Source organism: Pseudoalteromonas sp. DSM 26666, from assembly GCF_900116475.1.
GTDB lineage: Bacteria > Pseudomonadota > Gammaproteobacteria > Enterobacterales > Alteromonadaceae > Pseudoalteromonas > Pseudoalteromonas tetraodonis.
In genome coordinates this window covers 474,209-526,236 of record NZ_FPAR01000002.1, presented here as the reverse complement: position 1 = coordinate 526,236, position 52,028 = coordinate 474,209, and the positions used below count along the sequence as shown (strand labels likewise).

The 52,028-nt window shown below is 40.4% G+C and carries 38 protein-coding genes (1 of these 38 cut by a window edge); 20 read left to right on the top strand and 18 right to left on the bottom strand.

Annotated elements, in window-relative coordinates:
- Window positions 1–116 precede the first annotated feature (116 nt).
- The 4 genes from BM380_RS06210 to BM380_RS06195 form a co-directional block, all read right to left on the bottom strand.
- The gene (locus tag BM380_RS06210) at window positions 117–1,718 is read right to left on the bottom strand and encodes an ABC-F family ATPase (protein WP_024601143.1); all 1,602 of its coding nucleotides are present in this window, start codon (window positions 1,716–1,718) and stop codon (window positions 117–119) included.
- Between the two features lie 142 nt (window positions 1,719–1,860).
- A complete protein-coding gene (locus BM380_RS06205; protein WP_254772056.1) occupies window positions 1,861–2,646 on the bottom strand; it encodes a substrate-binding periplasmic protein in 786 nt (261 codons plus the stop codon).
- Between the two features lie 91 nt (window positions 2,647–2,737).
- Window positions 2,738–4,249, bottom strand: coding sequence for an ABC transporter substrate-binding protein (locus BM380_RS06200; RefSeq protein ID WP_090493569.1), 1,512 nt, complete (start codon window positions 4,247–4,249; stop codon window positions 2,738–2,740).
- 35 nt (window positions 4,250–4,284) lie between these two features.
- Window positions 4,285–5,067 (bottom strand): substrate-binding periplasmic protein, encoded by a 783-nt coding sequence (locus BM380_RS06195; protein ID WP_090493567.1) that lies wholly within the window; start codon window positions 5,065–5,067, stop codon window positions 4,285–4,287.
- Between the two features lie 453 nt (window positions 5,068–5,520).
- On the opposite strand from BM380_RS06195, the gene BM380_RS06190 reads away from it, so the two are divergent.
- From BM380_RS06190 to BM380_RS06165, 5 genes are all read left to right on the top strand, one after another.
- On the top strand, window positions 5,521–6,126 hold the full coding sequence (locus BM380_RS06190) for a class I SAM-dependent methyltransferase (protein ID WP_090493595.1): 606 nt from the start codon (window positions 5,521–5,523) through the stop codon (window positions 6,124–6,126).
- Window positions 6,119–9,073, top strand: a complete 2,955-nt coding sequence (locus BM380_RS06185) for a DEAD/DEAH box helicase family protein (RefSeq protein WP_090493565.1) — start codon at window positions 6,119–6,121, stop codon at window positions 9,071–9,073. The genes BM380_RS06190 and BM380_RS06185 overlap by 8 nt, the downstream gene beginning before the upstream one ends.
- 550 nt (window positions 9,074–9,623) lie before the next feature.
- Window positions 9,624–11,468, top strand: coding sequence for a hypothetical protein (locus BM380_RS06175; RefSeq protein ID WP_090493561.1), 1,845 nt, complete (start codon window positions 9,624–9,626; stop codon window positions 11,466–11,468).
- Between the two features lie 108 nt (window positions 11,469–11,576).
- On the top strand, window positions 11,577–12,503 hold the full coding sequence (locus BM380_RS06170) for a hypothetical protein (protein ID WP_090493559.1): 927 nt from the start codon (window positions 11,577–11,579) through the stop codon (window positions 12,501–12,503).
- Complete coding sequence (locus BM380_RS06165) at window positions 12,504–13,061, top strand: hypothetical protein (protein ID WP_090493557.1); 558 nt, start codon at window positions 12,504–12,506, stop codon at window positions 13,059–13,061.
- A 92-nt stretch (window positions 13,062–13,153) separates the two neighbouring features.
- Here BM380_RS06165 and BM380_RS06160 read toward each other — a convergent pair whose 3' ends face one another.
- Window positions 13,154–16,306 (bottom strand): DEAD/DEAH box helicase, encoded by a 3,153-nt coding sequence (locus BM380_RS06160; protein WP_090493555.1) that lies wholly within the window; start codon window positions 16,304–16,306, stop codon window positions 13,154–13,156.
- Window positions 16,307–16,968: 662 nt separating this feature from the next.
- On the opposite strand from BM380_RS06160, the gene BM380_RS06150 reads away from it, so the two are divergent.
- The 3 genes from BM380_RS06150 to BM380_RS06140 all read left to right on the top strand — a co-directional run bounded on the left by BM380_RS06150 (window position 16,969) and on the right by BM380_RS06140 (window position 19,536).
- Complete coding sequence (locus BM380_RS06150) at window positions 16,969–17,844, top strand: nuclease-related domain-containing protein (RefSeq protein ID WP_090493551.1); 876 nt, start codon at window positions 16,969–16,971, stop codon at window positions 17,842–17,844.
- Between the two features lie 353 nt (window positions 17,845–18,197).
- Complete coding sequence (locus BM380_RS06145; RefSeq protein ID WP_008113525.1) at window positions 18,198–18,596, top strand: DUF6088 family protein; 399 nt, start codon at window positions 18,198–18,200, stop codon at window positions 18,594–18,596.
- Window positions 18,586–19,536 (top strand): nucleotidyl transferase AbiEii/AbiGii toxin family protein, encoded by a 951-nt coding sequence (locus BM380_RS06140; RefSeq protein ID WP_090493550.1) that lies wholly within the window; start codon window positions 18,586–18,588, stop codon window positions 19,534–19,536. The genes BM380_RS06145 and BM380_RS06140 overlap by 11 nt, the downstream gene beginning before the upstream one ends.
- Here the strand turns inward: BM380_RS06140 and BM380_RS06135 are convergent.
- Window positions 19,533–20,534: a nuclease-related domain-containing protein gene (locus tag BM380_RS06135; RefSeq protein WP_090493548.1), complete on the bottom strand. Its 1,002-nt coding sequence runs from the start codon at window positions 20,532–20,534 to the stop codon at window positions 19,533–19,535. The two genes, BM380_RS06140 and BM380_RS06135, sit on opposite strands and share 4 nt — an antisense overlap.
- A gap of 413 nt (window positions 20,535–20,947) precedes the next feature.
- Here BM380_RS06135 and BM380_RS06130 point away from each other — a divergent pair, with 413 nt between their 5' ends.
- Both BM380_RS06130 and BM380_RS06125 read left to right on the top strand, forming a co-directional pair.
- Window positions 20,948–21,247: a helix-turn-helix domain-containing protein gene (locus tag BM380_RS06130; RefSeq protein WP_004589614.1), complete on the top strand. Its 300-nt coding sequence runs from the start codon at window positions 20,948–20,950 to the stop codon at window positions 21,245–21,247.
- Complete coding sequence (locus BM380_RS06125; protein ID WP_090493546.1) at window positions 21,237–22,442, top strand: type II toxin-antitoxin system HipA family toxin; 1,206 nt, start codon at window positions 21,237–21,239, stop codon at window positions 22,440–22,442. Before BM380_RS06130 ends, BM380_RS06125 begins: the two co-directional genes overlap by 11 nt.
- Window positions 22,443–22,676: 234 nt before the next feature.
- Here BM380_RS06125 and BM380_RS06120 read toward each other — a convergent pair whose 3' ends face one another.
- The 3 genes from BM380_RS06120 to dgt all read right to left on the bottom strand — a co-directional run bounded on the left by BM380_RS06120 (window position 22,677) and on the right by dgt (window position 26,978).
- A complete protein-coding gene (locus tag BM380_RS06120; RefSeq protein WP_013462869.1) occupies window positions 22,677–23,525 on the bottom strand; it encodes a substrate-binding periplasmic protein in 849 nt (282 codons plus the stop codon).
- Between the two features lie 162 nt (window positions 23,526–23,687).
- Window positions 23,688–25,169: a hypothetical protein gene (locus BM380_RS06115; protein WP_090493544.1), complete on the bottom strand. Its 1,482-nt coding sequence runs from the start codon at window positions 25,167–25,169 to the stop codon at window positions 23,688–23,690.
- Between the two features lie 345 nt (window positions 25,170–25,514).
- Window positions 25,515–26,978, bottom strand: coding sequence for a dGTPase (dgt, locus tag BM380_RS06110; protein WP_016899096.1), 1,464 nt, complete (start codon window positions 26,976–26,978; stop codon window positions 25,515–25,517).
- Between the two features lie 150 nt (window positions 26,979–27,128).
- Between dgt and BM380_RS06105 the strand changes: the two genes are divergently transcribed.
- The gene (locus BM380_RS06105; protein WP_090493542.1) at window positions 27,129–28,349 is read left to right on the top strand and encodes an alkaline phosphatase family protein; all 1,221 of its coding nucleotides are present in this window, start codon (window positions 27,129–27,131) and stop codon (window positions 28,347–28,349) included.
- Between the two features lie 119 nt (window positions 28,350–28,468).
- On the opposite strand, the gene BM380_RS06100 is transcribed toward BM380_RS06105, so the two are convergent.
- The gene (locus BM380_RS06100) at window positions 28,469–29,212 is read right to left on the bottom strand and encodes a zinc-dependent metalloprotease family protein (protein WP_090493540.1); all 744 of its coding nucleotides are present in this window, start codon (window positions 29,210–29,212) and stop codon (window positions 28,469–28,471) included.
- 72 nt (window positions 29,213–29,284) lie between these two features.
- On the bottom strand, window positions 29,285–29,998 hold the full coding sequence (locus BM380_RS06095; RefSeq protein WP_090493538.1) for a hypothetical protein: 714 nt from the start codon (window positions 29,996–29,998) through the stop codon (window positions 29,285–29,287).
- A gap of 369 nt (window positions 29,999–30,367) precedes the next feature.
- Here BM380_RS06095 and BM380_RS06090 point away from each other — a divergent pair, with 369 nt between their 5' ends.
- Window positions 30,368–31,525: a benzoate/H(+) symporter BenE family transporter gene (locus BM380_RS06090; protein WP_024602597.1), complete on the top strand. Its 1,158-nt coding sequence runs from the start codon at window positions 30,368–30,370 to the stop codon at window positions 31,523–31,525.
- Window positions 31,526–31,675: 150 nt separating this feature from the next.
- Here the strand turns inward: BM380_RS06090 and hemH are convergent, their stop codons facing one another.
- The 4 genes from hemH to BM380_RS06070 form a co-directional block, all read right to left on the bottom strand.
- A complete protein-coding gene (gene hemH / locus BM380_RS06085; RefSeq protein WP_013462876.1) occupies window positions 31,676–32,695 on the bottom strand; it encodes a ferrochelatase in 1,020 nt (339 codons plus the stop codon).
- 78 nt (window positions 32,696–32,773) lie between these two features.
- Window positions 32,774–34,111 (bottom strand): response regulator c-di-GMP phosphodiesterase, NosR family, encoded by a 1,338-nt coding sequence (locus BM380_RS06080; protein WP_090493536.1) that lies wholly within the window; start codon window positions 34,109–34,111, stop codon window positions 32,774–32,776.
- A gap of 239 nt (window positions 34,112–34,350) precedes the next feature.
- Entirely contained in the window at window positions 34,351–35,760 is a 1,410-nt protein-coding gene (locus BM380_RS06075; protein WP_090493534.1) for a sensor histidine kinase, read from the bottom strand.
- Window positions 35,757–36,941 (bottom strand): FIST signal transduction protein, encoded by a 1,185-nt coding sequence (locus BM380_RS06070; protein WP_090493532.1) that lies wholly within the window; start codon window positions 36,939–36,941, stop codon window positions 35,757–35,759. Before BM380_RS06070 ends, BM380_RS06075 begins: the two co-directional genes overlap by 4 nt.
- A gap of 473 nt (window positions 36,942–37,414) precedes the next feature.
- Between BM380_RS06070 and BM380_RS06065 the strand changes: the two genes are divergently transcribed.
- The 4 genes from BM380_RS06065 (at window position 37,415) to arfA (ending at window position 43,919) form a co-directional block, all read left to right on the top strand.
- Window positions 37,415–39,424 carry an EAL domain-containing response regulator gene (locus tag BM380_RS06065; protein WP_090493530.1) on the top strand — a complete coding sequence of 670 codons (2,010 nt, stop codon included), beginning with the start codon at window positions 37,415–37,417 and terminating at the stop codon, window positions 39,422–39,424.
- Window positions 39,421–40,578: an HDOD domain-containing protein gene (locus BM380_RS06060; protein ID WP_090493528.1), complete on the top strand. Its 1,158-nt coding sequence runs from the start codon at window positions 39,421–39,423 to the stop codon at window positions 40,576–40,578. Before BM380_RS06065 ends, BM380_RS06060 begins: the two co-directional genes overlap by 4 nt.
- A gap of 438 nt (window positions 40,579–41,016) precedes the next feature.
- Window positions 41,017–43,545, top strand: coding sequence for a TonB-dependent receptor plug domain-containing protein (locus BM380_RS06055; RefSeq protein WP_016899106.1), 2,529 nt, complete (start codon window positions 41,017–41,019; stop codon window positions 43,543–43,545).
- Between the two features lie 173 nt (window positions 43,546–43,718).
- Window positions 43,719–43,919: an alternative ribosome rescue factor ArfA gene (arfA, locus tag BM380_RS06050; protein WP_013462885.1), complete on the top strand. Its 201-nt coding sequence runs from the start codon at window positions 43,719–43,721 to the stop codon at window positions 43,917–43,919.
- A 330-nt stretch (window positions 43,920–44,249) separates the two neighbouring features.
- Here arfA and BM380_RS06045 read toward each other — a convergent pair whose 3' ends face one another.
- Window positions 44,250–45,233 (bottom strand): helix-turn-helix domain-containing protein, encoded by a 984-nt coding sequence (locus BM380_RS06045; RefSeq protein WP_090493526.1) that lies wholly within the window; start codon window positions 45,231–45,233, stop codon window positions 44,250–44,252.
- Between the two features lie 221 nt (window positions 45,234–45,454).
- On the opposite strand from BM380_RS06045, the gene BM380_RS06040 reads away from it, so the two are divergent.
- Genes BM380_RS06040 through eat form a run of 3 tightly spaced genes read left to right on the top strand, consistent with a single transcriptional unit; the run spans window position 45,455 to window position 49,192 of the window.
- Window positions 45,455–46,855 (top strand): ethanolamine ammonia-lyase subunit EutB, encoded by a 1,401-nt coding sequence (locus BM380_RS06040; protein ID WP_090493524.1) that lies wholly within the window; start codon window positions 45,455–45,457, stop codon window positions 46,853–46,855.
- A 2-nt stretch (window positions 46,856–46,857) separates the two neighbouring features.
- Entirely contained in the window at window positions 46,858–47,742 is an 885-nt protein-coding gene (eutC, locus tag BM380_RS06035) for an ethanolamine ammonia-lyase subunit EutC (RefSeq protein ID WP_090493522.1), read from the top strand.
- Between the two features lie 37 nt (window positions 47,743–47,779).
- Window positions 47,780–49,192, top strand: a complete 1,413-nt coding sequence (gene eat, locus BM380_RS06030; RefSeq protein ID WP_016899115.1) for an ethanolamine permease — start codon at window positions 47,780–47,782, stop codon at window positions 49,190–49,192.
- 64 nt (window positions 49,193–49,256) lie between these two features.
- On the opposite strand, the gene BM380_RS18245 is transcribed toward eat, so the two are convergent.
- Together BM380_RS18245 and BM380_RS06010 are read right to left on the bottom strand one after the other, a co-directional pair.
- A complete protein-coding gene (locus BM380_RS18245) occupies window positions 49,257–49,982 on the bottom strand; it encodes a MauE/DoxX family redox-associated membrane protein (RefSeq protein WP_139232428.1) in 726 nt (241 codons plus the stop codon).
- A 362-nt stretch (window positions 49,983–50,344) separates the two neighbouring features.
- The gene (locus BM380_RS06010; RefSeq protein ID WP_016899123.1) at window positions 50,345–51,367 is read right to left on the bottom strand and encodes a LacI family DNA-binding transcriptional regulator; all 1,023 of its coding nucleotides are present in this window, start codon (window positions 51,365–51,367) and stop codon (window positions 50,345–50,347) included.
- 509 nt (window positions 51,368–51,876) lie between these two features.
- Here BM380_RS06010 and BM380_RS06005 point away from each other — a divergent pair.
- Window positions 51,877–52,028, top strand: partial view of a family 20 glycosylhydrolase gene (locus BM380_RS06005; RefSeq protein ID WP_090493519.1) — the start only. The gene runs 2,539 nt beyond the window's last position; the window shows 152 of its 2,691 coding nt (coding positions 1–152); its start codon is at window positions 51,877–51,879; the stop codon falls past the right edge of the window.

Genomic DNA, 52,028 nt, shown 5'->3' with positions numbered 1-52,028 from the left:
AACCCCGAACCCCGAACCCTGAACCCCGAACCCAAATTACAGGCACAAAAAACGGCGCTTAAACAAGCACCGCTTTTAAATGGTTTAGGCTATTTCTTTAACCTTTAACCTAGCTCTTAAGCTACTTTATTTTCTTCGCAGCTTGCTAGGTATTCGTCAAACGTACCTTGAAAGTCAATTACCTGCTTGTCTTTAATATCAACAATACGGGTTGCCAGTGACGATACAAACTCACGGTCGTGGCTTACAAAAATAAGCGTGCCTTTAAAGTCTTTTAGCGCATTGTTAAGCGCCTCAATGGCTTCCATATCCATGTGGTTAGTTGGTTCATCCATTATCAGTACGTTAACGTCTTGCATCATTAACTTACCAAATAACAAACGGTTTTTTTCACCACCTGAACAGTTACGCGCTTTTTTATTTGAATCGTCTGCGGTAAACAATAAACGCCCTAACATACCACGTACCATTAAATCGTTGTGCTTAGCGGTGCGCCATTGCGACATCCAATCAAACAAGGTTAAGTCGTTATCAAAGTCTTTGGTGCTGTCTTGTGGGCAATAACCAAACGTGGCGTTTTCTGACCACTTAACTTCGCCTTCATTGCTTTTAAGCTCGTTAACTAAACAGCGTAAAAAGGTGGTTTTACCCACGCCGTTTTCGCCGATAACCGCCAGTTTAGCACCGGCTTCGAGTAGTAAATCACCACCAGTAAATAACGTTTCACCGTCAAACCCATGGCCAAGCTTGGTTAGCTCAAGCGCTTGGCGATACATTTTTTTGCCCTCATCAAAGTTGAGTGATGGGCTCATACGACTCGATGACTTAACTTCATCAAGCTTAATTTTATCCATTTTTTTAGCGCGCGAGCTGGCTTGTTTCGCTTTAGAGGCATTAGCACCAAAGCGGTTAACAAAGTCTTGAAGCTCGTCTATTTCAGCGCTCTTTTTCGCGTTTTCAGCAAGTAATTGCTCGCGTTGTAAGCCTGAAGCTTCAAGGTACTTTTCGTAGTTACCTGGGTAAATACGCAGCTCACCGTAATCAATATCGGCCATGTGAGTACATACCGAGTTTAAAAAGTGACGGTCATGGGAAATAATGATCATGGTGCATTTACGTTGGTTAAGCTCATTGGCAAGCCACGTAATAGTATGAATGTCCAAGTTATTGGTTGGCTCATCAAGTAGCAAAATATCAGGGTTTGCAAATAACGCCTGTGCTAACAGCACACGTAATTTCCAACCTGGGGCTACGTTTGCCATTAAGCCATAATGAAACTCTTTATCGATACCCGCATCAAGCAGAATTTCTTCTGCGCGGCTTTCTGCGGTGTAACCGTCCATTTCAGCAAATACGCTTTCAAGCTCGGCTACTTTCATGCCGTCTTCTTCACTCATTTCAGGCAAAGAGTAGATACGGTCGCGCTCTTGTTTGACTTTCCAAAGCTCCACATCACCCATAATTACCGCATCAACCACGCTGTATTGTTCAAACGCAAACTGATCTTGGCTTAGGTTACCTAATTTTAGCCCCGGCGTAATAGACACATTACCTGCACTAGGCGTAAGCGCACCGCTTAAAATTTTCATAAATGTCGACTTGCCGCAGCCGTTAGCGCCAATTAAACCGTAACGGTTACCGTTACCAAATTTAGCTGAAATGTTTTCAAACAACGGCTCTGCGCCAAACTGCATCGTAATATTTGCGGTGGAGATCAAAAAAAGTAATCCTAGAAAATTAATGGCAGGGTTAAGCTGCAGCAAGGCGCCGCATAAATAAACAAGCAATAGAGTAAATAATAGGCCGCGAATTATACAGATCCGCGCTTCAAGATGAAAGGTAAAAGAATAATCTACGGGTTCAGTAATGTGGGTAAATGGCTTGTATAGCGGATTTATTTTGCTTAATTAACTCATTTATAGCTTGTAACTCTATTTGGCTAATGGTTTTTTTACTTAGCATTAAATGAATAGAACTCTTATTGATGGCCGCCATATTAGTAACCGCTTCTATTGCTGGGTATTGGTTTATAAAATATTGCGCTGCTAGTTCGTCTTCAATTGCGTAATCAACTCTATTTTTATTGAGCATTGCAAAACGTTTCTCGGCGGTAGGCATCATAATAACGTTAGCGGGGTGGTTCTGTTTAAACAGCTCAAACGCAACGCCATAATAACTGCCACGGTTAACCGCCAAGGTTAAATCTTTATAAAAAATATCGCTAATGTTATTTAAATCAGGCGATTCGGTGTATTTATACAGGCGAACTACTTCATCACGATAGGCATCGCTGAAATAGGCAAAATCAGCTCTTGCTAATGTTTTACTGGCGGCAAAAATAACATCAATACGGCCTTCTTTTAATTCTTCAAAAGCGCGCGATGAGGTAGGCAGCAACATAAATTTTAAACAAAAAGATGAGCCGTTAAAAATCGTGTTTAACACGTCAATTTCAACGCCCGTCAGGTTACCGTTAACGGCAATTACATAGGGTGGCCAATTGTTTTCATTTGTGCCTACTTTAAGTGTTTTAAAGCAAGCAAATACGTTACAGCTGCTAAGCAGTAATACAACAAAAGCGATTTTAAGCATTTTATTACTCGAGGCTACAGCGTTATCATTACTAAAGTATAAACCAGACTGCAAATTTAGCTCGTTTTACATCAATTAAGCAACAATGCTGGCTTCCTATGTTTTACTAATAATGGCAAGTACGTTAAATAACACTATCGTGTGTTTAGGGGGTTGGTACTAATCCTAACGACGCCCTATAAGCTTTTAGCTGTTTGTCGCGGCCAATTTCATCGGTTAGTTTATTCCAGCCTTGTTCTATATTAATCACGGTTTGCTCAACAGACTGGGTGTGCCTTAGGTATTTAGCCACTTCAGTGTCGAGTATGTCTCTAAAGTAGCGGTTGTTTTCAAAAATTCTCAAATCAAGAATAATATTGGCGTTATTAACGGTTTTAGAAATAGAGCCCAAGTAAAAATGCAGCGTACTTTTACTCATGCCTTGTTTAAGCCAGTTTTTGTGGTTAACTAATTGAGAGGTACGATACGGGTTCATACCGGTGGCACCTATGGTTACATCTTCATTCGATTGCAAAGGCTGAGTAACATACGACAAGTAGTTATAAGCTAGGTCTTTTTTGTGTTTTGAGCTGGCATTATTAATTGAGCCTACCCAACCACCAAAAGCAGCATAAGGGGCATAGTTAATATCGCCAATGGCAAACGGGCATAAGTTAGCATTGCATCGTTCAAGCTGGCCTGTTTTACGGTTTAATACCTCAGTAGCTCCGGGCAATATACTCACCCCTGTTTTGTTTTTTACTTTAGACTCAGGTAACACGGCCATAGTACCAATGTCGCCCCATTCAATGGCTAAGGCGCAGCGACCGCTTATAAACGCATACCTTACATCATTGGTATCAAAGCTAAGCTCATCAGCAGAGCCAAATTCAGTGGTTTTTTTATAAATTTTTAAGGCTTTTTTAAAGGCATCGTTATTCACTAATGGCGCCATAGTTCTTGTATTAAAAAATATGCCTTGAGAAGTGCCTTTGCTTTGCAAAAAACTGCCCGCAATCGAAAGCAAAGACCAATACGATTGCTCATTGGCTTTTTTAGAAATGCACGAACCAAAATCGCCCTCGCCATCCCCGTTCATATCAACGCCATTTAATTGCTTAGCAATAGCAAGGTAATCATCCCAGGTTCTAGGTGGAGCCAAACCATATTTTTCTAAAATATCGAGGCGGTAATAAAGTAAATGTATATCACCATCGAGTGGAATCGAGTAAATTTGGCCGTTATATTTAGAGCTAAAGTCTCTAAAAAAACGCGATACATCATTCCATTCAATTAAAGGGTCGGAGGCAATGTAATTATCTAAACGCGCTAAGTAATTATTTTCTGCAAAATCCACCATCCAGAGTGAGGCATAGGCAATAATATCGTATTGGCTCGTTGGCGAGCTTAAATCTTTGTTTATTTCGTTATATAACTGGCCAAAAGGCACTTTGGTGACATTAACTTTAATACCGGTTTGTTGTTCAAACTCTAAGCCTCGTTGAATTAAAGGTTTGCTAATGAGGGTGCCTAAATCAACTGTAAGCACATTGAGCTGGGTAGTGGCTTGTTGCGGTGTGCTTGGTTGGCTTTCTATTTTAGAGTGGGGCAGGGTAATTTGTGCAACGCATTGAAAAGCCAACATTAAGCTTATAACTAAAGCAAATACAACTCTCATAAAAAACTCAACCACAGCAATATGTAATTACTACTCTAGTCTATATTTTGCGGAAAGGGAAAAGGCAGGTAATTGTAAGCAATAAACAACGCCTCTAACTCACCACTGGCAAGTAATTTTGCAAATCCGGCGTCAAAAATTTGTGCTAACTCGCGGCCTTTGGCGTTATCGGTAAAGGCAATGTATTGTTTTACAGGCACAATGTTTTCGATTTGATACTGCTGTGGGTCAAAATTCATTTTTGAAAGTTCAGCGGCATTAGCAATCAGGGTTTGCTGCAGCGCTTTACGGTTATCTAAAAAGAAATCAAGCCTATCGAGCTTAAGCATTTTAACGCCTTCAATTCGCTGGGTAACCTGCTGCAAATCAATCGGCACATACAAATAATTATTGTAGTTAGCGCCCCTTAACGTACCCACCGATCTGTTTTGTAACGAATACTCACCTTGCCAATTTTTAAACCGATCTTTTTTAAACATCGCCGATACAAAAGTAATATCGTAATGCCACACCGGAAAGTACAAGCCTTCTACCTCATTTTGCCTAGCGCTTAACATAGCATCGGCATTACCATTGGCCGTCCATCGATAAGCACGAGACTGAGGTACAATCATAATATTAAGTTCAATCGATTGCGCAGCAAAAATTTTAGTAAGCATATCAACATAAAGGCCAGAGCCGTTTTTTTCTACTAGCCCGTCAATGGTATCGGTAGCCAGTACAATTTTTTTAATATCGCTCGACGCCCAACCACTGCTAGGCACGCCTAAACAAAGCGCTAAAAGTACAGCTAAAAACCACCTAAACCTAACATTCATTGTAAGTAACACCTCGGTACTTAAACACAGCAACACCAACAGTATATTCATACTAGAAAAAGTTGAATAACGATCTTATGGGTAAACATAGCACACTATAATGACCAATAAGTGAACGGTTTAAAATAGCATCATTTTAACTCTAAAGTGGTTAATTAATAACCCTGTTTTTAAGGGGGATTAAAGCAAGTGTTTGCAGAGTTTAACAAGCGATAATGATTTAAATAGCTGCGAGTGTTTTTTATACAACCTAAACCTTTTCAAAGGTATAGATCTATTAGGTAAAAGTGTAAATAACATGGATTTATAAGGTTAAACAGTGCTTTTTTGTAATAAAAACATACTACTTAGGGCGTATATATTGCTGTGGCTCTATATTTTTAAATGTTGATACTGTAGATTAGTTATAAATGAATACCAGATTAATAAATAAACCAAGGAGCGGTGAATTTAGTGCCTACTAAAACACTCAATTACTACAATCAAAACGCACAAAGCTTCAGCGATTCAACGCTTAATGTTGATATGTCGGCGCTTTACGCTGAGTTTTTACCGCTTATCCCTAAACACGGCCATATATTAGATGCAGGCTGCGGTAGCGCCCGCGATGCCATGTATTTTAAACAGCAAGATTTTACTGTTAGCGCATTTGACGCAAGTTCCGAGCTTGCAAAGTTAGCCAGTAATTACTTACAACAAGCTGTAGAAGTTAAAACCTTTCAGCAGCTTAATTGTACCAATAAGTACGATGGCATTTGGTGTTGCGCCAGCTTATTGCACGTTCCAAAAGTAGAGTTACCGCAGGTGTTTTTAAAACTGCAAAATGCCCTAAAACCAAAAGGTGTTTTGTATGTATCGTTTAAATATGGCACGCAAGAGCGTGTGCATAATGGCCGTGAATTTACCGATTTAAATGAAGATGGCCTAACCGCATTAATTGCCCACCACACCGAGCTTAAAATACTAAAACAATGGCAAACGGTCGACCAGCGACCAGAGCGCGAAAGTGAAGTGTGGCTCAACGCATTATTAACGCGCAGCGAATTAATAAATGAATAGCTTTAACGAACAGCACCAATTGCAAAGTAATAAGCAGCAGCTTATTACGGGTGCCGATGACCCGCTATTACCTAATCTTGTACATGCAATAAATAATGCCACAGAGATTGAAATCACAGTGTCATTTATCCAACCCAGTGGCTTGGCTTTATTATTTGACCCACTCAATGAAGCTTTACAAAGTGGCGCAACACTAAAGCTGTTAACCTCCGATTACCTTGATATTACTCATCCTAATGCGCTCAGAGAGCTAATGGTATTAGTGGATCGTGGTGCCGATGTGCGTATTTACCAAACACAGAGCAACCAAAGCTTTCACATGAAGTCGTATATTTTTGTCAAAACAAATGACACCAGCGAAATTACGTCTGGTTGTGCCTTTATCGGCTCAAGTAACATTAGCGCCAGCGCACTTACTAAAGGTCATGAGTGGAATTTTAGACACGACTACATGCAGCCAAAAACAAGCCAAGCAGCGCAGCAATTTTTAAGTATTCGGAATGCTTTTAATCATATTTTCAACCACGAATTTGTTACCCATTTAAGCCATGAATGGATTAATAACTACATTGCTAGGCGCAAAACACAGCAGTTTGTAGCGGTAAATCATGCCGATACAGCGGAACAAATTATTGAACAAAGCGAAGCTAAAACACCAAGGCCAGCTCAAATTGAAGCGCTCAATGCTCTAGCGCAAACTCGCGCTGAGGGCTTTAAACGTGGCTTAGTAGTGTTAGCAACAGGCATGGGTAAAACATGGTTAAGCGCGTTTGATGTTAAACAATTCAAAGCTAAACGGGTATTATTCGTCGCGCATCGTGAAGAAATACTTGTACAAGCACAGCGTACTTTCGCTGAACTACTGCCGCTTTCAACGGGATTTTATAACGGTAAACACCGCGACAAAAACGCCGACTGTTTATTTGCCTCTATTCAAACAATTGGTCGAAGTAATCATTTAAAGCAATTTGCACCAACGGCGTTCGACTACATCATTGTTGATGAGTTTCATCATGCCAGCGCACGTGTTTATCGTCAGCTATTAAACTATTTTGAACCACAGTTTTTACTCGGTTTAACCGCCACGCCAGAACGAACCGACCAAGCCGATATTTTAGGATTGTGCGACAACAATTTAGTGTTTGAGAGAAACTTAACGCAAGGAATTGATCAAAAAACGTTAGTGCCGTTTCATTACTATGGTATTTGGGACGAAAACGTAAACTACCAAGCCATTCCATGGCGCAATGGTCGATTTGATCCTGCAGCACTAGAAAACAAATTTGCGACACAAAAACGTGCCGATCATGCGCTTGCACAGTGGCAACAATATAAACAAAAACGCACCTTAGGATTTTGTATTTCCACTAAACATGCCGATTACATGGCTGATGCGTTTAATAAAGCGGGTGTAAAAGCACTATCAGTACACAGCCAATCAAAAGTACGCAGAAATGAGGCGCTTAAACAATTAGAACAACGCCAAGTTGAAGTGCTATTTACCGTTGATCTGTTTAATGAAGGGACTGACTTACCCAGCATTGATACTATTTTAATGCTGCGCCCAAGTGATTCTAAAATCCTGTTTTTACAGCAATTAGGGCGTGGTTTGCGTACGCTAGAAGGTAAAACGCATTTAGTGGTGCTCGACTTTATTGGTAACCACCATAGCTTTTTAAATAAGCCTTATGCGTTACTCCATGAAACTACGCCAAGTGGTGTAGTGAAAAAGCTTAAAAAGCCAAATCTAGCTGATGGCTGTTTTATAAATATTGATTTAAAAGTCACCGACTTCTGGCAACAGCTAGCTAAGGCGCAGCGCACCACGGCGCTTGAAGATATAACACAACTTGCTGAGCAACTTGGGCATTTACCCACCTTAAGTGAGTTTTACTACCACTATGGGGATATAAAAAAGGTAAACAGCAATTACACTAGTTGGTTTGAGCTAATTGCTAAAACACAAAACATTGATGATGAGGCACAACAAGGTGCTGAGCAACTAGCGCGGTTCTATGACTTTTTACATAAGGGCATACAAACAACCAGTATGACCAAATGCTTTAAAGCTATTTTGCTTGAAGCTTATGTGGCATTAAATGGTTTTACCATTCCCCCAACAGTTGCAGAACTTGCAGCCATGAGTGCTAAAGTATTAGCGCGCCACCCAAATTTAAAACAACACGATTTATCAGCCAAAGAGCAGCAAGCTGCCGCTGATTCACAAACATGGCAAAGCTACTGGTGTAAAAACCCAATCAAAGCTTACACCAATAAAAATAAAGATGGCACGCAGTGGTTTACGCTAGAAAACGACACAGTAAAAGCCACGTTTGACGTACCCGCAGATAAGCTCGAATTATTAAACAACGCCGTGTTAGAGCTGGTTGAATACAGCTTAGCTAAATACAGTCAACGGCTAGAAGTAAACCTAGCAACAACTGAGCAAAATACCGAGCAACAAGCTGACAATGTTACTCAGCTAGCGTTTAAAGATCGTACCGATACAACAAAAGAGCAAGATAACACATTAAAGCTGCCGTACTTCCCCAATATAAAAATTGCCTGTGGGCATTTTAAAACAGGGGATGAAAGCGATATGGAATTGATGGACGCACCACTTGGCGCGGGCAAGCTCGACCCGCAAGTGCATTTTTTAGCACACGCATCGGGTAACTCAATGAATGGTGGTAAACACCCAATACTTGATGGTGATTTACTACTACTTGAGCTTATAACTTCCGATAAAGCAGGATCGCTACGCGGCCAAATAGTGGCAATAGAGCGAGATGATATAGGCGGGGAAGGGCAGTATTTACTGCGCAAAGTTAATAAATTACCCAATGGGCAATATGAGCTAATTGCTCAAAACCCAGATTACGAAGTAATGATTGCAGATGAAAGTATGCGAACCTTTGCGCGGTTTAAACAAGTGGTTGCAGAGTAGTTTGTAGTAGCGCTTTAACTTGTAGGTGCAGAGCTTGCTCGCTCGAAAAGCGCAGCTTTTAAATTTGTAAGTCGTGCCGTAGGCGGGAGTTTACCTCGCGCTTAAATTGTAGGTTGTGCTTTAGCGCGTCAATGTGATTGATAATATTAGGAATTGAGAAGGGATTAATAACCTCTATTCGAGGTTTTATCGCGTTGGCGATGGCAACCAAAGAGAGGCTGCCGCCGACCTCTCTCTGGACTCTCTCGGCGCACCCGAGGATCACACTGTATCCTCAAGTTAAAAATTGATGTGAACGTAACCGCCGTGTATTCGCCATCCATGGCGAAGTCACGGCTTAACTTGCATCCATGCAAGTGATTACTCATCAATTTATAACTTTCGGGTGTGATCACGGGGAATTGGAGTGTGTTGGTAGATTGGTGTTTATGAACAGGTACTGTTCTTTATTAAATCTAGCATTAAAAATTAATGCTAGCTGAACAGTGATTGCTCTAATGATTATAAACTGTTACGTTAATAACCACATAATAAGAAAGGACTCTATTAAATGAAACTCAACCAAGTTTTATCAATTGTCAACCAAGTTGAAAAATCTAAATTTATTTCATGTCTTGATCGTCTTTGTTCGGATGCGGCTAAAAATAATAAAACACTAGCTAAAACAATCGACAATATTGACGGCCAAATTAAAAATGCATCAGGAAGTGAAATAACTCAGTTATTTAATACCGTCCGCGAGTTCTTCAAAATTTCTGTAAAAGAACAGATTCTAATGAGTACAGCGCAGCTTAATTTATTGGTGAACATACTGAGCCGTGATGGCAATGGAGTCGCAAGAATTAGCTGGATAGAGTCACTTTATGAAAAAGAATGGGCAGAGTTATCCAAGCTCTCAAAGGAGCTAAAAGAGTGTATTCAACAAGGCTCTGCCGAGAGTGTTTTAGAGCGAAACCGAGCGTTAAAGATTTATCATGCTTGCATGAAAGAAGCATACTTTAATGATGAAAAAAATAATCGAGAAGCCAAAGTTACTGATGACGAACGCAGTATCCTTAATGTACTGGCTGATGAGCTAAATCTCACTACTGATGAATGTGCCGCTGTAGAGCATTTGGTTGATGTTATTCCTAAAAACGGTGTGCTAGATGCTTTAAATAGCCTCAGAGATATGGGGTTATTATTTATAAGTAAAAAGCGCCAAGAAGTGTTTATTCCTGATGAAATAGTAACCTTACTTAATGAAATTCAAGGTAAAGATTTAGCTGATAAGTATGTACTGAGAATACTTAGAACGCTGGCAGATGCCGAACTTTCTAATGCACTCAAAGCTCATGGTCGTAAAATTAGAGGCATAAGCCGCACTGATAAAATTCAAACAATTATTCATTCAGGAATTAGCGCAGCTAAATTATTATCAGACGATATTCATAACGTTGAAGATAACCAAAATCAACGTAAAGACAGATTAAAGCAGCTTATACAAGATTTAGAAATTGATACAGATAAACTAGGTACAACCTTAGATGAGCGCATTGGTCTAATATTGTCATCGTTATCAGGTGCAACAGAGAAAGAGTTTGATTCCCTTAGTGCCAGCGGCTTTAAGCAGCTTCTAAAAACATTAGAAGAACACTTCCCAACCATGCAGGCTGTGCTAAAAGATGCATTTGAACTTGAAGCGAACGAAATAATAGACACTGAAAAACTACGTGCGTTAAGTATTACTCCTCACGATATTCTATATTTACTTTCAAACGATGAAGTTAGAGAAGTTCGCGATAGCATGGGGCTATCCAAGCGAGGCAATGCACGCTTTGCAATATTAGAAAGCTTTGCAAACGCAACTGATAAACTAATTGAAAATTACGACGCTCTAGCACGCCGCGATATTAATGCGCTAAGAGAGGCTGGAGCAGATGTAACAGAGGCCGATATTGGTGTTAAGTTTGAAGAAGTCACAAAAGCTATTTTTGAACTACTAGAACTTAATATTGATGAAGATCTCCGTAAAGATTTAAACACCACTAAAGATAAAGCCGATATTGTAATTTCACTCAGTGATAACGACATAATTATTGGTGAGGCAAAAACCTGTAAAAATGGTGATTTTGCTAAATACTCAACAACGTCTCGCCAAGTAAAAGCTTATGTAACCCGAGCCGAAAACCAAGGTAAGCGCGTGGCACAAGTATTAATAATTGCCCCTAGCTTTTCTGATGATTTTATCGAGTCTGCTGAAATGGATACAGAGGTTAATATTTCACTACTCGAAGCTCATGGTCTTAAGTTAATACTTGATGCTTATAAGTCTAAGCGTAACCCAAGTTTTGCGCCTAAGCTATTGACTAAAGGTGGTTTATTAAAAGCTGAATTGATAGCGAAAAATATATGATTTTGCGTAGATTTTTGTGGTTTTTAATCACCAGTAACTACGGAATAATTGCTAAAAATAATAAACTGAATTTTTGACACCTTGAAATTCACGACAGAAGGAATAACAATGCACGCAGTTGCCCCCTACCTATTTCGCTGTTTTAATAGAGAGTTAGAAGGAAGAGTAGAACAAAGATATAGTACATTAGATAATTTAGGAGATAAGGATTTATTCTTTATTCTTCGAGATTTTCTTCAAGGAAATACTGGAGCTTACAAGATAATTGAAGAGACTAAGCAAGTCTACCAGTTTGATGAACTCCAAATTAATGAACAAACCCGAGAAATATATGGATGGTTTAATGTCGGTACTTATGGAATGAAAACCGATATTATTAACGTCGCTACAGGAGTCGTTGATTTTGAAAAGGCAAAGAATAATGCTGAAATAATAAAGCATTATGTCCATTATTTTATTCCTCGTGGATTCAATGAAGCTATGGCATTTATGCACTCTTATCGTGGTGATGGCGTAAAAACTCTATTTTATAATTTATTTTTACAGTATTTCAAAGCACAGACTGATCTGGTAATTCAAATGAACCCTCTTGCTTACGATAATGCTGTTAATGCTTGGCTTGATGCAACGGCAAAAGAAGTGAAGCTGACTAAGTTTGTAGGGTTAAATGATATAGCTGACCAAGTTAGATTACTAGGTCATGGCGAGCAAGAGTTGATAATAAAGCCTCCAAGAAGAGGCTCAATGGGTAGGCTAAGAGATTATTTAAACCTAGACAGTCCACATAGGCAAGCTGTTGAAATTATGGGAGAGTATGGGGCTCAAGTCAAAACTGTTGTAGAGATGAATGGCAAAAGGCGTACATTTAATGTGGGAAGGAATAAGACGAACGCACTTTGTGAAATTGAAGTAGACGAGGAAGTTGTTGGTGATGATGGTGTTCCTGATTTCGTAAGAATAAATGCATGGGTGAAAGAAATCATTACAGAATATTCGCGGACAATGTATCCAGGGATCAATATTAGGGTGGCTTAAATGAGTTCAAAGATTAATATTTGGTCAATAGTTTCAGGCCATATAATGACATTAAAAGACTCCGCTAGTGGTAAAGTGAGTTTTTTAGACTACGTTACCTTTTATGGCATCCCTTTTGGAATAGCAGTTCTATTTTCAATATTTGAAATCAAAGTAACGTCTGATGCAAACTCTCTACTAGTAAACTTTGGGGCAATATTTACAGCCCTTCTCCTAAGCGTATTAGTTTTGGTTTACGATCAAGGTGAAAAACTCCGAGTTTCTAAAGTCGAACAAACTCAAAAGCACAACATAGACCTTAAAAAAAGATTACTAGATCAACTTTACTACAATATTTGTTATGCGATTGTTGTTGCCGTTACCTTAGTCTTTCTATGTTTAGTGTATACATTCTTACCTGATAAAAGCTGCACATTCACATTTTACCAGCAAACTTTTAGTTTTGATTTTAAACTCTATCTAGCGTCTCCGTTTATCTTAATTGTAGTTTTAAACTTACTTCTAACTATATTAATGGTGGTTAAAAGGATGCACACATTACTAACAATAAAAATTTAAGTTTCCTGCATATAGTTCATTCAAAATATTATTTATTAGGCTATTTTGAGTGTGCATATGAGACCTAGATATATATTGCAGCATATAGCTTATCACCCAACCGCTAACTTCCCAGCCTCATGCCACATTTCACTTTGCATGGGGCTGGTTAATTCCCACGTTATATTCATCGGCTGGCTGCCGTTGTGGCTTTGGTATTTAACCTTGCCGTAGTTTACAAACCCCATAGTTCGGCCGTTTTCGTCTTTGCCTTGTTCGCGTACAAATAACAGAATGGTTTTACCTGTTTTTTGATGCTCAATATAGCTTAGGCCACGGCCGTGTTCTGGTCGGGCGCTGTTTTGCGTTTGCCAATGGAACAGGGTGGGGCTAATTGCATAGTCGTGATATAGCGTGGTGGGCGAGTAGGTTTTTTCGCACTTGTTGAGTGTTACAAATAACAGCTCTAGGTTTTGGTTTTTAAATTCTAAAACACCTTCGCGGGCAGTCGATTTTTTATCAAACGAGTGCGCGCCAAATGCGGCCAGTATTTGCTGGCGCGTGTAGCGGCTGTGTAATTTTATTGTATGATCAGGTAGGCACGCTAAATCGCTTTCCTGTTGATGAATGCGGTTTATTAAAAGCGCGATTACTTGGGCAAGTTCTTGTTGTAGCTTTTTGTGTTTAAGAGCTTGTAAGCTTTGCTCAAGCGTTTTAAAGCCTAAACTTGTGCCTGTGTTATCCCAAAAGTTGTAGTGCGCCATAAGCGCGTACTGTTGGTTTTGCGACGTTGGGGTAAAGCTAAATTCGTTGTTACATAAATCACGTAAAAAGCATAAGTAACTGAGCGAGTCGCAGCCGAGTAATTGGGTGTTTATAGCGCGGTAATACGCGGCGTAAATGTCGGCTTGCTCTGCGGGTATTTCATCACCTTTTAGCCAATGCCAGCCACCGAGCTTTTTATCTTTTGGTTTGTATATATCTTCCAGCGTGACTTGCGGGTTTATACGTAAAAAATTACTTAGCGTGAGCGTATCATTGGTGTGTTGCGAATAGCTACTTATCAGCTGCTGTAAACGGCGTTTAGAGTTTATGGCTTGCTGAATATTTTTTAATATTGTTTTTTGCGTGCGCGCTTGTAACTCAATACGACAACCCAACGGTAAATGCGGGAAGTTGTTTTCAATCTCGGTTTTTATCGGTTGGTTGCTTTTACCAATCAGCGCGCGGAACTTACTGGCAAAGTCGTATTCTGGGCGGGAGTTGCCTACAAAATCGAGCACGGTACAGCATTGCTTTTGACTGTTGTCGGGCAGGCGCAGGCCACGGCCGAGTTGCTGTAAAAACAGCGTTAAGCTTTCAGTTGGGCGTAAAAATAAAAGTGTATCGACCTCTGGAATATCGACCCCTTCGTTAAAAATATCAACCACACACAGTATTTGTATTTCACCTTGTCGCAGTGCTTGTTGTTTGGCTGCGCGCTCATTGGTGTTTTTGCTGGTCAGCACATCGGCGTTTATACCTGCTAAGTTAAATTTAGACGCCATAAACTCTGCGTGTTTTTGGCTTACGCAAAATGCCAACGCTTTTATATCGTGAACATTAGTCACTATATCAGCAAGGCTAGATATAATTTTGTTAGCGCGGCTGTTCTCCCCTGTATAAAGACTACTTAGCTCGCTTATATCGTAACGGCCACCACGCCATGTTATTTGGCTTAAGTCTGTATCGTCATCTAATCCAAAGTACTGAAACGGGCATAAATGGCGTTGGTTTATTGCCTCTGGCAAGCGAATTTCAGCGGCTATTACGCCACAAAAATCATCGAGTATATTTGAGCCATCTTGTCGCTCTGGTGTGGCGGTTAAGCCAAGTAATATTGTGGGCGTAAAGTGATTTAATATAGCGCGATAACTTGCAGCGCTTACGTGATGTACTTCGTCAATAACTATGTAGTCGTAGTAATCATGCGTTAATTTGAGTGATTCAATTTGGCTGTTTAATGTTTGTATTGACGCAAAAAGTTGGTTGTAGCGTTGTGGCTTGTAGTTACCCACCCACAGCTCACCAAAATCGTTGTTTTTAAGCACGCCACGATAAGCACTTTGTGCTTGTTTAAGTATTTCTTCACGGTGGGCTACAAACAAAAAGTGGGCGTTTGGGTTTTTATCGTAAACGGTTTTAAAGTCGAACGCCGATATGATTGTTTTACCAGTTCCCGTTGCTGCGACCACTAAATTTTTAAAGCGGTTATGAACGCTACGCTCTACGCTTAGTTTTTCTAAAATAGCGAGTTGATGGGTTTTTGGTGTTATATCAAAATAAAATTGGCTGCTTGCTTGGCCAACACCGCGTTGCTCGTTAAGTGAATTTATGAGCTTTTCTTTACATTCAGCTTTGCCAGTAAACAGCTCGAAATCTGGCGACTGCCAATAGGTTTCAAAGGTACTTTTGGTTTTAGCTATGATGTGCGGAATTTCTTGCGCGGTAATTTTTAAGTTCCACTCAAGGCCGCTGGTAAGCGCCGAATGCGATAAATTAGACGAGCCAATATAACCGGTATGAAAACCCGTATTACGCATAAACAAGTATGACTTGGCGTGTAAGCGTTCTTGCTGATTATTGTAACTAAGCTTTACCTCGGTATTTGGCAGGCCTGCTAAAAACTCAACCGCTTTAGCATCTGTTGCACCCATGTACGAAGTAGTAATTACTTTGAGTTTATTACCACTTTTGGTAAATGCTTCAAGCTCATTTTTAAATATGCGCAGCCCCGTCCATTTTATAAATGAGACAAGCCAGTAAATAGTATCGGACGATTTAATCTCGCGCTTTAGCTCGGTTTCGAGCGATATACCCGCATTCGCACCGCTAAATAACTCGCTTTGGGTAAGCCCTGTTAGCGGAAAAATATCGTGAGAGTAATCTTTAAGATTAGCAGCAATAGGGTTTTGGGTATTAAACAACGCGGTGAGTATTCGGCCTTGGCTGTCGATAAGGTTTTCATTGATCAGCTCGTCATCGCGAATATGATCTTTAAGCCAAAGCACAAGGCTGTTTGCTAGGTTAATTTGCTCGTGCAAACGCTCGCTTGAATTAGGGATTGCATCGATTGCATGTTCAACCAGCTTGCCTAAAAAGCGCGAAAGCCACGTAGCCGCCTCAGCCGATTCTAGTTGGCGTTCGCCCACATAAAATTGGTCACGATTTAAATTTTGCTTAATTACTTGTGTAATTAACTGCTCGTAAATACCAATCTGTTGCATTAAATCGCTCCCTGTTTGCGAGCATTCAGTTTACTAAAAAATGCAATGTAAACAAGCATTAACTCATTATTGAATTAAAGGCAGCTGTTAAGATAATTCCCCCGTCATTTTGCCCGAAAAGACTCAATTGATGAGTAATTAATTGCAAGGAAGCAATTAAAGCCGTGACTTCGCCATGGATGGCGAATACACGGCGTTTACGTTTATATCAATTTAAGCTTTGAGGAAATAGCAAAATGCTCGGGGCGCCGTGGGGTTCCAAGGGGCGGTCGGCGGTATCCGCCCCTTGGTTGCCGTCGCCAATGCGACATAACAAGTATTTTCATTTTAAAAGCTGCGCTTTTCGCGTCAGCAAGCTTAACGCCTACGGTCAACCTAAACGATGCTGTTAAGAAAACTCCCCCGTCATGTTGCCCGAAAAGACTCAATTGATGAGTAATTAAATGCATGGATGCAATTAAAGCCGTGACAGGCATATGGATGTGCCTTACACGGCGGTTACGTTCATATCAATTTAGGCTTTGAGGAAAGTGCAAAATGCCCGGGGCGCCGTGGGGTTCCAAGGGGCGGTCGGCGGTATCCGCCCCTTGGTTGCCGTCGCCAACGCGACATGTGACTGTTTTTAATGTATAAAGTACAAGTTGTCATTATAGGAACTCGTCATGGATGATTTTTTAAACCATAGCTTAAGTGTCATGCTTATTGCTGCGTGCGTTTACTCTTTAATAGGCGTTTTGTTTTTTCGTATTTGGTCACATCAACGCAGTGCTAAACTTCCTATCGAGCGTCATAAATTAAAACGTGTTGCTGCGCAAACTCTTCAAGAGCAAGTGAATGACAAGATTGTTGATGTTATTGGCCTAATATTTTTAGCTGCACTGATTGTTATAATGCCTTTTGCAATTAAAGGGATTGCTGAAATGTTTGCTAGCGGCAAGTTTAATTACTTCTTAATTATTATGATCATGTTGGGTTTAGCCTATGTAGCAAGAAAGCTTTGGGTTAAATCAAATCACTTAATAAAGCTAAAGCTTGGACGTGATGCCGAACTTGCTGTTGCCTCTGAACTTATAGAGTTACAGTCACACGGATACCAAGTATTTCATGATATACAAGCTGATGGTTTTAACATTGATCATTTAGTAGTGGGACCAAATGGTATTTTTGCTATTGAAACCAAGGGTAGGCACAAGCGAATAAAAGACGATACAAATTACAAGGTTAAATTTGAGAATAATCATTTAGCATTTCCCTCTTGGTTTGAAAGTAAGCCGCTAGAACAAGCCCAAAAGCAGGCTAATTGGGTGAACAAATGGCTACAAGAGGCAACGGGTTTTAACACACAGGTTTTCCCTGTTTTGTGCTTTCCTGGTTGGTTTGTCGAATTAAAACAGCGCCCACTCTTTCCAATTGTTTCGCATAAACAAATAGTGAAAACGATTCTTTCGATGCGACAAGTAAATTTAAACCAAGAGCAGCAACGTGCGATTTGTTATCAGGTAGTACAGCGCTCTTTGCATGAAAGTAAAGCAATTTAAAAGCTGCGCTTTTCGCGTCAGCAAGCTGCACGTCTACGTTGATAAAAAGCGCTAGGTTGTGTTTTCTGCCCGTCGCTCGCTGCTCGAAACCCGTTGTCTTCTCTTTGTGCATATATGGTTTTAAGTGATTTATTCACAAAGAGGTTATGAGGCGCTGCGCTGAAGAGGTAATGCAAAAGGGACTAGGCGCTAGGATATTTGCATAAGCTCGATACACGGAGCCCGTTGTGTGAGGCCGTTATTGAGTTTTTACCTAAAGGATAGTGTGCTATCACTCTTTCAATGTCGTATGTTTGCATTGTTTAGATGTCGTATGTTTGCTATATTTTGTCTAAGCAACGAGAGTAATTAATATGACAATAGCAAGTAAAGTAACCACAAGAATAAACCGCTCTAAGCGTTATGTTTTTGAGCGCGCTGATTTTGCTGATATTGCAGGTTACGACCAAGTTGGCCGTGTTTTAAAAAAGTTAGTTGATAGTGGACAGTTGTTACGTATTGGTTATGGGCTTTATACTAAAGCGCGAGAAAATCGCATTACTGGTAAGTTAATGCCTGCATCACCTGCGGGTGCAGATGGTGTCATTTTAGAGGCTATTGAAAAACTGGGCGTTGAGTATCAATTCGATGAATTTACACAACGCAGTCTTAATGGTGAAAGCTTACAAGTTCCCGCTTCATTTAAAATAATGACCAATAGCCGCTTTAAGCGTAAAATTGTCGTAAATAACAGCGCTATCAATGCGAGTTGATAGTGATTTATTTTTAGATGTAGCGGATGCTCTTGGTATGGGTAACCCTGCCATTGTTGAAAAAGATTACTATGTAGTTGCATTACTTAAGCTACTTTGTGAGTTATCTTTTGATACGCATTTTTTAGTTTTTTCAGGTGGTACGGCATTAACAAAGTCAGGCATTAAAACTCATCGAATGTCTGAAGATGTTGATATAAAAATCATTCCCAAAGATTTAACTGCTAACACGTCTAAAACTAAAAGAAGAAAGGCTAGAAAAGCGCTCCACTTACAGTTAATTGCTGCAATTAATTCACATGATTATTTTTCTGTAGAAAATACTCCAACTGTTTTTGATGAATATCGATATCAACAAATTGATATTCGCTATCCTCAAGCCCATTCAAAAGCCCCATGCTTACGACCGTTTATTAAATTAGAGCTTATTGAAACGTTACTTTTTGATAATGTACATAGCCGCAATATATCTTCTTTAGTGAATGAGGTAACTCAACAGGCACCAGAAGTGCCGCTGATGGATTTTTCTAGTATTAAGAGTACACAAGCTGAAAAGTTAGTGTCTATGCTTAGGCGCACAGCGAGCTTTGCACGTGATAATAAAAGAGACGATGATCCTGCGCTAATTCGCCATATTTATGATACGTATTATATTCAACACGCTGGGTTGGCGGATGCATCAGTTGTGGTGCCTTTAGTCAAAAAAGTCATAGCAGAAGATATTACCCGTTACGGTAATCAGCATTTAGAATTTATGGCAGAACCGATTATTGAACTTAAGTTTGCCTTAGATGTATTGCAAGCGAACTCACTCTATGAAACGCGTTTTAATGAATATGTTGTTCCAATGGTTTATGGTAGTCAAAAATTGGTGTGGCAAGAAGCATTTGATGTATTTAAATCATTTTGCAAAGATGTTTTAAATGATATCGAGCTTTAACCGTCAAATTTGAAAAGTATTGTATTTTCACAATCACCACACACTAATGAGTAGAGCTCTTTGCGTTTGCTCACTTTAGTATTAGCGCTGCTACATTGCGGGCAAGACGTTTTCATTGGTGTATTGGTATCGCACTCACCGCATGTAAAAAAATAGCCGTAGCGCCCTGAGCGAGGTTTAAGCGTCGTTTGATTGTTGCACAGCTTACACTGTAAATTTATTTCATTGGCAATATTTGGTTGCTCTGGAGTTATTGGTGCAATAGCTGCTGATTCATCTTGATAAATCGGGCTTGGTTCGTTGAGGTTTGATGCTATTGCGTCAGGTTTTAACTGTGTAGAAGGGGCAATATTTTGCTCTAAAAGAAACTCACAGATCCTAACTAGGCTTTCTTCACTAAACCATGGGCGAACATTAGTTGAGAAAAAGTGCAGGGCGTTTGGTGTTGAAGCATGTAGCTTCATTATGTCTAAAAGTTTATCCGCTATAAACTCTGATTTAACGAGTCGCTCTTCAAGCGCTTTTGGTGTGTTATCTCGATTAATTATGGCATTACTCGATATTACACAAATGCCATGCCATTCACGACCACCAAAGTTTTGTTGTATTTTGCCAAACATCTTAGGGAGTAGGTGTGGAGCATTGTCTATTATCAAACTTTTTAGTAATGCCAGTTGTAGCTCAACTTGTTTGATTGGTGATGGCATTCCTCGCCATTGCCCTCGGTAGCTGCGACTCCACTCTTGATGTTTGTTTATAGCGACTTCACCGGTAATACTTTTTGATTCAATAAGAATAAACCCGTAGGTGTAAACAATAAGGTGGTCTATCTGTGCGCTTTCGCCGTTGTGTTTAAACTTTACATCATTAAACACAAATACTTGAGGGTGGTCTTTAAATGCGCGACGTAAGTAAAATGCTACGTCTAGCTCTTGTTTTTGACCCGCTTTGATCTTAGCGGAAGTGGTAGTTAATAGAGCTTTATCTTTTAAAATCATGCGACATCCTTTCTGTCATATATGTTTAAAGCATATCACTGAAGTACCTAATAATAATACTGTTGAAGGATTTTTTACTCGCCCTATTTTTATTTAAAAGCTACGCTTTTCGCGTCAGCAAGCTTAACGCCTACGTTGATAAAAATCGCTAGGTTGTGTTCGCTGCCCGTCACTCGCTGCTCGAAACCCGCTGTCTTCTCTTTGTGCAAATATAGTTTTAAGTGATTTATTCGCAAAGAGGTTATGAGGCGCTGCGCTGAAGAGGTAACGCAAAAGGGACTAGGCGCTTTAAGCTCGCTGCTTTAAGCTCACTGCTCGAAACTCATTTCGTATCTATTTAAATAATATTGCAATCATATTAAATACCGCTAAACTAATCATTAGTGTATTAATGACCGATTATGTAGTCATTTATGAGATCTGAACAAGCATTAAAACTGGCGCGTCGATTGGGTGATTTAATTCGCCAGCATCGTACTTTACTTTATACCCAGAGCACGTTCGCTAAGATGATTGGTGTATCTCGCTCCACGGTACAAAAGCTTGAGCAAGGGGAGGTAGTAAAAAGCGATATATTGTTTGAAGCCCTTGTTGTACTTCAATTGCAAGGCTCATTGTTGGATGAAATTAACGAGCTTGCCGCAGATGTGGGCGGTTATAATGCAAGACAGCGTAAAAGCAATAAAACTCAGGTGATTAACGATGACTTCTGAAGCCTATGTATTTATTGACGGTTTAGAAGACAGCCCGGTAATTTGTGGTTTTTTTAAGTTAAATACACAAACAGGCCGAGGTGAGTTTAATTATGGTAAAAGTTACCTTGCGCGCTCTGATGCGTTTGCGCTCGATCCGCTGCATTTACCATTACAGCCTGGCATCGTTAGTTATTCTGCCAATAAAGGTGTGTTTGGGGTGTTAAGTGATGCGGGAGCTGATTCGTGGGGGCGTAAGCTTATACTGTCGCTACATAATACCAAACCAAAAAATGAGCTAGAATTTTTACTCGCAGGGTCTGGGTATGGTGTTGGCGCCTTGGTATTTAGTTTGTCGCGCAGCGCATCAAAACATAAAGCGAATAAAAATACACTAGCCGATTTAGCCTTATTGGATCAAGCAAAGGACGATTTGCTCGCCAATAAAACGATTTCACAGGAAGCAAAAAAAGCCTTTGAATTTGGTCAAAGTATGGGGGGAGCAAGACCTAAAACCTCTGTGAAAATTGACCAAAAACTTTATTTGGCAAAGTTTAATCGTCAAGACGATTTGTTTAATTTAGCTAGGGCTGAGCATGGCGCTATGTGTATGGCTAATGAATTGGGGATTCGCACTGCAAATACCCGTATTCATGAAACAGAAAATGGCGATGTTCTGTTAGTTGAACGTTTTGATGTAAGCGATGACTTACCAACTCATCACTTTTTAAGCGCCAATAGCTTATTACAAAAACCAAAAGTCGCGATAAGCGACTTAGCAACATACTATAGCTACGGTGAATTGGCTGAATTTATTCGCCACCATACAGGTGAGTTCGCTGCTGATGCTACAGAGCTCTACAAGCGAATGGTATTTAACGTATTTATTGGTAATACTGATGATCACAGCCGAAATCATGCATTTTTGTATCACTTTGCAGGGCAAACGTGGCGTATGAGCCCCGCTTATGATATCACCCCTATTAATAACTCAAAGCAGCATGGCATAGGGCTTGGTGATGAGGGCCGATATGCTAGTATCGATAATTTACTGTCGCAAGCCAAACGCTTCGGCCTCAACAAGGCTCAAGCAACAAAAATAATTGCCGAGGTTGAGAGCTATACTCGCCAGTGGCCAGCGCACTTTAAACGTTTTGCTAATATCAGTGATATTGACATAAAACGCTTAGAAAGCGTGATACCCTCTATAAGTTAAAGACTAATAAAGTAGTCATTAGTGGGTTAATGACTGATTAAGTAGTCATTTATTAATTGGCGCTTATATGAACCTTAAAGCGGGAATGAGAAGGCAGCGGGCTTCGAGCGACGAGTAGCGAGCTTGTACAAACACTAGAACCTAAAACCTAAAACCTAAAACCTAAAACCTAGCTCGTAGCCCGAAACCCGCGTTCCAAACATAAAACGCGCTACATAAAGCCCTGCCTACAGGTTAGTCGGCCAGGGCGCTATTTGTGGGTTGATAAGCGCCATTATCTAACGCATCAAAGTAGGCTTGATAACGGCCGTTTTGTTTAAATTTAAGTAATTGCTGGTTAAATATTTCAAGCCGCTGTTCACTGCGTGGGTTATTTTTAGGGAACATCATAAAGCTTTGGTTTACCAACAATGCTTTGGGGTGGTGATTAATAGCGCTGAATAGGTCAGGTAATTTACTCGCTAATGTGAAATAGCCTACGCTTTGCTCTTCGGCAAAGGCGTCGATTCTGCCCATAGCTAAGCGTTTAAAGTTTTGCTCTGTGGTACTTACTCGCGACATATCGAATAAGCCTTCATCGGCTGCTTTATCAAAGTCTTTGCCGTAACTGTAGGCAAGCCCACCACCGAGTAATAAGCCTTTTAAATCGTTTAGATTTTGCCAATCAAAAGGGCGTTGTTTATGATAAAAAAATACAAAACGCTCGTTTAGCACTGGCTCACTGTAAAAATAATCCTCAGTACGTTGTTGTTCAAACATCCATACGGCAGTGGCAGCGTATTTATCATTAATGGTGTCGTGGTAGGCACGCGGCCACGGTAAAAAGGTAAAGTTAACTTTAATGTTAGCTTGTGCAAATATATCGGTAATTAAATGCGCAACCACGCCTTTGTGAGGCAGCGATTCGCTTAAAAAAGGCGGCCATTCGCCTGTACTTATATTTAAAGTAGCATGGTGATTAGGCGCTTTGCTTGAGGGTTGTATTGCTTCAATTGCGTGCGTGTAATGACTGGTAAAAGCCATCAGCAAAAAAGATGCGATATAAATACGGTATCTTAATTTAGCTGATAACATAACATGCATGTGTATAAGTCTCTCCTTCTATTAAATATACCCTTTTTGGATATAAAGCGGCTTTGAGCGCTGCTTAAAAAACAGGCTATTTTAAAGGCGTTAACTGAATGTAGGCTTAAGGGCTAAACCGTCGCTTTACAGACTTATTTTAAGTATTTTTATGTTACCGCGTTATTCTTTTGTTTGCATGTTTTTTGCGCGTTCTTCTGCATCGATGAGTGCTTGTGATTTAGGCGCGCGTTTTTTTTCTTCTATTTTTGGTTTTTGTGGTGAATTTGGATCCCAGCTTTCATCAAGCGATAAATTAGCAAATGGATTGCTGCTTTGTGGTGAGTTATCGGGCTTACTTGGCTCTTCAGGGGCAATCTTTACTTGCTCAGGCATTACTTTTATTTTTTTAGTTGGTAGTGGCGCGTCGGGATCGAAAGTACGTACTTCTGGCTCTTTAAAGTCGTGTTCAGTGGTTGAGCTTAATGATGAACGCTGCGTTTTTGCAGGATGGAAATCAGCTTGTGGCTGATGGGGTACAATGGGTTCAGGTGCGCTGTGTGAAGGCTTTATAGGCGCTTCTTGTTGTACCTTTTTGATTGGCTGATTTATAGGATTACGCTGAATTTTGGTTTGTTTGGCTTCGGGATCAAAATCTCTTACTTGTGGCTCGGCAAACTCTGTTGCATTTTTTATACGCTCTAAGGTTGCTTTAGCAGCTGCTTCAAACTCTGCCGTGTTAGGCTCCGGCTTTATTTTCACGGTATTAACTCGACTAGAATCAGGCTCTTTACCCTTGCTTTCGACGGCTGGGTTTTGCAGATCAGAGCCAGTCACCATCGGCTCAGTAACAACACTGTGAGTTTGATCATTGTCGTGACTTAGGGGCATTTGCAATGGTATGCCAGTATCAGCCGCTTGTTTATTTTGCTTAATATTGCGCAGGCGCATTAATACCACAACCGTAATTACCACAATTAACAATAGTGCCACACTTGGTAATACTAGCGAGATTATATTAGCCCCTTTGGGCATTGAAGAGGCAATAACGGCTGTTTGCTCGCTGGCATTTATAGTGATAGGTACGGCGGTTTGTGTAGGTTCAACGGTGGCTTTTTTTACCTCTGGTTGCGTATTTTCCTCAGTGTTTGATAATTCACTGGCCGGTATTTTGCTGGGCTGTGCATTTTTTTCAGAAGCGCCGCTTTGTTCAGCCGTTGCTGTTACATTGACTTGTGACTCATCAGGTGCTGTTGTGGTTGATGCTACTGGGGCATTTTTTTTAGCTTGCTCTATAGTTTGAGTGGCGCTTTTTTCGATTACATTATTTTGGGGTGGAGTTGCACTTTGCTCAGTTGCAGCGTCTGGGAACGTTGGCTGTAAAGTGGGTTCTGTTTGTTGTGGTTTTACAACCTCCGGGGTCGATTGTTCAATAACCGGCTGCGGTTTAGGCTTTGGTACTGGCAAAGTGCGTGCCGCTTGCGGATCACTGCAGTTTTTTTCAAAGTCTCGCGCAGCATTACGGTATTTACGGCTGGCTTTATTATTGCTGTGTTGCTGCATTTCTTGTTTTATAAGAATACACATAGCTTCGTTATAAGCGGCACTGCTGGCACTATAAAACAAAGCAAAACAAAAAAGTAAGCAACTCAGTAACGGTTTCATAAAACTCAAAAGTGGTTAAGCATCAATGCCCTAATCTTAAGCGTAAAGTGAAAAATTATCTAGAAGCGCCTAGCGTTAATTAGGGTCTGTTGACCTTTGCGGATTACAATTTGTTCAAACTAGGGGCGGTTTAATCGCGGCGCGAGGTTTGTAACCTAGTGGACTAAGTAAAAACCGAGCAACAAAGAGTAAATCGCTCCTAGGCAGAACCCGAAGGGCAGCGCCTGTTTGGCATTGATGCTGCGTTATCGCCTATTTATGGGGAATAACCACACCACATAGGCTCTGCCTTGCCTAAATACCAAACAGACTGCTGCAAATTTAACCTTGAAAGGTCAACAGACCCTAGTCAATTACCATTAAGCTTCGGTACTCGTCGTAAGCAAATTGGTCGGTCATACCGCTAATGTAGTCTTGAATTAACCGACAGCGATAATAAAATTCATAGGCGGCAAAATGATCGGGCTCTTCTTGCATCGCATTTATGGCATGCTGATAGCTACTTAAATGCTTTTTAGAGAGTTTTTTAACGAGTCTCGATTCTATTAATAAGCGGTTGTCGCCATGCAATGCACGTTTAAAGTCATCGCTACTCAAAAGCAGCAAAGGTTTATAACAATCGAGTAGGCCATTAATAATACGGTAGCCTTGCAGTTCGAGCTTTTCGACTTCTTTGTGCGAAAATACATGCTCAAGCGCGACTTGTTTGAGCGCTTGGGTTGCTGCATGCAGGTAGCTGCGATCTTCTAATAATGCATGGTTAAAGTCGCCATGATAAATTGGCTCTATGTTTTCAATAAAGCGTTTTGCGGCATGGTTTACTAGCGGGTGCAGTAATGACACGCGTAAATAAATAAAAAACTCACTATTAAAATTAAAGGGCTGTGCTTGTGCTCGTTCTATGGCGTAGTTTATAGCGTCGTCCACAAAGCTTTGGTGTTGAGTGTCGTTAAGAGCGAGGTTAATTAATGCTTTTTGATACTGCTTTTTTAGTTGCTCGCATAATAACTGTGTGGTGATAATGTCTTTTTCTACGGCGTCTTCTATGTCGGCAAGGCAATAAGAAATATCGTCAGCGGCTTCCATAATATAACTGGCAGGGTGACGGCAATAGGGCTCCATTTTCAGCTCAGTTTGCAGTGCTTCAACAAAGCTTTTTTCACTGTAGTAATACCCCACTTTTTTCATAATGTAGTTTTTATTTTGAGGAATATCTTGCTTCGCTAAACTTGCTGGACGGGTGTATTTTAAAATAGCGGCAGTTTGGCTATAGGTTAAATTTAGGCTCAGCAAAGAGTGAATAATGCGTATGCCTTGAGCGTTGCCTTCAAAGCTACAAATATCTTGGGCTAAATGTTTAAAAATAACGCCAATGCTGCTGTTTGTGGTTTGGCAACGCTCAGGCGTAATGCTGGCTAAATTAGCATTAAACCAATTATTAATAGCCGCTTCGCCAAAGTGACCAAACGGCGGGTTACCTATATCGTGCATTAGGCAGGCCATTTCTACTAGGGTTTCTAGTGGGCGCTCTAAACCCGACAAACCATATTCTTTTTGTTGCTGGTAATTTAAATTGGCAAAAATGCGCTGCACAATAAAACGGCCAACTTGCTGAACTTCTAATGAGTGAGTTAGGCGCGAACGCACTGCCGCGTTGCGCTCCAGCGGAAATACTTGGGTTTTTTGTTGCAGCCGACGAATGGCTGCACTATTAATAATTCGGCCACGATCGCTCTCAAGCGCCATTTGTAAATTGGCAGTGGTGCGCTGCATACGTGCAGGGGTTACTTTGCTACTGAAGTTGATCATGGTAATCCTTTTTTATGTGAATTAAGCACTTATTAAACGCACGATTATTTATTTTTAATAGTTTGCTTTAATTTATCAGCATGTATCATAAAGTAACAACTTGCTTTAGTATTATTTTTTATAAAATTAACATACATCTAGGTATTTAAAATGAAGTTGTGGATCACTAAGGTAATGTGTTTTTGCCTTTTATTGGGTGTGAATAGTGCGTTTGCCGCTAAAGAGCAAACGGTTGTTATGATCTCTATTGATGGCTTGCGTTGGGATTACATTGAAAAGCACGGTGCGCCTAATTTAAAAGCAATGGGTGAGCAAGGCGTAAGAGCGCAAAAAATGCAGCCTGTTTATCCTACTAAAACGTTTCCAAATCATATTTCGGTGATCACCGGTTTATTGCCAGTTAACCATGGCATTGTAGATAATAAGTTTTGTGACAAAGCGCGCAATAATGAATGCTACAGCATGGGGAAAGGACAAAAAGACAGTACCTGGGTACGCGGCACACCACTGTGGAATTTAGTTAAAATGCATGGGCTTAAATCGGCGGTATACTTTTGGCCTGAGTCGGATGCGCGCTTTAATGGTATGACGCCTGACTATTACTTTCACTACTCTAAACAAGGTGACTACCAAGACCGAATTGATCAAATCATTCAATGGTTAAGCTTACCTAAAGCACAGCGCCCACGTTTTGTGGCGAGTTATTTTTCGTTAGTGGATAGCATGGGGCATGAATATGGCCCTGATGCGGTGCAAACGCGTGATGCCGTTAAACAGCTAGATGCGCTGATGGGGCAATTAAAAACCCGCTTGAGTAAGTTAGAGCAAGAGGTAAATCTGGTGATTGTGTCTGATCATGGTATGGCACAAGTTGAGCCTGAGCAGAGCATTGTTGTGAGCAGCTTACCTAAAGATGATAATTTTATGGTTGTTAATACCGGTCCTCGATTACTTATTTATACTAAAAGCGATGCTAAAAATGCAGATGTTGAGGCTTATAAAGCCCGTTTACAACATGCAGCAAAAGGACGCTACACGGTACTAACAGAGGAGCAGCTTGCAGGATATCACTATAATAAAGGCACTCGTGTGGGCGATATTGTAGTACAAACGACAGCGCCTGCGGTATTTAGCAATAGTGCGAAAGTGCCTTACTTAGGAACGCATGGCTATGCCTATACCGATGATATGGCAGCAACATTTATTGCTACCGGGCCGGCGTTTAAAAAAGGGGTGAGTATTGAGCGAGTGAATAATTTAGATATTTACCCTGTGCTTGCTAAGGTGATGGGTTTAAAGCTAATGAGTAAAGTGGATAGCGATGGTAAAACCTTACTCCCTGCCATACAACAGAAAATGATTAATCATTAAAAAAGAGCGCCGAGGCGCTCCGCAAGGGAAACTTAATTGGTTAGCATGGGTGATTAACCCATGCTGATATTGTTATTTAAGCTGAATTTTGAGAATACATTTATTATTCAGCATTGAGCTTATTTAAAGTTAGCGATACTGGTTTTTGTGTCGGTAACGGTACGAATTGCGTACGACTGATTGGTCACCCCAAATGGAATACCGTTTACGCTCCAGTTAGGGTTTGAGAAATAGTCGTACTGCGTTGCACTGCCAAATACAAATGGGTAGGCCATAATACTGGCAAATTCATTTTGTACACCGTGCCCCATACCATCAACGTATACACCACCGGCTGTATCGCCTTGCTTACGTGAATGCGCTAAACCTTGGTTATGACCAAGCTCATGAACAAAGGTTGTGGCTCCACAATCGATTGCGGTGATTGAGTACATGCGGCTGCTCATTGAGCTGTATAAATTACCATTTGTGCCTTGGCCAACCCATGCTAAGCCACATGAAATTAAACCGTTACCTGCACTTTGGCCTGTACCGAGTACGGCAACCATGTCGGCTTTCCAATCATTGCGTAAACCATTTACGTAACTACTATTTGTGACGGCATTTAACCAATCTTCAGAAGGGGTTACTGCATAGTCACCTAAATTTTGAGTCCCAACTAAACGTAGCGTAATGTCAACGCCATTTTGGCTGTATACTTGGTTACTAAAAGCAATAAGCTGATTAATTTTGGTATTGATATTACTGGTAGCTGCTGCAGATTGATCGGTATATAAAATACCAATATCAATGGTTTCTGCTGACACTGTGCTGGCCGCACATAGCGCCGTTGCAATAGCGGCTGTTGAAATTACTTTTTTCATTGTTGTATTTCCTTACTTTTTACGATTGCAGTGTTTACTGCTAGGTCTTGTTGCCTGCGTTGACAGGTTTGTTTAAAAAGAGGGCGTGTTTTCAGCACGAGGTGAAAATGGGTCTATGTCATCCGCATTTTTTGGTGCAGGTTCACCAACCTGATGCTCTATATGTGTTTTATATAGGTCACGCTTAGCTGCAATCCAGCCATATTGACCTTTACTTTCAAAAACATAATTACCACTTGGGGCTGTAAATTGACCGTAAACCGCATCATTGCCAACGGTTAATATGGTGGTGTGCATTGCGCCATTGGCCCCAATAACCTGACCAACAATGCTTTTATCGCCGTTACTGGCATGGGTAACATTGGTTATTTCAGCGCTGTAGGTTTCTGCGGTTTGAGGTATTGCAAGGTCAAAATTATCACCCGTTTTGAGGGTTTTTAGCGCCGCTAGATCAAATTCTATGTAGGCTTCATTTTGTAAATCGGTTGGCAGTACTTTTGCCGCTTTAAGTATTTCTTTAGCCTTTGCTGAAGGTTTATTAATTGCGTCAAATGAGTTTGAAGGTACGTTTGATTCAATGTTAGCGGGTTTTGCTGCAATAGGGTCTTTACTCATATCAATGGGCGATGGGTTATGTGTTTTTTTTACAAACTCAGAATCAACAGGAACGATATCAATAGCAATGGGCGCTTCTACCTCATCGGTTTTTTTCTGATCATTAAGCAGCGTATACAAGGCAAATACAGACAAAGGAATAGCGATAGTTAAAACAATGTAACGTTTCATCTGTTTCTCTTTTAGGTTAAATGGTGAACTAATTGTTAAGTTTTATCTTAAAAAAAGAATTAGATCAAATTTAAATTGTAATCATAAAGTGGTAATTGCTTTTTTTATAACTTATTGTAAGTATTTGCTTTACCTTTTTTAGGTATGCTTTTTTGGTTTAATAGGGTGGCTTTTTTGTAGTAATGGCGCACCCTGTGGCATATTTTTGGGTACGTGCGTGTTTTTTAAATTACACCGATTTTGACAAGTAAAACTGACCAATAAAATTTTTTAGTAACGTGATCATTTTTCATTATTCAAAGGGCTAATTGCAAAGTATAAATAGGCAAAGTATGTTGTATCGTTAAACACCTATTAAAAGAGGGAATTATGGCAGGGACTGATCAGTTACTTAGTCGGATTATGGCAGGACTTGTTGCGGTCATTATTGGTTTTTCAAGTTCTATTGCATTGATTTATCAAGTGGTGATCACCTTAGGTGGTACACCTGAACTTGTGGCAAGCTGGATATTAATGCTGGGGCTAGTAATGGGCGGTACGTCTATTGTGCTGTCGTTTTATTATAAGGTGCCCATTTTAATTGCATGGTCGACCACCGGTGCAGCATTACTGATCTCAAGTGCCCAAGGCTACAGCTTACATGAAGCGATAGGCGCATTTATGCTATCAGCCTTATTGGTATTGGTATCTGGCATTACTGGTTGGTTTGAAAAAATCATGAACCGTATTCCCAGTGAACTGGCCTGTGCTATGTTAGCGGGGGTATTAGTCACATTTGGTATTGATGTTTTTAACTTTATGAACGACTTGCCATTAGTGATTGGTTTAATGGTGGTGGTGTACTTTATTGGCAAGCGCTTTTTTGCTCGGTTTGCAATGCTAAGTGTATTGTTAGCGGGTATATTTTTAGCCTGGTATATGGGCAATATCGATACTAGCACCGTGCAGTGGCAGGCAAGCAGCTTTGCTTATATTGCACCAAGCTTTAGTTTGCAGGCATTTATAAGTATTAGTATTCCTTTGTATATAGTAACTATGACTTCACAAAACTTACCCGGTTTCGCTATTTTAAAAGCGCATAACTATAAAGCGCCAATATCATCGTCATTAACTGTGACCGGGTTAATAAATTTAGTAACCGCGCCATTTGGCACTTATTCAATTAATTTAGCGGCCATTACGGCTGCTATTTGTATGAGCGAAGAGGCCGATAAAAACCCCGATAAGCGCTATTGGGCGAGTATTGCTGGTGGGGTGTTTTACATTATTATGGCGCTGTGTGCTGCAATGCTGGTGGCGATTGTAGCAAGCCTGCCGCAAGCACTGGTATTGGCGTTAGCGGGTATTGCCTTGTTTGGCACCATCGCTAATAGTTTGCAGCAGTCTTTGCACAGCCCCGAATATACAGAGGCGGCCATTATTACCTTTTTAGTTACGGCTTCTGATTTAACATTATGGTCAGTCGGCTCTGCATGCTGGGGGATAATAGCAGGAGCACTCACGTTAATGGTGACACGTAAGAGCTAAGAGCAGCTTTTAGGTGCGGGGATCGGGTGTCGAGCAACGGGTTTGGTACTGTGCGCGCGAGGTAAACTCACGCCTACAGTCGATCACCGCACTTGGCTAATCTCTTGCTGATCGCTGACAGCTAAAACCTAACCGCTGCTCTTCCCGTTTTTATAGCATTGGCTTTAACACATCAAACATGGCGTCTATGTGATCGTCACGGTCGTTAAGCGCTGCTATATAACGGTATTTTTCGCCGCCGGCTTCTTCAAAAATCTCTCGGTTTTCACCTTCTAATTCTTCAAGTGTTTCTAGGCAGTCGGCGCTAAAGGCAGGGCTGATAATAGCCACATCTTTAATTCCTTCGCCAGGTAAGCTCTCAAGAGTTGCATCTGTGTAAGGTTTTAACCATTCAGCTTTACCAAAACGGCTTTGGAAAGTGGTGATCACTTTGTTTTTATCTAGGCCTAGCTTTTCTACCACTAAACGGGTGGTTTGTTGGCATAGGCAGTGATAGGGGTCGCCATTATCTAAAAACTGTTTAGGCATACCATGATATGAAAACACCATTTTTTGTGGCATGCCGTGTTTTTCTAAATCTTCGCTAATGCTGTTAGCAAGCGACTCTAGGTAGGTTGGGTTTTTGTGATACCCATTTACAAAGTGTAGCTCAGGCACCCAGCGCCATTTTTTTAATACATTTGCCACGGCATCAAATGTTGAGCCTGTGGTTGGACTTGAATATTGTGGGTAAAGTGGTAACACAATAATGCGGGTTAAGCCTTTATCTCTGAGCTCTTCAAGGCCCGCTTCGATTGATGGGTTACCATAGCGCATCGCCATAACCACTTCGGTGTTGGTATAGCCGTGCTGTTTTAATAAGGCATTTAATTTAATGCTTTGTTGGCGTGTAATGTGGGTCAGTGGTGAGCCATTTTCAGTCCATATGCTTTTATACAATTTAGCTGAGCGCTTTGGGCGTATACGCAAAATGATGCCATGCAGAATAAGCATCCACACTATACGCGGTATTTCTACAATACGCGGATCTGACAAAAACTCACGTAAGTAAATACGCAATGCACTTGCTGTTGGGGCATCGGGGCTACCTAAGTTGGTCAGAAGTATTCCCGTTTTTTGGTTAAAACGCCCGTCGTGGGGATTGTCGGTAACGGCAGAAAATCGCGACACGTTGTGCTCCTTCAAGCAATGGATTTAGAGGTATCTATTTAGGCTTAGTATAACGAATAAAAGAGTATTTTAGATCAATCATTTAGCCATTTTAACCATAATTCTAAATGGGGTCGGCTTTTTAGCTTCGAGTTGTTGTAGCTTAACAATCGATTTCGTATTGAAAATATGTCCTTTAGGCAAAAGCATAATACCTGTATGGCTGTGCAGTGAGTTTGCCAATATCATATTTTCTTCGAGTTCTTGTGCGCTCATCACCTTTATTGAACCAATAGAGCTGTCAGAGGCAATGAGTTTAGCGTGGCTGGCTTCAAGTGCATCGACAATACGCGGGTGGTATAAGCTGCCACTGTTTGATTTAATACTATTGAGCGCAAATTGATGGCGTTGTTTTGTTGTCAGTAACGGCTCACTTTGCTCGTAACCCTCCCAATAGTCACGAGCAACACTGAGCACCATAGCACCAATGGGAATATCGTTTTTAGCAAGTCCTTTGGGAATACCTTTGCCATTGTAGCGTTCGAATTGATGGTAAATTGCATCAGACACATCGCTTAAATGAGTCGCAGGCATGAGCATTAATTGTGAAATACTTGGGTGGGTGTAAAACGTTTTTCTTTGAACTTCATTAAGCTCGTTAATGGGTTTGTTGTAAAGCTCAGGATCCATAGCAAGTAAACCAATTTGAGCCAAATACCCCGCAATAGGCGCAAGTTCAATGCTTTTTTGCGATACGTTAAGGTAACGCGCTATTTGAGTACATGTACCGGCTATATTTTCTGCTCTTTTACCATCGAGATAAGGATTCGCATTGATAAAATTATAAAGCAGTTCAACAGTAGATTGGTGCTCTCGTTTTTCACTTTCATTAGCGACTTCAAGTTTTTTTAATACGCTTCTAATTTGTTTTGTCCGCTTGTCGACGAGTTGCTCTAGGTTAGTATTCAGCTCTTTTAATTGTTCATTTTGCTGATTTACATGGCGCTGTAAAATCTCATTTTGCTTTTTGAGTCTAAACTTTTCGACGCCTGATTGGATAACGCTAATTAAGTGATCGTTTTGCCAAGGCTTTTGCACGTAGGCGTGAATGCCTCCTTCATTAACAGCACTAATTGTTGACTCTAAATCAGAAAAACCAGTTAACAAAATACGCTGGCTATCGGGGGCAACTTTTCTTGCTTTAGCTAAAAACTCAGCACCACTCATTAGTGGCATACGCATGTCACTGATGACGACATCAAACTGTTTTTTTTGCATTTTTTCAAGTGCATCATGGCCACTGGTTGAAACACTCACATCAAATTTATATTGGCGTAAAAGTCGTACTAAAGATTTGAGTACATTGGCCTCATCATCTAGGCATAAAATGCTCGGCGGCTGTTCATTTAATTGCTCTAATACATCAATGTCCGTCATTTTTTTACCAATAAGATAGTGAGTTGTATGGCTAAATTTAGTCTAAGCTTTGGTTGTAAACAACTGATTTATTTAAGCCGTTTCCAAGTATAGTATTTGAACAATACGCAAATCATTGTTGTTAGGATTAAATAAGGTAACGCTGTGTTGTAGTTTGTATCTATTTTTACTGTAATTCTCTGTAATTCAACGTGAAGATGAGTACTGATATATAAGCAAAATCGAGAGTGTGACATAGCTTACTCAATTTGTTTGTTGACATGTAATATGGTCAGTACGTCGTCAGTTAATGTGGGCTTCTTAGGTAACGTAATATAAAAAGCAGTGCCTTGGTTTAACTGGCTTTCAACCCGAATTTGGCCACTATGTTGCTCTATAATTGCTTTACTTATAGCTAGCCCTAACCCTGTGCCTTGGCCTATTGGTTTTGTAGTATAGAAAGGGTCAAAAATTTTATTTAATTTGTCCTCATCAATTCCACTGCCATTATCGGCAATAGTTATATAGGCATTTTTTTTATCGGCTTTAGTGGTAATACTGATGACACCGACTTTGTCGCAAATGGCTTGAGCGGCGTTAAAAAATAAATTTAAAAATACCTGAGAGAGCTGGGTCGAACGTCCTGTGATGATAACGGGTTCTGTGTCGTAGTGTTTTTCAACGTTGGCGTTGTATTTAATTTCATTCCAAGCAACACGTAATGTATTATCAATGAGCTCGGTTATATCAATATCGCCAATTTGGGTTTGATCCGGATGAGCAAATTGCCTTAATCCTTGAACAATCTCCTTAACACGATCAGCCCCTTCAGTCATTTCAGCAATGATATCGCTTGAGTCTGTTTGTAATTCATCAAATTGATAATGTTGCAGCGTATCTGCTAATGGTTGCTGCGCTATGGCTTTTTCAGCTTTGAGTGCGTTAATTAAATGACTAAATTGCTCAAGGTTGTAAGCCAAATTTTGGATATTACTGACAATGTAGCTTAAAGGGTTGTTTATTTCGTGTGCAACGCCTGCCGCCATTTGCCCTAACGAAGCCATTTTTTCAGAGTTGATTAACACTTGTTCAATGTTACTTTGTTTTTCTTCCATTTCTTTTTGTTTAACAAGTAAATTTCGTTTTTCAAATTGTGAAATTGTATTCCCTGCAAAGCTGACAAAGCGTTGCATTAAAGTAATATCGTGCTGATTAAATGCGCCAATTGTTTCTGAAAAAATATAGAGCTGGTAGCTTTCTGTACTGGTACTTACTGGGGTGGTGAGCATTGCATGCTGCGAATGCCAAAAAGGATCAGTTACTTGCCAATCAGGAAGTTGGTGTAAGTTAAATACATTTTTAATGTCTCTATTGGGTTTATTTAGTGCTTTGAGTTGGGTAATTATTTCATCACTTTGTGGGTGCGATGCTGTAATTAACGTCGTGGTTTCATTGCTGGGGTTTATTTTAATTAAAATAGCCGCAGAAAAAGCAATGGCTTGCTGCAAAATATCAAAAAACTCAGTGAGTAAGGTTTCAGTTTTGTCGTTCTTTAAAATGGCATCTAAGCCATTTAAGATCAGGCTATTAAAGGCACGGTTTTCTTCAAGTGCTAAATTATGAACTTGTAATAAGTGTAGCTTTTCTAACAGTATTTCATTGCTACTCATTCAGGGCCACCAAAGATTTCGCATGAAATCATTAAATTACCATGTTTACTTGTTGAATCGCTGAATGTGCCGAGCTCCCCAAAAGTAAAGCCCATAATAAATGGGGTGTTGGGTAGTTGTGCTGCAATAGACTCTTTTACTTCTTGCATGGCGTCTTTAATTGACAGCATACAGCCTCCGCAAAAAATAATAATAGCGCCGGTAATATTTTTTATGGCATGGAGTTCTGCCAATTTAGTTAATGAGGTGACAACCATATCACCTCGTTTAATTAGTTGCTCTGGGCTTCCCGAAGCTAAATAAATAGTATCGCCAACGCTTAAATTTGAAAATAATTCTAGCGTGCCATTTTCAGCTACCGCTGGATGACTTAACAGTAATCGAGGGATTTCATCATTTAAAGAAAGGGCGCTTGCCAATGGGGTCATTGTTGATTGAGCAAGGATATTTCCTGAAGTTAAGGCGTTTAAACCTATGTTTTTTCGCCACTGATTATAAACATCAAACGCGGGCTGGTTATCAATTGTTTTTAATAAACGACCATCCACGTCTGTCACTGTACCTTGCTGGTCAGTTTTATCGTAGCCTGAACTATAAAAGCCGAATGTTTCTACACTGGGGTATAACACCGCAATAATAAAGCCTTGTTGGTATACATTTTCAGTATCGCTAAAACACCACTTGGCAGAAATATCGTTGTCGGCGCAACTTCCTCCAAAAACAGGTATACGCTGCCCGATAGCATCTTGAATTCCCTGCAAAACCAGCTCCTCATTACCTGGGACTTGAAAGCACCAGACCATTTTTGGGGCGAGGCCTGCTTGGCCTGCATTAGCAATGGCTTTAAGTACAGTTTGAGCGGCATTTTCTCTTAGGTTATCGGTTGCATTACAACTAGCAACACCATAATGCCCATTTGAGTCTTTAATCGAAAATAAACTAATACTTTGCTCATTTAATGATAGGGTTTGGTCGGTTGATGACCCAAGACACGAAGAGATGATTAAACAATTGTGAGTGTTTTTTAAAAAGCCTGGCTGGTTATTAAAAAGGTATTTAATGGTATCGGTTGTAGCAAACCCAAGCAGTAAATCTGGGCTGTTGTTCGTAAACTGACTAACAGGTTGGATAAATTTATCTATATCGCTGCCGTGAGTGTGAAAAGTATCAATGGCGAACATAGATGCCCCTTGGTAATAACAATAGCCACAACCGTGGATGTTTTAATTATTAATAATCGCTTAGAATTTATTCTAGACTATATATTAAATAGAATGAATTTAGCTGCTAATTATTAGTCGATATCACCTTTGCCCACGAGTTTTATTTGTCGTGCTGCGTTTAAATTTATGTTAGCGTTGCGTTAAAATCAAGCTAATAATATTGACATTTTCAGCCCCGGTAAAGCTGAATAAGGTTGCTAATTACTTATATCCTCATCAGTGTATAGAAACACTGGATCAATGTAGGAGGCCTAAAAGGGCACTCATTAGCTGAGCGAGGTAATTATAGCTACGAGTAAATAACTTTATTGCTTATGTGTTTAGGCACAACATGCTGATGTGAATTTATTTAAATCATTAAGTAACGATACATGGATGAGCTGTGTGAACAATTTACTAGGCACAAGTAAAACTCATTTGAGGTATAAATAGTGGCTTTGCGAATTTTATTGGTAGACGATGAACTCAATGTATTGAAATCTTTAAAACGAGTACTTGTTCGTTCAGGTTATGATGTAATGACGGCATCCAGTGGTTTTGAGGCACTTGAAATATTAGCGGCTAATCAAGTTGAGATAATCATTACTGACTTTAGAATGCCAGAAATGAACGGCGCTGATTTATTACGCCAAGTTAAAATTAATTGGCCCGATTGCGTAAATTTAGTGCTCAGCGGGTATGCTGATTTTAAGTCTGTGGTTGAGTTATTAAATCAGGGATTGGTATTTCGTTTTTTAGAAAAGCCATGGGTTGATAGTGAGCTACTTGAAAACATTAGCGAGGCGAAAGTAAAATATGAACAGCGCCGAGCTAAAAGAGTAAGAGATCAGTTATTAATGGGCAGTATGTCGGCATTAATAGAAATAGATAATGACGGCATTATTAATCGTTTTAATGCACCTGCCGCTGAAATCATTTCAGATATTCATTTATACGAAAACAAACACCTCGCCAATTTAGATACAGCTCAAAACAAAGCGGTAAGTCAGTCGTTTGTTGATAAGCAAAGCAGTACACTTTTTATTAATTATGCTTGCACTTCTGATCTAGCTAAAAGCGAAGAAGTTATGATTGAGCGTTGTTTACATGACGGTTTTTGCCAGCTTTTAAAGTTATCAATTAACTCAAATAGTATGAGTAATATTTTTCAACTTACCAGAACACCATCAGTGGTGACTAACGAGTCTGATTTTTATCATCATTTAGCCCTGTGTGAAGCGAATAAAGAATGTTATGCCCTCGTTTATATAGGTATTGCGCAGTTTCAATTAATCAATGATCTGTTAGGCGCAGAAGATGGCAGCCACCTTATAAAATTGGTTTTGGAGGTGCTAAAAGGCGTATCAAAGCAACCGGTGAAAGTTCTTCATAAGAGCGCCGATCGGTTTGTATTATTTGTTCCTGAAATTAAATCTGATAGTGAAATTTTAACCGATTTAAATAAGGCGATGAATGATCTGAAAAAACTACTCCCTAGTAAATATAACGATGCCCATGTGCAGCTTTATGGCGTGTATGGGTTGTTTCCTGAGGATAGTTTGGAAGGAAAAGAACTCGTTAATCAAATGCAGTTGACGATGAATTACCAAGTAAGTGAACAACAGCGTATTTGTTCTCGGTTTGATCCTCAGCTGGTAGCCGATTATAAAAAGAACTTTGAGTTAAGCCGTTTATTATTAACAGCGGTAAGTAATGATGAACTGTCGTTGCGTTTTCAGCCAAAAGTAGACACTAAAACAGGGCAAATATTGATTGCTGAGACGCTTATTCGCTGGTATGAGCCGAGTAAACATGGCTGGGTACCGCCAGCTCATTTTATCCCGATTGCTGAATGTGATGGCCAAATTATATCAATAGGACGCTGGGTTATTTCTCAAAGTTGTAAAACGCTAAAATATTGGGCAGAGAACAATACAGGCGTGCGTGTATTGGCAATTAACTTATCTGCTAGACAATTAAAAGATGATCCCGATTGGATTGACTTTATGCTCGAGTGTTTAAGTCGCAATAATTTAGAGTCATCACAGTTGGTTTTTGAGCTAACAGAAACCTATTTAATCGAAGATTTTGCTATTTGCGAACAACAGTTAATAAAATTAAGAACGTTGGGGTTTAAGTTATTGATTGATGACTTTGGTGTAGGATACTCATCACTTGGCTATCTTTCTAAGCTGCCAGTAGATGGTGTTAAACTAGATAGAGCCCTTATTGCTGATATTGAGTCGTCTTTAGCGATGCAAAGTATGATTCGTAATATTACGCGTATGTCACATGATCTAAATCTTAAAGTTGTTGCTGAGGGGGTAGAAACAGCCTATCAATGTGAATTAATTAAAAAGTTAGGGTGTGACTACATACAAGGCTATTACTATAGTGAGCCTTTAGAGCAGGATGACTTTTGTAATTACTTAAGCCATTTCAATTCTCAAGGTGCGCAATGAGTTCAATAGCGGTAGTCATACTAGATGACGATGCTTTTTTATTAAAAGTATTACAAAGAACTATTCATCGAGCCTTTCCAGAGGTTGATATAATGACAACCTCTGATATTGATGAATTTTGGCAACTACTAAACACTAAGCAAGACCTAGATTTAGTATTAAGTGATTATTTAATGCCGCAAATCAATGGTTTGGATGTTTTAGAGCAATGCTCGTCGCAAAACCCTTACCCAGTGAGGGCATTACTTACTGGCGATATGACACTGAGTACCATGATGCGACAGCCTAATGTTGTGCATGCTTATCTTGCTAAACCGTTTAATGAGGCAGACATAACCGCACTTTTTAACAATGTGGCGGCGTTAAAGTCGTTACCCTTTGCTTTTAATGTGCGCAGGCAGTTAGGGGCTATGATCAGCTTTCCTGTTTATCCTCTTATTTTGAAAGAACTCAGGGAGTTAGTACAAAGCGATGAGTTTGATTTACACGACATTGCCCATGTTGTTTCTCAAGAGCCAATAATAACTGCTAAATTGTTGCAACTTGCAAACTCATCTTATCTTGGGTTTGTAAGGCCAACATCGTCAATTGATGAAGCTGTGTCGAGGCTCGGAACAACGATATTAATGGCTATCACCACTTCTTTATTAGTTGCCAAAAATTTTGAATCGTCTATTCCTTCGGCTATCCATGAGAAACAATTGGATATAGCGGCGAATTACGCTAGTTGTGTTAAGCGTTTTGCTAAGCAGGCAGGTTTTAACTTACATGATCAAGAACTATTATTTTCAGTGGCATTATTGAGTTTTGTTGGCAAAATTATTTTGCTGTCTCAAGGGGAAAGTGAAGCGTCTTTTGAGCATGAAAAAGCCGTGAGTGAAGAATATGCTAGTTCTAACTTTATTTCGGCCTATGTTTTAAAGTTATGGGGATACGACACGAAAATGTGTAGCTTATTAATGAGTTGCCATGATTTAGCCGCCACTGATGATAATGAGTTAATTCCGCTTAATCATACGTTATTTATTGTTAGGCAAATTCTTTTTGATAAACACTCCCCCATGCAGTTACGCGCATACTGTGACTCAAAAGGTGTAGACCCTATACTTTGCCATCTAATTAGTGAATTTGATTGGCATAGTTATACCTCTTAAATAGGCCTGTATAAAATATTGTTTAAAAATGGACAGTACTACATAACTACCTATGTATAGTTTTTTCTGAGTACCCTTTCTTACCTTTAGTATCTACTTTAGTCTTATAAAAACCGCATAAAACCTCATTTGGAGTGTATTTTTTGCTCATTTCAGAGTAAAAAATATACAAAACCGTTATTTTCACTAATTATGAATAAAACCTCAATATTAACATTGTATTAACTTTGGGCGGTGTGATATTAAATTGCTACTTTGGTTTTATTTTGAGCTTTTATAGGTGTTATTTTCCTGTTTTTAAAGTTATTTGCATTCTTATGCTAATTTTATCAAATTTTTTGTTTCTTTTTGTTTGTGTATGTTGCTAGGATGTTGGCAATGGGATACAGGAATATACCCCACACACATTATAAGAATACACAAAACAGGGTCATCATTATGTCAACATATCGTTTAAACACCTTGGCTGTAGCGGTTGCTTTTGCTTTCAGTGCGCCAAGTATGGTTAATGCACAAGAAGCGCCTGCTAAAGCTGAAAAAAATATCGAACAAATATCTGTGTTAGGGTCGCGAGTTTCTAACCGAACAGCAACAGAGTCGTCATCACCTATTGATTTAATTGACGCGGATGATTTAAACAAAGGCGGCTTTACCGAGCTTGGGCAAAGCTTACAAGCGACAGCGCCATCGTTTAACTTTTCTCGTACACAAGTTTCTGACGGTTCCGATTTATTTCGCCCAGCAACATTACGCGGTTTACAGCCAGATCAAACGCTGGTTTTAGTCAACGGTAAGCGCCGCCATAATCAATCTATTTTTGGTTTAACTAGTACCGTGGGCGGTGGCTCTGCGGGGACTGATATGAATGCGATCCCGCTTATTGCCTTAAAAGGGGTTGAGGTTTTACGTGATGGTGCGGCGGCGCAGTACGGCTCAGATGCGATTGCGGGGGTTATCAATTTATCACTTAATAACTCAACAGATTTAACCACAGGTTATGTGCAATACGGTGAAACGGCAGAAGGCGATGGGGAAACAATTTCTGCAGGTTTAAATCGTGGTTTTGAACTAGGCAACGAAGGTGGTTTTATTAATTTATCGCTTGAGTATCGCGATGCAGATAAAACCAATCGTGCCGAGCGAGATACTGGAGGTTCACTTAATGTCGCACCAGGTACTTTATCGGACGAAGTTCGTTGGGGACAAGGTAATGCAGAAAGTGAATTTACTTCGGTATTTTACAATATGGCATTGCCAATGAGTGAGGGCGAGCTTTACTCATTTGGTGGCTATTCTGAGCGTACTGCACTAGGTAACGGCTTTTATCGTAACTTTAATGAAGCATCTAAAAACGTGATTCAAGTCTATAGCGATGGATTTTTACCGCAAATAGACAATGAAGCACAGGATATCTCTGTTTCAATCGGTTTTAGAGGTGATATTAACCCTGATTGGAATTACGATGTATCGGCGGTATATGGTGAAAACCAATACGACTTTACCTCACGCAATACATTAAATGCCTCTTATGCTGCTGAGTACTTATTTAATAACCCAGGTGCAAGTGATGCCGATATTGCTGCTAATGCAGGGCCAACTGAGGGGTATTCGGGTGGCTTTAGGTTTGACCAAACAACATTCAACGCGGATGTGAACGGGATTGTTGATATTGGCCGCAGTGAGCCTGTGTACGTGTCAATTGGTGCTGAATACCGTAAAGAAAACTATGAAATTGTACCCGGTGAAGAAGCCTCATACGCGTGTGGCACTGCTAACACAGATACTTCATACCCATCAGTGAACGATCCGAATCAATTTGCACAATGTGGTTTTCAAGCTTACAACGGCCTTCGCCCTGAAGCATCAAATAAAAGTGATCGCGATAGCTACGCCGTTTATATTGACGCAGAAACCATGGTTACCGATGCGTGGAATGTTAGCGGTGCACTTCGTTACGAAGATTTCTCTAATGCGGGTGACGACATAATTGGTAAAGTAGCCACGCGTTATGAATTTAACGATGATTTTGCGGTACGTGGTGCATTATCAACGGGTTTTAGAGCGCCATCATTACAGCAAAGCGGTTACACTGCGTTTACCACTAACTTAGGTTCTGACGGCACGTTAAGCCAGTCGTTTACAGCAACAACGGGCTCAGCATTTCCAGCTGCATTAGGCGTTGATAACTTAAAGCTTGAAACATCAACGAACTACAGTGCAGGCTTTGTTTATGATGTGACGAGTGATTTATCGTTAACGGTGGATTTTTACCGTGTAGAAATTGAAGACCGTATTACACTGGGCAGCTTGTTATCGGCTGATGATGTGGCATTTAGTCCTGATGCAGTTGCCGCGCTACAGGCAACGGGGGCAGTACAAGCGAATTACTTTTCAAACTCAGTGAATTCGACAACGCAGGGTGTTGACATTATTGCGTCCTATCGCACCGATTTATATGACGGTAATTTTTCTGCTACGTTTGCCGGTAATTTAAACGAAACTAAAATTGACAGTGTTAATGCAGCACCGGGTATTCCTGAAAATGTAGCACTTGATGATATCCAAAGTAGTTTTTTAACTGATGGGCAGCCGGGCGAACGTGCAACGTTAACGTTTGATTATGAGCGTGACGCGTATAGCTCAATGATCCGCTTTAATTACTTTGGCGAAACCGATGTGAAGTACTTTGGTAATGACCATATTGAACTTGCAACAGATGGCTCATTTAAAGCAACCAGTACGGTAGAATCAGCCGTATTAGTGGATTTAAATGTAAGTTATCAAATTAACGATATGTTTGCTCTATCGGTAGGTGCAGACAATGTATTTGATGAAACACCGGATGAATTAGGCGATGATGAAGTATTAAACGCTATTTCAAATGGGGCATTTAAATACCCGTTACGTGCCGTACCCTATGGCTTTGATGGTCGTACTTACTACGCAAAAGTAAGCTTTAGTTTTTAATTTTATAAGCTAAATAGGCGCCGTTATAAACGGCGCTTTTTTTATGGCTAAAATATATTTAAAACAGCATTAAAAATGATTGCATGCTTGAAAATTAAGCATACAATCGCCATCAATAACACAGTGGGATATATATCCCTCGTTATACTCATTTTATTAATAGGAAAAAATAAATGGCGAAAAAAAGCAAAGCAAAAGCGGTTAACAAATCCGCAGTAGACACTGGGCGCGGTGTGATAAAACACAACGCATTGGCAGCACTGGTAACCTCTAAAGTATTTAAACCGCAAGTGGTTAAAGCCAAAAAAGGCAAAGGCTCGTTTAAACGCAGTAACAAACATGCAGGACAAGAGTCCTATTTAATCGCGGCTTAAATAGCACCGATCAAATAGGGCTTTTGACTTACCGAAATAAGGTTGACTTCGAGCTAAGAGCTTCGGGTTTCGAGTCACGAGCAGCGAACACAACCTAGCACCTTTAGCCTTCTCTTTCCGCGCAGCGTCTCATGACCTCTTTGTGAATTAATCACTTAAAACATGTTTGCACAAAGAGAAGTGAATGAGGAGTAAATGAGAAGGCAACGGGTGACGAGTAGCGAGCTTGTGCAAACAGTCTAGCATCTAGTCATATCAGCCCTTAAATCTATTCTTTCAGCGCAGCGCCTCCCGCAGCTCGTAGCTCGCCACCCGAAACCCGTATCCTCGTTATCCATGTATTATCGATTTAGAATTTGCCAAATAAGAAGCATGGTTTATCACTGTTTGCGAAGGGTTTTCACCAAATAATTGGGTGTAATCTTTAGTAAATTGCCCTGCATGCCAAAATCCCCAATTGGCTGCGATGACAGAAATTGGCTTATCTTGTTTTGCTAATTTTAGTTCTCTTCTGACATTATTTAATCGGGTTAAACGTAAAAATCGCAGCGGATTAATCCCTAAAATACTTTCAAAACTGTATTGTAGCGTGCGCCTGCTAACAAAAGTGAGCTCACATAGCTGAGTAATGGTCACGCTACTTTGTGGGTTTGCATTTACAAACTCTTTAACTTTATCAACCACCGCTTTTCGGTGTTTATAACTGGGAGCGATACGTTGACACGGAGTCTGTTCGTTTAGTAAATGTAATGCCAACATATTAAGCATGTCTTGCTGTAAATCGGCATTTAGGCCAAAAGCGTTGCTGCTAACCATACTGTTTATTATACCCCGGGCACTTTTTAACATGGCGTTGCTTGTTGTATGTCGCTCAGTACCTGAAGAGGTTATATTTTTTAAGTATATCCCTTGTATATGAGCCATATGTTCTAACGATTGCGTGTCTATTACTAAACCATAAATATTAAACTGCTCAGGTGTAATAAGCTCAAAGTTACTCTCACTGGTTCGACACATAAATTGATTACTTGCCACATTTAAGCCATTAATTTTGCTCTGCTGAGACTGCTTTGGGATCCCAAGCCAAATAGATTGCGGCGCTATTGCACATTGTTGGTGAAGAGCACGCTCTGTGTATTCTTCAAATGCATGAATATTAGAATAATCCACGCTCTCTATACGCCCAAAAAATCGCCCTTCACTGAGCTGATCATATTTTTGCTGCCACTGCGTTAGGTTATTCGCTTGCTCATCTATATCTTGGGTATGCACCATGCTCTTTTGTGGTGCGCTAGCTAAATCTTGCTGCGTCATAATGGAGTTACTCTTTGCTTTTTTTATTTTTATTAAGATTAAGTTACCACCAGTAACTATAGTTAACTATATGAAATAAAGCCAAAAATGATGATTTGCCAAAATTCGATAGTGTCTTGGTACGAATTAAGCTCTCTTGAAACTAAACAAAATTGATTTATAGCTTATAGGTCAGCAAAACCTGTACCAAGGTTTGAACTAGTTGTTATGTGGAGTAGATCATGGGGCAAAGGTACCGATATACGTTAGGCAAGCAGGTGTACAATTTTAAAAACTTGGCTGAAGTAATGGCAAAGGCTACCCCTGGGCGATCGGGCGATCGTCTTGCAGGAGTGATAGCAGGCTCAGCACAAGAGCGAGCTGTTGCGCAAATGACACTGGCAGATATTCCGCTTAAAACGTTTTTAAATGAGGCGCTGATTGCCTATGAAGACGATGAGATAACCCGCTTAATTATGGACGATCACGACACCAATGCATTTATGGCGATTGCTCATTTAACCGTAGGCGATTTTCGTAACTGGTTATTAAGTGACTTTGCAACTCCCGCTGTGTTGGCAAGTATTAGGCAAGGGATCACCCCTGAAATGGCTGCGGCTGTAAGCAAAATAATGCGAAATCAGGATCTTATTTTAATTGCTAAAAAATGCCATGTAACCAGTGCGTTTAGAAATACCATTGGCTTACCAGGGCACTTATCCACGCGTTTGCAGCCTAACCACCCTACGGATGATATTAACGGTATTGCCGCCTGTATTTTAGATGGGCTTTTGTACGGTAATGGTGATGCGGTAATAGGTATAAACCCTGCAACCGATAACGTAGCGCAGGCCATTAAGTTGATGACATTGATGGATGAGGTGATTCAAAAATATGAAATTCCTACCCAAAGCTGCGTCCTTACTCATGTTACTAACACGATTGAATGCATTGAAGCGGGAGCGCCGGTTGATTTAGTGTTTCAGTCTATTGGTGGAACAGAAGCAACCAACTCGAGCTTTGGTTTTAATTTAAATACCTTAGCTGAGGCACAAGATGCCGCACTGAGTTTAAAGCGCGGAACTGTAGGCGATAATGTGATGTATTTTGAAACGGGGCAGGGCAGTTCGCTTTCGGCTAACGCACATCATGGGCTTGATCAACAAACCTGCGAAACCCGTGCTTATGCCGTTGCACGAAAATTTAATCCGCTACTAGTTAATACCGTGGTGGGCTTTATTGGTCCTGAATATTTGTTTGATGGTAAAGAAATTACTCGCGCAGGGCTTGAAGATCATTTTTGTGCCAAGTTATTGGGTATTCCGATGGGCTGCGACGTGTGTTACACCAATCATGCCGAGGCCGACCAAAATGATATGGATAACTTACTTACGCTACTTGGGGTCGCAGGGTGCTCGTTTGTGATGGGCATTCCGGGCTCTGATGACATTATGCTTAATTACCAAACCACCTCATTTCATGATGCGTTATATGTGCGCCGAGTACTGGGCGCACGCCCCGCGCCAGAGTTTGAAAAGTGGCTTACTGATATGAATATTATGCGCAACAGTCACGATATTATTTTATCTGATACGTTACCTGCCGCTTTTGCTAAACCACTGAATGCGATTAAAGGGGGCTGAGTATGAAATCAAATTTTAACGCAACGTCTGTTACAAACAACAGCGATAATACACATAAAAATAATGGCAACGTGGTGCATAACCCATGGCGCGATTTACGCCGTTTTACTGATGCACGGATTGGCCTTGGCCGCGCAGGAATAAGCTTACCGACCAGTGAAATGCTGGCGTTTCAATTATCCCATGCACAAGCGCGTGATGCGGTGAACTTTCCGCTCGATATTAATGCAATAACCGAACAGCTTAGCAAACTCAGTGCTGAGAAACAGCTGGCTGCTCCTTTGCGCTTACATAGCCAGGCTGTTGACCGAATGACGTATTTACAACGCCCCGATTTAGGACGCAGGTTAGATGAAAACGGCCGACAAACCCTACTTAATTTCACCGCTGGGCAGCAAAAAACGGCTGCAAAATATGATTTAGCCATCGTTGTGGTTGATGGCTTATCGTCGCTAGCGGTGCAAAAAAATGCTTATCCTTTTATTAATGAATTATTAGCGCAGCTAGGTGATAACAGTGAGTTAAACATTGCGCCTTTTAGTGTGGTTGAGCAAGGTCGGGTGGCGATTGGTGACGACATTGGAGAGCTTTTAAATGCACAAGTAGTCATGGTGTTAATTGGTGAGCGACCAGGGCTTAGCTCGCCCGATAGCCTTGGTTTATATCTAACTTGGGCACCTAAAACAGGTCTTAACGATGCCTGTCGCAATTGTATTTCAAATATTCGCCCTGCGGGCTTGCCTTACTGTGAGGCTGCAAGGCGTGCAGTTTATTTATTACGTGAGGCAAAAAAATTAAAACTAACAGGAGTGAACTTAAAAGATCGTACACAGGATGATGTGATTGAGCATCAACAATCGAGCCGTCATTTTTTAAATGCGGAATAACGGTAACTAAAAATAAAAAATCGATAAAGAGGATGTTATGTCTACTAATAATTCAGAGTACTTAGCAAAAAGGCAACTTAAAAGTGGCACTGCAGGTTGGTTATTGCTGGCAGGGTTAGGGGTATCGTATGTGATTTCAGGAGACTTTGCTGGATGGAACTTTGGTATTGCAGAAGCAGGCTGGGGCGGCTTTGCCATAGCGGCAGTATTAATGGCTATTATGTATCTCACCTTAGTGTTATCGCTGGCTGAAATGTCGGCTGCTATTCCCGCTGCGGGAGGAGGGTATAGCTTTGCTCGCCAAGCAATGGGTCCAACGGGGGGTTATTTAACCGGCCTTGCGGTATTAATTGAATATGCGTTAGCACCGGCTGCTATTGTTATTTTTATTGGCTCTGCGGTGGAGGCGTTAACGGGGTTTAATGGCCCTTGGGTTTATGCGCTCTTTTACTTGGTGTTTGTGGGTATTCATTTAGCTGGGGTTGGTGAAGCGCTAAAAGTAATGATGGTAATAAGCGGTTTGGCGGTACTTGCCATTGTTGCCACCGCTGTGGTGTTAATCACCAATTTTGATGCGACAAATTTATTTGATGTTGCCGTAACCGATGCTGCTGGCGCGAGTGAATTTTTACCTCTGGGTTGGTATGGTGTATGGGCAGCATTACCTTTTGCTATGTGGTTATTTTTAGCGGTTGAAGGGGTGCCATTGGCGGCAGAAGAGGCAAAAGATCCGGCGAAAGATGTGCCTAAAGGCATTATTGGCGCTATGGTGTTTTTATTGTTTACCGCGTTATTAGTGGTTGTGTTAGTACCCGGGGCAGCAGGTGCAACAGCAATGGGCGCAAGTGCAGTTCCGCTGGTGGATGCGTTAAATGCGACGGGCAATAACGATTTAGCAACCGTGGTTAATATATTAGGGTTAGCAGGGCTGGTGGCTTCATTTTTCTCTATTATTTATGGTTATAGTCGATTGGTGTTTGCGCTGTCGCGTGCGGGATATTTACCCCGTTCGTTATCAATTACTACCGCGCGTAAAGTGCCCGCACGAGCGCTTATTGTACCTGCTGTATTTGGTTTTTTAGCTTCACTAAGTGGTGAGGGCGATTTAATGTTAGCTATGGCGGTGGTTGGTGCAACCGTATCGTATGCGTTAATGGCGTTAAGTCATATTTTACTGCGCTATAAGCAGCCAGATTTACCTCGTCCTTATAAAACGCCTGGCGGGACTGTGACTTCAAGTATTGCATTATGCTTATCGTTGATTGCACTGACCGGTGTGTACGCCTTTGATCCCCGCGCTTTTTTATACACTATGGTGTTATTTATAGTGGGAGCTGCGTATTACTTTGGCTTTAGTTCTAAACATTTAGTGGCCAAAAGTGCAGATGAAGAGTTTGCTATGCTAGCCGATGCAGAGGCCGGTTTAAATATCCCCATAAGTGAGAGTTAATTTTACTTTATAAATACAGACTTAATAGTGGCGCGGTAGGTTTTAAACCTATCGCGCCTTTTTATTATTTAACTAGCATCCAGATACCGGCTGCTATCATAAATAGGTTTTCGGTTAGTGAAATAAAGCCAAGTGGTACATTGCTATCGCCGCCAACACAGGCACATTTAAGTTCGCGTTTGTCTATATACACGGCTTTAATCACGGATATTGCGCCGACACTACCAATAAACAAAGAGATAGGTGCAACCAAGTAAACTGGAAGTGCTACAATCATGGCCACGCCAACAAAGGCTTCTAAAAATGGATATACATAAGCGTAAGGAATCACTTTCATGGCAAGTAAGTCGTAAGTGATAAAGGAATTTGAAAAACTGTTTAAATCTTGAAGCTTTTGAATGGCCAGTACCGCCATAGTTAACGCAACAAATAACTCAAGCGTATACACGTTTAACCCTGCGCCGCTCAACGAAAAGGCTAAACTGAGTAACAAGGTAACCGCAAAAATAGCAATGACCGGCGTATACGTTGTGCCTTGTTGGCCTGCGGGGGATTTATTAAAGTACTCTCTGAGTTCATCATAACCACCGATACGCTCATTATCTATAAATGTTTGTGGTGTTGTTTCTACGTCGTATTTTTGTTTGAAGGCATCGGTATCGGCTCTTGAGGTGAGTAATTGATCGTCTACTTCAAAGCCTTGACGTTCAAGTAAATCTTTAGATTTTAAACCAAATGGGCAAATATGTTCATCGGTTGCCATTCTATACAATTGGGCTGACTTGGCCATATTTTACTCCTGTATATTTATACCAATTTGCAATAATACTTAATCATTTTGAGGGGGCAGATTAGACGCTAACAGCGTTAAAAACGTCTCATTTAGAACAACTCAATAACGAAATTTTTTGCCTTGCTATCGACACGATTTTCCTCCCTCAAAATAGCTCAGTTAATTAAGCGAATTGGTATTAGAGGGGTTAACTGAGTTATATAACCTTGAAAGATCAACAGACCCTAAGTGTAAAATTTACAACATGTGCCGTTTTATTGTTAATAAACTCAGTGGTACAGGCTATGCGTTCAAAAATCAGGCCGCTTTTAATGCTTTAAGCGCTGAAGGGGGACTTGCAGCGCGTGCCAGCTAATTAATTATAAAGCTATAGGAGGGGCTGTTGAATCTCTGACAACCAGTTCTGGTGTGTATAGTTTAATAATATCGCGGTCATTGCCATTACGAATTTGCGCTATCAGTAAGCTGGCTGCATCTTCAGCAATTTTATTATTTGGCTGATGCGCTGTAGTGAGCTTTGGCCATGTTTGGCGTGAGAATGGGCTATCCTCAAACCCTGTAATAGAAAGCTCGCTGGGTATATCAATGTTCATTAATCTGGCTGCAAATAACGCACCGGCGGCTATTTCATCGTTACATGAGACGATAGCGGTTGGCCTGTTTTGTTGATTAATGAGTGTTTTAGCACCCTCAACCCCGGATTCAAATGAGTATTCGCCATCAATAATTAAGCTAGGGTCTATAGTAATGTCGTATTGTTTTAAAGCCGCTTTGTAGCCCTCTAAGCGCTCTTTGGTGGAGTTATGTTCGCTGCCCCCAGCTAAAAAGCCAATGCGTGTGTGGCCATTATTTATAAGGTGTTCGGTAATTGATTTAGAGGCGAGGTTATCGTCAATCATAATACAGGGCGTTAATGTATCGGGGGCGTCGTGTCCTGATAAAATACGCACAACTTTTAGGTCAAGCTGTGTCAGCTTTTCAACAAAATGTGGCATCTCTGAAAATGGCGGCGTGAGTAAAATACCGGCAATTCGGGTGCGTTTTATCATGCTGGTTATTTCGTCAATAATATGTGCTTCTTTGGCATCGCATGGGTGGATAAGTAGTTCAAACCCTTGCTTTTTACACGCATCTAAAATGCCGTTTTGCATATCTATAATATAGTAGGCATTTGGATTGTCGTAAATGTAAGCAATGCTGTAAGCTTTTGTTCCTGCGAGACTTCTTGCAGCAAGGTTAGGCTGAAAGTTCAACTTTTTAACCGACGCCATGACTTTCTCACGGGTGTTGTCACGCACCGAGGTTTCGTTATTTATTACTCGTGATACCGTTTTTATTGATACCCCGGCATCTTTTGCCACGTCGTTTATTGTTGTTCTCATAGGCTTAATAGACCTTTACATATCATTTTGGGTACTAATTTATCTTTATCGGTTAACAACTACAGCAAAAGCAGTTAACAGTGCTCGGTTTTTATTATTTGACGGCTAAATTATAAAGACATCATTGAATATTAACAGTTAATTTATACGCCTTTCTTGTGAGAATGGTAGATAAAGTTTTAGGTAATAATTTAGTAATATTTAAATTTAATTTAAATACAATAGTTTAAAAGAATATTAAGCACATACATGTAAATTTTTTGTATCTTTTTTGCCCTTCTGTGTAGCTATAAAAGAAAAAAAAGGATACATTAACAACTTAATGACAGCGTTGTCATGGCTTGGTGCGCGCTGTTAATTATTATTTAAACCCTAAGGTAGCGGATTGTGTGCGCTAAGGTGGCAATTGCTAGATGTGAATAGTGATTGATTTAAAAGCGGGATTAATTTAAGTATCTGAAAGAGATACTTGAGTGACTAAGTTAATAACAATAGAGGGAAAGTAGCGAATGAAGATTAAATCATTACTGACAGCATGCTGCTTAGCACTGGGTTTGAGTGCGTGTCAGGGCAATGTTGATGAACAAAATACGGTATCGGTTCAGCTAAGCCCTGCAAACGATAGCGCCGTAGAGTTACTTGCTAAAACCTTACAAATAAA

Coding starts and splice junctions, on each gene's coding strand:
- BM380_RS06115 (WP_090493544.1), bottom strand. CDS start 25,169: ATGAAACCGTTACTGAGTTGCTTACTTTTTTGTTTTGCTTTGTTTTAT.
- BM380_RS06140 (WP_090493550.1), top strand. CDS start 18,586: ATGCGAGTTGATAGTGATTTATTTTTAGATGTAGCGGATGCTCTTGGT.
- BM380_RS06135 (WP_090493548.1), bottom strand. CDS start 20,534: ATGATTTTAAAAGATAAAGCTCTATTAACTACCACTTCCGCTAAGATC.
- BM380_RS06160 (WP_090493555.1), bottom strand. CDS start 16,306: ATGCAACAGATTGGTATTTACGAGCAGTTAATTACACAAGTAATTAAG.
- eutC (WP_090493522.1), top strand. CDS start 46,858: ATGAAATCAAATTTTAACGCAACGTCTGTTACAAACAACAGCGATAAT.
- BM380_RS06150 (WP_090493551.1), top strand. CDS start 16,969: ATGGATGATTTTTTAAACCATAGCTTAAGTGTCATGCTTATTGCTGCG.
- BM380_RS06130 (WP_004589614.1), top strand. CDS start 20,948: ATGAGATCTGAACAAGCATTAAAACTGGCGCGTCGATTGGGTGATTTA.
- BM380_RS06080 (WP_090493536.1), bottom strand. CDS start 34,111: ATGACGGACATTGATGTATTAGAGCAATTAAATGAACAGCCGCCGAGC.
- BM380_RS06100 (WP_090493540.1), bottom strand. CDS start 29,212: ATGAAAAAAGTAATTTCAACAGCCGCTATTGCAACGGCGCTATGTGCG.
- BM380_RS06010 (WP_016899123.1), bottom strand. CDS start 51,367: ATGAGAACAACAATAAACGACGTGGCAAAAGATGCCGGGGTATCAATA.
- BM380_RS06175 (WP_090493561.1), top strand. CDS start 9,624: ATGAAACTCAACCAAGTTTTATCAATTGTCAACCAAGTTGAAAAATCT.
- BM380_RS06045 (WP_090493526.1), bottom strand. CDS start 45,233: ATGACGCAGCAAGATTTAGCTAGCGCACCACAAAAGAGCATGGTGCAT.
- eat (WP_016899115.1), top strand. CDS start 47,780: ATGTCTACTAATAATTCAGAGTACTTAGCAAAAAGGCAACTTAAAAGT.
- BM380_RS18245 (WP_139232428.1), bottom strand. CDS start 49,982: ATGGCCAAGTCAGCCCAATTGTATAGAATGGCAACCGATGAACATATT.
- BM380_RS06075 (WP_090493534.1), bottom strand. CDS start 35,760: ATGAGTAGCAATGAAATACTGTTAGAAAAGCTACACTTATTACAAGTT.
- BM380_RS06070 (WP_090493532.1), bottom strand. CDS start 36,941: ATGTTCGCCATTGATACTTTTCACACTCACGGCAGCGATATAGATAAA.
- BM380_RS06165 (WP_090493557.1), top strand. CDS start 12,504: ATGAGTTCAAAGATTAATATTTGGTCAATAGTTTCAGGCCATATAATG.
- BM380_RS06095 (WP_090493538.1), bottom strand. CDS start 29,998: ATGAAACGTTACATTGTTTTAACTATCGCTATTCCTTTGTCTGTATTT.
- BM380_RS06125 (WP_090493546.1), top strand. CDS start 21,237: ATGACTTCTGAAGCCTATGTATTTATTGACGGTTTAGAAGACAGCCCG.
- BM380_RS06040 (WP_090493524.1), top strand. CDS start 45,455: ATGGGGCAAAGGTACCGATATACGTTAGGCAAGCAGGTGTACAATTTT.
- BM380_RS06145 (WP_008113525.1), top strand. CDS start 18,198: ATGACAATAGCAAGTAAAGTAACCACAAGAATAAACCGCTCTAAGCGT.
- BM380_RS06195 (WP_090493567.1), bottom strand. CDS start 5,067: ATGAATGTTAGGTTTAGGTGGTTTTTAGCTGTACTTTTAGCGCTTTGT.
- BM380_RS06185 (WP_090493565.1), top strand. CDS start 6,119: ATGAATAGCTTTAACGAACAGCACCAATTGCAAAGTAATAAGCAGCAG.
- BM380_RS06120 (WP_013462869.1), bottom strand. CDS start 23,525: ATGCATGTTATGTTATCAGCTAAATTAAGATACCGTATTTATATCGCA.
- arfA (WP_013462885.1), top strand. CDS start 43,719: ATGGCGAAAAAAAGCAAAGCAAAAGCGGTTAACAAATCCGCAGTAGAC.
- BM380_RS06200 (WP_090493569.1), bottom strand. CDS start 4,249: ATGAGAGTTGTATTTGCTTTAGTTATAAGCTTAATGTTGGCTTTTCAA.
- BM380_RS06055 (WP_016899106.1), top strand. CDS start 41,017: ATGTCAACATATCGTTTAAACACCTTGGCTGTAGCGGTTGCTTTTGCT.
- BM380_RS06105 (WP_090493542.1), top strand. CDS start 27,129: ATGAAGTTGTGGATCACTAAGGTAATGTGTTTTTGCCTTTTATTGGGT.
- BM380_RS06060 (WP_090493528.1), top strand. CDS start 39,421: ATGAGTTCAATAGCGGTAGTCATACTAGATGACGATGCTTTTTTATTA.
- BM380_RS06090 (WP_024602597.1), top strand. CDS start 30,368: ATGGCAGGGACTGATCAGTTACTTAGTCGGATTATGGCAGGACTTGTT.
- dgt (WP_016899096.1), bottom strand. CDS start 26,978: ATGATCAACTTCAGTAGCAAAGTAACCCCTGCACGTATGCAGCGCACC.
- BM380_RS06170 (WP_090493559.1), top strand. CDS start 11,577: ATGCACGCAGTTGCCCCCTACCTATTTCGCTGTTTTAATAGAGAGTTA.